24 protein-coding genes, 1 tRNA gene and 1 pseudogene are annotated in these 42880 nt (G+C 75.4%); 19 read left to right on the top strand and 7 right to left on the bottom strand.

All coding sequences use genetic code 11. The features are described from left to right. Positions 1-104: 104 nt before the first annotated feature. The gene (locus ACFY15_RS27940) at positions 105-1622 is read right to left on the bottom strand and encodes an FAD-dependent monooxygenase (protein ID WP_390690367.1); all 1518 of its coding nucleotides are present in this window, start codon (positions 1620-1622) and stop codon (positions 105-107) included. Positions 1623-1949: 327 nt separating this feature from the next. On the opposite strand from ACFY15_RS27940, the gene ACFY15_RS27935 reads away from it, so the two are divergent. The 8 genes and pseudogenes from ACFY15_RS27935 to ACFY15_RS27900 all read left to right on the top strand — a co-directional run bounded on the left by ACFY15_RS27935 (position 1950) and on the right by ACFY15_RS27900 (position 25987). After that, complete coding sequence (locus tag ACFY15_RS27935; RefSeq protein ID WP_390690366.1) at positions 1950-2183, top strand: phosphopantetheine-binding protein; 234 nt, start codon at positions 1950-1952, stop codon at positions 2181-2183. Then, entirely contained in the window at positions 2180-3430 is a 1251-nt protein-coding gene (locus tag ACFY15_RS27930) for a cytochrome P450 (RefSeq protein ID WP_390826281.1), read from the top strand. The genes ACFY15_RS27935 and ACFY15_RS27930 overlap by 4 nt, the downstream gene beginning before the upstream one ends. Next, the gene (locus ACFY15_RS27925) at positions 3427-4164 is read left to right on the top strand and encodes a thioesterase II family protein (protein WP_390690364.1); all 738 of its coding nucleotides are present in this window, start codon (positions 3427-3429) and stop codon (positions 4162-4164) included. The genes ACFY15_RS27930 and ACFY15_RS27925 overlap by 4 nt, the downstream gene beginning before the upstream one ends. Before the next feature lie 57 nt (positions 4165-4221). Then, positions 4222-7311, top strand: a complete 3090-nt coding sequence (locus ACFY15_RS27920; protein WP_390826280.1) for a type I polyketide synthase — start codon at positions 4222-4224, stop codon at positions 7309-7311. Positions 7312-7373: 62 nt separating this feature from the next. Beyond that, a pseudogene (locus ACFY15_RS27915) lies at positions 7374-12872 on the top strand (SDR family NAD(P)-dependent oxidoreductase); the annotation flags it as partial. 96 nt (positions 12873-12968) lie between these two features. Continuing rightward, positions 12969-19460, top strand: coding sequence for a type I polyketide synthase (locus ACFY15_RS27910; protein ID WP_390826297.1), 6492 nt, complete (start codon positions 12969-12971; stop codon positions 19458-19460). A gap of 4 nt (positions 19461-19464) precedes the next feature. Next, positions 19465-22596 carry a type I polyketide synthase gene (locus ACFY15_RS27905; protein WP_390690362.1) on the top strand — a complete coding sequence of 1044 codons (3132 nt, stop codon included), beginning with the start codon at positions 19465-19467 and terminating at the stop codon, positions 22594-22596. A gap of 37 nt (positions 22597-22633) precedes the next feature. Next, positions 22634-25987, top strand: coding sequence for an AMP-binding protein (locus tag ACFY15_RS27900; RefSeq protein ID WP_390826279.1), 3354 nt, complete (start codon positions 22634-22636; stop codon positions 25985-25987). 295 nt (positions 25988-26282) lie between these two features. Here the strand turns inward: ACFY15_RS27900 and ACFY15_RS27895 are convergent, their stop codons facing one another. Both ACFY15_RS27895 and ACFY15_RS27890 read right to left on the bottom strand, forming a co-directional pair. Continuing rightward, the gene (locus tag ACFY15_RS27895) at positions 26283-27044 is read right to left on the bottom strand and encodes a thioesterase II family protein (protein ID WP_390690360.1); all 762 of its coding nucleotides are present in this window, start codon (positions 27042-27044) and stop codon (positions 26283-26285) included. A gap of 47 nt (positions 27045-27091) precedes the next feature. Next, entirely contained in the window at positions 27092-28396 is a 1305-nt protein-coding gene (locus ACFY15_RS27890; RefSeq protein WP_390690359.1) for a PLP-dependent aminotransferase family protein, read from the bottom strand. 256 nt (positions 28397-28652) lie between these two features. Here ACFY15_RS27890 and ACFY15_RS27885 point away from each other — a divergent pair, with 256 nt between their 5' ends. The 4 genes from ACFY15_RS27885 (at position 28653) to ACFY15_RS27870 (ending at position 32569) form a co-directional block, all read left to right on the top strand. Further along, positions 28653-29450, top strand: coding sequence for an alpha/beta fold hydrolase (locus ACFY15_RS27885; protein WP_390690358.1), 798 nt, complete (start codon positions 28653-28655; stop codon positions 29448-29450). Between the two features lie 168 nt (positions 29451-29618). After that, a complete protein-coding gene (locus ACFY15_RS27880) occupies positions 29619-31127 on the top strand; it encodes an MFS transporter (RefSeq protein ID WP_390690357.1) in 1509 nt (502 codons plus the stop codon). Between the two features lie 162 nt (positions 31128-31289). After that, positions 31290-31766, top strand: coding sequence for a carboxymuconolactone decarboxylase family protein (locus tag ACFY15_RS27875; RefSeq protein ID WP_390690356.1), 477 nt, complete (start codon positions 31290-31292; stop codon positions 31764-31766). A gap of 107 nt (positions 31767-31873) precedes the next feature. Continuing rightward, positions 31874-32569 (top strand): hypothetical protein, encoded by a 696-nt coding sequence (locus ACFY15_RS27870; protein ID WP_390690355.1) that lies wholly within the window; start codon positions 31874-31876, stop codon positions 32567-32569. Here the strand turns inward: ACFY15_RS27870 and ACFY15_RS27865 are convergent. After that, positions 32563-33462, bottom strand: coding sequence for a polysaccharide deacetylase family protein (locus tag ACFY15_RS27865; protein WP_390826278.1), 900 nt, complete (start codon positions 33460-33462; stop codon positions 32563-32565). The genes ACFY15_RS27870 and ACFY15_RS27865 overlap by 7 nt on opposite strands. Before the next feature lie 136 nt (positions 33463-33598). Between ACFY15_RS27865 and ACFY15_RS27860 the strand changes: the two genes are divergently transcribed. Together ACFY15_RS27860 and ACFY15_RS27855 are read left to right on the top strand one after the other, a co-directional pair. Beyond that, complete coding sequence (locus ACFY15_RS27860; RefSeq protein ID WP_390690353.1) at positions 33599-34726, top strand: LLM class flavin-dependent oxidoreductase; 1128 nt, start codon at positions 33599-33601, stop codon at positions 34724-34726. Next, positions 34723-35436, top strand: coding sequence for a CE1759 family FMN reductase (locus ACFY15_RS27855; protein WP_390690352.1), 714 nt, complete (start codon positions 34723-34725; stop codon positions 35434-35436). Before ACFY15_RS27860 ends, ACFY15_RS27855 begins: the two co-directional genes overlap by 4 nt. Here ACFY15_RS27855 and ACFY15_RS27850 read toward each other — a convergent pair whose 3' ends face one another. Further along, complete coding sequence (locus ACFY15_RS27850) at positions 35437-36054, bottom strand: TOPRIM nucleotidyl transferase/hydrolase domain-containing protein (protein WP_390690351.1); 618 nt, start codon at positions 36052-36054, stop codon at positions 35437-35439. It abuts the gene before it with no gap. Positions 36055-36214: 160 nt separating this feature from the next. Here ACFY15_RS27850 and ACFY15_RS27845 point away from each other — a divergent pair. Together ACFY15_RS27845 and ACFY15_RS27840 are read left to right on the top strand one after the other, a co-directional pair. Beyond that, positions 36215-36305 (top strand) — tRNA-Ser (locus ACFY15_RS27845). Between the two features lie 260 nt (positions 36306-36565). Then, positions 36566-36742 carry a hypothetical protein gene (locus ACFY15_RS27840; protein ID WP_390690350.1) on the top strand — a complete coding sequence of 59 codons (177 nt, stop codon included), beginning with the start codon at positions 36566-36568 and terminating at the stop codon, positions 36740-36742. A gap of 68 nt (positions 36743-36810) precedes the next feature. Here the strand turns inward: ACFY15_RS27840 and ACFY15_RS27835 are convergent, their stop codons facing one another. Together ACFY15_RS27835 and ACFY15_RS27830 are read right to left on the bottom strand one after the other, a co-directional pair. Beyond that, complete coding sequence (locus tag ACFY15_RS27835; RefSeq protein ID WP_390690349.1) at positions 36811-38346, bottom strand: FG-GAP-like repeat-containing protein; 1536 nt, start codon at positions 38344-38346, stop codon at positions 36811-36813. Between the two features lie 98 nt (positions 38347-38444). Beyond that, entirely contained in the window at positions 38445-38858 is a 414-nt protein-coding gene (locus ACFY15_RS27830; RefSeq protein ID WP_390690348.1) for a hypothetical protein, read from the bottom strand. A 489-nt stretch (positions 38859-39347) separates the two neighbouring features. Between ACFY15_RS27830 and ACFY15_RS27825 the strand changes: the two genes are divergently transcribed. The 3 genes from ACFY15_RS27825 to ACFY15_RS27815 all read left to right on the top strand — a co-directional run bounded on the left by ACFY15_RS27825 (position 39348) and on the right by ACFY15_RS27815 (position 42028). After that, a complete protein-coding gene (locus ACFY15_RS27825; RefSeq protein ID WP_390690347.1) occupies positions 39348-40901 on the top strand; it encodes an FAD-dependent oxidoreductase in 1554 nt (517 codons plus the stop codon). Next, a complete protein-coding gene (locus ACFY15_RS27820) occupies positions 40898-41098 on the top strand; it encodes a hypothetical protein (protein ID WP_390826277.1) in 201 nt (66 codons plus the stop codon). The genes ACFY15_RS27825 and ACFY15_RS27820 overlap by 4 nt, the downstream gene beginning before the upstream one ends. Before the next feature lie 408 nt (positions 41099-41506). Further along, positions 41507-42028, top strand: a complete 522-nt coding sequence (locus tag ACFY15_RS27815) for a zinc-binding dehydrogenase (RefSeq protein ID WP_390690346.1) — start codon at positions 41507-41509, stop codon at positions 42026-42028. Positions 42029-42880 lie beyond the last annotated feature (852 nt).

Below are 42880 nucleotides of genomic sequence, written 5' to 3'. Positions count from 1 at the left end.
CCTCGGCTACGGGTGGGCGGTCTCCACGTCCAAGACGGGGGCGTGACCTGGGCCTGAGAGCGGCCGCCGTCCTCCGTGTGCCACCGCACCGGCGGGCGCGGCCCTCACCCCCGCAGGGCCGGGCCGAACCAGGTGGTGAGGGCCGTGCGCAGCGCGGCGGCCCCGGCCGCGTCGACGGCGTCCGCCGCCCAGGCCACATGGCCGTCGGGCCGGATCAGCAGGGCCGCCGGCGCGGGCACCTCGCCGACGGGCGGGACGGGCCACAGGGCGTCCTCGGCGCGCGCCACGACGAGGTCGACACGATCGGCCCAGCCCTCCGCGGCCGAGGCCACCGAGGCGCTCCCGCCCAGGTCCAGCAGGACGGGACGGGCGGCGTGCAGCAGCCCGTAGACGCCGATGACGCCCCCGTCCGTCCTGAGGTCGGCGTCGAAGACCCGGCGGCCCTCCATCGGGTGGTCCCCGCCGACCGGGTAGCGGACGTCCAGCGCGGTCAGCATGTGCCGCAGGACCCGGTTGACGTCGTCGAAGACCATGAGCGAGCCGAACACCTCGCGCAGCGCGTCCGTCGCCGCGCCGGGGCGGGCCAGCGCCGCCTGCGCCCGGGTGTTGTGCAGCACGCGTTCCCCGACGGGGTGGCGCTCGTCGTGGTAGCTGTCCAGCAGGCTCTCCGGAGCCCGGCCCCGTACCACCGAGGCGAGCTTCCAGCCCAGGTTGACCGCGTCCTGCACGCCCATGTTCAGCCCCTGCCCGCCGGCCGGGAAATGGATGTGCGCCGCGTCGCCCGCGAGCAGCACCCGGCCCCTGCGGTACTGCGCCGCCTGCCGGGCCGCGTCGTTGAACCGGGAGACCCACCGGGGGGAGTGCATGCCGAAATCGGTGCCGGCGACCCTGACCAGGGACGCCCGGAGCTGCTCGAACGTCGCCGGCTCGTCGCGGTCCGCGACCCGGTCGTACTCGGAGGTGATCACCCGGTACCAGCCGGGCTCGAAGGCGATCGCCGAGTAGTCGCCGCCCGGGGTGCGCCGCACCCAGACGTAGTCCTCGGGCAGGCCGGGGAGTTCCACGTCCCCGATCAGCGCGGTCATCGTCGCCGCGGTGCCGGGGAAGTCGATGCCCGCCAGCCTGCGCACCGTGCTGCGCCCGCCGTCGCAGCCCACGAGGTACCGGGCGCGCAGCTCGGCGGGCGCCGCGTCCCCAGTGTCCAGCTCGACGGTCACCCCGTCCTCGTCCTGGCGGATCCCGCTCACCCCCGCCGACCGGCGCACGCGCACGCCGAGTTCCAGGGCCCACTCCTCCAGGAGCCGCTCGACGGCGGACTGCAGGATCATCAGCGGATAGGGGTGCCTGGACTCGGACTCGTCGAAGTCCAGGTAGAGGCCCGAGAAATGGCCCACCGGCTGTGGCTCGCCCTCGGCCAGGAAGCGGTCGAGCACCCCGCGCTGGTCCAGCACCTCCAGGGTGCGCGAGTGGATCCCGCCGGCCCGGGACTCGCCCGTCCGCTTTGCGAGCCGCTCGACCACCACCACGTCGGCGCCGGCCAGCCGCAGCTCGCAGGCGAGCATCAGGCCCGTCGGCCCGGCGCCCGCGACGACCACGTCCGCGTCCGTACCCGTATGCCCCACGTCGTTCCCCCTCGTTCGACCGCGCCTCTAACGTCGTTGAGTCCCCTTCACGTTCACTGAACGCGAATCGGCCGGTCAAGGAACGCCAGGGCCGGGGCGGGGCGGGCCGCGCGCGGACTTCCCCTGTCCCGCCGGCGGGACGGTCCTGGGGAGCAGGCCCGCGCGCACTCTCAACCCCACCGGCCGGCGGACACCGCAGCACCGCCGAAGCGGTGTGAGCGGACGCGCATCCACGCGACACTCGATCCGGCCATTCGGGGAATGTGTCCCGCCGGCGGGACGGCGCGGCCGGGGACTCCCGGCCGGCGGAGGAAGGACGGACGGGCAATGGGATCGTTGGGGCAGGAAATCGCCGAGCTCTGGGGAGAACACCTGGGCGGCCGCGAGGTGGGGGTGGAGGACGACTTCTTCGCGATCGGCGGCAACTCGCTGAGCGGTATCAAGATCATCGAGCAGGTGTCCGAGGCGTACGGCGTCCAGCTGTCCGTGCGCGACTTCTACCTGGCGCAGACCCCGGCCCGGGTCGCCGAGCTGATCGAGCGGGCGAGGACCGGGGCGTGAGGCTGACGCCAGGCCCCGCGCGCGAGGTCGACCTCTCCGGCGTCGACCTGTTCGACCTGGACCTCTACGCCTCCGGCGACCCGCACCCGATCTGGGACGTGATGCGGGAGCGGGCGCCCCTGCACCACCAGGTCCTGCCGGACGGCCGCGCGTTCTGGTCGGTCACCCGCTACGAGGACGTCCGCCGCGTCCTCGGCGACCACCGCGCTTTCACCTCCGAGCGGGGCACGGTCCCCACCCACCTCGGCACGGACGACCCCGCCGCCGGCGTGCTGATGACCTCCACCGACCCGCCGCGGCACACCGAGGTCCGCCGGCCGCTCGGCTCCAGGCTCACGGCCCGCGCGGTGCAGGTCTGGGAGGAGCGGATCCGCGCCACGGTCGTGCGCTTCCTCGAACCCGCCCTGGACGGTGGCGTCTTCGACCTGGCCGAACAGGCGCTGCTGCTGCCCGCGCTGGTCACCGGACCGCTGCTCGGCATCCCGGAGAAGGACTGGGAGGAGCTCGTCCGGCTGACCGCCATGGTGACGGCCCCCTCGGACCCGCACTTCCGCCTGGGCAGCGAGGCCGCGACCCTGGCCATCTCCCACCACGAGCTCCTCACCTACGTCCGCGACTGGGCCAGGACCCACCGGGCCGCCGGCGTGGAGGACGAGAGCCTGCTCCACCACCTCACGAGCGTCCGTCCAGGGGGCGAGCCCCTGTCCGACGAGGAGATCGCCCTCGACGGCTACAGCATCCTGCTGGGCGCCAACGTGACGACCCCGCACACCGTCTCCGGAACGGTCGAGGCGCTCATCGAACGCCCCGAGCAGTACCGGAAGGCTGCGGCCGACCCCGCACTGGTGCCCAACCTCGTCGAGGAGGGCCTGCGCTGGACCTCCGCCGCCTGCAACTTCATGCGGTACGCGGTGGACGACGTCGAGATCGCCGGGGGCACCGTTCCGGCCGGCGGCGCGGTCGTGGCGTGGATCGGCTCGGGCAACCGGGACGCGTCCGTCTTCCCCGACCCGCACGCCTTCGACATCACCCGGGCCGGCGCGAAGCGCCACGGCGCGTTCGGGTTCGGCCCGCACTTCTGCATCGGCGCCCCGCTGGCCCGGATGACGCTGCGCGTCTTCTTCGAGGAACTGCTCGCGCGCTTCGGGTCGCTCGAACTCGCCGGCGAACCGCAGCACCTGCGGTCGTACTTCATCGCCGGCATGACCCACCTGCCCCTCGTCGGCGAGAAACGGCGGACCCCATGACCACCGGCACCCCCACCGCGCCCTCGCCGTGGTTCGTCCGCCCGCCGTCCGGGGACGCCCCCGCCCGGCTCTTCTGCTTCCCCTTCTCCGGGTCCGGGGCCTCGGCCTTCAGCGCCTGGCCGGCCGCGATCGGCGGCGCCGAGGTCTGCCCCGTGCAGTTCCCCGGCCGCGAGAACCGGCTGGCGCACCCGCACTACGGCACCTACGAGGACCTGGCCGACAGCCTCGTCGAACAGCTGGCGCCGCTGCTCGACCGGCCGTACGCGATCTTCGCGCACTGTGCCGGTGCGATGCCCGCGTACGAGACGGTGCTGCGGATCGCCGAGCGCGGCCTGCCCGCGCCGGAACGCTTCTTCGTGTCGGGCCAGCCGGCCCCGCACGACGCCGCGCGCGACCGGATGCTCACCCTGACCGAACCGGAACTGCGCGCCGAACTGGAGTCGTTCGTCCGAGGCCGCGGCATCGAGCCCCGGCCGGACATGATCGACCTGGGCATGTTCGTCCTGCTGCGCGACCACGCCGCCGCGGGCGCGTACCGCCGGACCGAGCCGGCCCGCGTGGACTGTCCCGTCGTCGTCCTGCACTGGAGCGACGACGCCGACGTGAGCCCCGAGGACCTCGAAGGCTGGAGCCGCTACGCGGACCCGGTCGAGTTCCGGGTGGTCGAGGGCGGCCACTACGACTTCATGGACGCGCCCGACGGGCTGCTGGGGCCGCTGTCCTCCTGGCGGTGAGACCGCCGCGTCCGGCCCCCCCCAACGAGAAGCCGAGAGAACCGGAAGGGAACGCGTATGAACGGCGCCGCCGCCGACATCGCCGTCATCGGGATGGCGTGCCGGTTCCCCGGTGTGGACGACCCGCGCGCGTTCTGGCGCCTCCTGCTCGACGGGGAGTCGACCGTCGGGACCTTCCCCGCCTCCCGGGCGGCCGGCCGGGACCGTGCGTCCCATCCGGACGCGGCCACCCTGGAGCAGGGCTCCTTCCTCGACGCCATCGACGGGTTCGACGCGGAGTTCTTCGGCACGGGAGCGGCGGAGGCCGCCGCCATGGACCCCGTCCAGCGGCTGGGCCTGGAGCTCGCCTGGGAGGCCGTCGAGGACGCGGGCGTCCCGGCGGACGCGCTCGCCGGCCGCGAGGTCGACGTCGTGGTCGGCACCGCCCCCTCCGGCTACGACCTGCTGCGCAGGCTGTCGGGAACCGACCGGGACGACCACTACGCCGCGCTCGGCTCCAACGGGGCGATGATCGCGAACCGGATCTCCGCCCTCTTCGACGTCCGCGGCATGAGCTTCTGCGCCGACTCCGGCCAGTCCTCCTCGCTGGTGGCCCTGGCGCTGGCCTGCGAGCGGATCCGCGCCGGCGCGGTCGACACGGCGCTCGCGGGCGGCGTCCACCTGATCGCCGACCCGGAGGCGGGAGCGGGCCTCGCCAACCTGGGCGCCCTCTCGCCCGACGGCCGGTGCTTCACCTTCGACGAGCGGGCCAACGGCTTCGCCCGGGGGGAGGGCGGGGCGTTCGTCCTGCTGAAGCGGCTCGACCTCGCCCTCGCCGACGGCGACCACGTCTACGCGGTGGTGCGCGGCTGGGGCGTCGGCAGCGGCGGGGCGTCCACCCGGATGCCCGACCCCAGCCCGAGCGGGCAGGCGGCAGCCGTCCTGGCCGCCCTCGCCCGCGCGGACGTCCCCTTCGACAGCGTCGACTACGTCGAGGCCCACGGCACCGGCACCCGCATGGGGGACCCGGCCGAGGCGGCCGGACTGCGCGAGGTGTTCCGGCGGACCGGCCGCGAACGCCCCCTGGTGATCGGCTCGGTGAAGACGAACGTCGGGCACCTGGAGCCGGCCGCCGGGATCGTCGGCTTCGTCAAGGCGGCGCTCTGCCTGGACCGTGCCCGGCTGCTCCCGAGCCTGAACTTCCGCTCCCCGAACCCCGCCATCGCCGGCTTCCACGAGCACTTCGAGGTCCTGCGGGACCCGCGCCCCTGGCCGCGGCGGCCCGGCCGTCCGCGCCGGGCGGGCGTGTCGGCGTTCGGCATGGGCGGCACCAACGCGCACGTGATCCTGGAGGAGGCCCCCGGGGCGCCGGCGCACCCCCGGCCGTCCGCCGCCGCGGACCCGGCGCCCGCCGTGCTGCCGTGGGTGCTCTCCGCGCGCTCGGAGCCGGCCCTGCGCGAGCAGGCGGCGCGGCTGCGGGACCTGGTGGCCGCGGACGCCTCGCTGTCGGCGGCCGACGTCGGCCACTCCCTGGCCACGACGCGCTCGCGCTTCGCGCACCGGGCCGTCCTGCTGGGCGGCGGCCGTGAGCAGGCCCTGGCCGACCTCGGCCTGTTCGCGGCGGGCGGCGACCCGGCGCGGGTGGTCCGCGGGGCGGCCACGGTCCCGGCGGGCCCGGTCGTCTTCGTCTTCCCCGGCCAGGGGTCGCAGTGGCCGGCCATGGGAAAGCGGCTGTACGAGGAGTCGGAGGTCTTCGCCCGCTCGGTCGACGCGTGCGCACGGGCGCTCGCGCCGCACGTGGACTGGTCGCTGGTGGACGTGCTGACCGGTGCCGAGCCGGCCGCGTCGCTGGACCGCGTCGAGGTCGTCCAGCCGGCGCTGTTCGCGATGCTGGTGTCCCTGGCGCGGGTGTGGGGTTCGCTGGGCGTGACCCCGGACGCGGTCATCGGCCACTCCCAGGGCGAGATCGCCGCGGCCCACGTCGCGGGCGCCCTGACGCTGGAGGACGCGGCCAGGATCGTGGCCCTGCGCTCCCGGCTGCTCGCCACGGTCGCCGGTCAGGGCGCCATGGCCGGCGTCCTGCTGCCCGAACGCCGGGTGCGGGAGCTGCTGGGGCGGTGGGGCGACCGCATCGGGATCGCCGCCGTCAACGGCCCCAACTCCACCACCGTCTCGGGCGAGACCGGGGCGGTCCGGGAACTGGTCGCCGCCTGCGAGGCCGCGGGCGCCCGCGCCCGCCTGATCAGGTCCACCGTTCCCGGCCACTCGCCGCTGCTGGACCGGCTGGAGGAACGGCTGACGGACGGACTGGGCCGGATCACCCCCCTGCCCGCGACCGCGGCGATCCACTCGACCGTGACCGGCGGCCCGGTCGACCCGGCGGAGCTGGACACCGCCTACTGGTTCCGCAACCTGCGGCAGACGGTCCGCTTCGAGGCCGCCACCCGGCACCTCGTCGAACAGGGACACACCACCTTCGTCGAGGTCAGCCCCCATCCGGTGCTCCAGGTCGCGGTGGAGGAGACGGCCGACGCGCTCGGGGTCTCGCCGGCGGTGGTGGGCACGCTCAGCAAGCACGACGGGAGCACGGGCAAGGTCCTGGCCTCGCTGGCCGAACTGCACGTGCGCGGCGTGCCCGCGGACTGGGAGGCGGTGTTCGCCGCCGGGCGGCCGCGCCGGGTCGCCCTGCCGACCTACCCCTTCCGGCGCCGCCCGTACTGGCTGACCGCGCCCGCGGACGACGCCGCGCCCCCCGCGAGGGCGAGCGGACCGGACGCGGGCACCGGGAACGCGGCGGACCTGGGCTCGGAGGCGGCCGTCCTCGCCCTCGTGTGCGCCGAGACGGCGGCGCTGCTGAGCGCCGCCGACCCGGACGTGACGGCCGCCGGGCTCGCGGCGAGGGCGGGCGAGACCTTCAAGGCCCTGGGCTTCGACTCCGCACTGGCGGTGGGGCTGCGCAACCGCCTCGCGGCCGCCGCCGGAGTACGGCTCCCGGCCACCGTCGCCTTCATCCACCCCACTCCGCAGCGGCTCGCCCGGCACCTCTTCGACCTCCTCGCACCACAGCTCCAGGAGGTCCCGCAGGCACCGGAGCCGCAGGAGGACACCGGACCGGAACGCCACAGCGACGACGACCTGTACGAGCTGATCGACCGCGGATACGTGTAGCCGCACCTGTACTGCTGAGCAACGGTTTGGGGGAGGCCCTGGTGGAGGATGTCGACAAGCTCCGGTCCTACTTGCGACGCGCCGTCGGCGACGCGCAGGAGCTGCGTGAACGGGTGCGCGAGCTGGAGGAGTCCGCGCGCGAGCCCGTCGCGGTCGTGGGAGTGGGATGCCGCTTCCCGGGCGGGGTGGCCTCCCCCGAAGGACTGTGGGACGTCGTGTCCGGGGGCGTGGACGCGATGGGCGGGTTCCCGGCCGACCGCGGCTGGGACCTGGAGGCGCTCCACGCCGGGGACCCCGAGGCTCCGGGGGCGACGTACGCCCGCGCGGGCGGCTTCCTGTCCGGCCTCGCCGAGTTCGACGCGCCGTTCTTCGGCATCAGCCCGCGCGAGGCCCTCGCCATGGACCCGCAGCAGCGGCTGATGCTGGAGACCTCCTGGGAGGCGCTGGAGCGCGCCGGCATCGACCCGGCCGGGCTGCGCGGCTCGGCGACCGGGGTGTTCACCGGCATCTACGCCGTCGACTACGGCCCGCGGATGGGCGGCGCGGCGGCCGGCGAGGTGGAGGGCCACGTGCTCGCCGGGACGTACACCAGCGTGGCCTCCGGGCGCGTGGCGTACGTCCTGGGCCTGGAGGGCCCGGCGGTGTCCACCGACACCGCCTGCTCGTCCTCGCTCGTCGCCGTCCACCAGGCCGTGCGGTCCCTGCGCTCGGGGGAGTGCACGCTGGCGCTGGCCGGCGGGGTGTCGACGATGCCCACCCCCGGCGTGCTCGTGGAACTCGGGCGGCAGCGGGGCCTGTCGGCCGACGGGCGGTGCAAGGCGTTCGCCGACGCCGCCGACGGCACCGGCTTCTCCGAGGGCGCGGGCGTGCTCGTCCTCGAACGGCTCTCGGACGCGCGGCGCCACGGCCGCCGCGTCCTGGCGGTGATCCGCGGCTCGGCGGTCAACCAGGACGGAGCCTCCAACGGGCTGACCGCGCCGAGCGCGCTGGCGCAGGAGAAGGTCATCCGGGCGGCCCTGGCCGACGCCGGACTCGCGGCCGGCGACGTGGACGCCGTGGAGGCGCACGGCACCGGCACGACCCTGGGCGACCCCCTGGAGGCGGAGGCGCTGCTCGCCGCCTACGGTCAGGACCGCGAGCCGGGCAGCCCCCTGTGGCTGGGCTCGCTGAAGTCGAACATCGGCCACACCCAGGCCGCCGCGGGCGTCGGCGGCATCATCAAGATGGTCATGGCGATGCGGCACGGGGTACTGCCCCGCACCCTGCACGTGGACCGTCCCTCGCGGCACGTGGACTGGTCGGCCGGCGGGGTGGAGCTGCTGACCGAGGCCCGCGCGTGGACGCCCGGGCGCCCCCGGCGAGCCGGCGTGTCCGCCTTCGGGATCAGCGGCACCAACGCCCACCTGATCCTCGAACAGGCCCCCGAGGAGGAGACCGCGCCCGAGACCTCCGGACGGGCGCCCGCCGAACTCCCCGCCTCGCTGCCGTGGGTGCTGTCGGCGCGCTCGGCGGACGCCCTGCGGGACCAGGCGCGGAGGCTGCGGGACCACCTGGCCGCCGCCCCGGACCTGCCGCTCGCCGGCGTGGGCCACGCGCTGGTGTCCACACGCGCGCTGTTCGACCACCGCCAGGTGGTCCTCGGCGCCGACCGCGAGGCACTGCTCGCCGCCCTCACGGCCGCCGCCGACGGCAGCGGCGGCGCCGGCGTGGTGTCCGGCGTCGCCGGTCCGGGCGGCAGGACGGTGTTCGTCTTCCCCGGGCAGGGGTCGCAGTGGGCCGGGATGGGCCGGGAACTCTGGGAGTCCTCCCCGGTGTTCGCGCGCCGGATGCGCGAGTGCGCCGACGCGCTGGCACCGTACGTCGACTGGTCCCTGGACGAGGTGCTCGGCGACGCCGACGCGCTGGAGCGGGTGGACGTCGTGCAGCCCGCGCTGTGGGCCGTGATGGTCTCGCTCGCCGAGCTGTGGCGCTCGTACGGGGTACTGCCCGAGGCCGTGGTGGGCCACTCCCAGGGGGAGATCGCCGCCGCGTGCGTCGCGGGCGCCCTCACCGTCGAGGACGCCGCGAAGGTGGTGGCGCTCCGCTCGAAGGCGATCCTGGCGCTGTCCGGGCTCGGCGGGATGGTCTCGGTCGAGCTCCCGGTGGAGGACGTGCGCGCCCGGCTGACGGACGGGCTGTCGGTCGCCGCGGTCAACGGGCCCTCGTCCGCGGTGGTCTCGGGCGACGTGGCGGCACTGGAGGCGCTGCTCGCCGGCTGCGAGGCGGACGGGGTCCGGGCCCGCCGCGTCCCGGTGGACTACGCCTCCCACTCGGCGCACGTGGAGGCGATCCGGGAGGAGCTCGGGCGGCTGCTGGCAGGCCTGCGGCCGCGCCCGGCGCAGGTGCCGTTCTTCTCGACGGTGACCGCCGGATGGCTGGACACGACGGGGCTGGACGCCGAGTACTGGTACACCAACCTGCGCCGGACGGTCCGCTTCGAGGAGGCGACCCGGGCCCTGGCCGCGGAGGGCTTCCGGTTCTTCGTCGAGGCGTCCGCCCACCCGGTCCTGGCGGTCGGCGTGGAACACACCCTCGACGACGCGGGCGCCGACGCCGTCGCCGTGGGCACCCTGCGCCGCGGCGAGGGCGGCCTCGCCCGCTTCCACCGCTCGGCGGCCGAGGCCTTCGTGGCCGGCGCCGACGTGACCTGGCGGACCGCCTTCCCGGACCCGGACGGCCCGTTCACCGAGCTGCCCACCTACGCCTTCCAGCGGCAGCGCTACTGGCTGGACACCCCCGCCGAGACCGGCGCCGCGAGCACCTCCGACCACCCCCTGCTCGACGCCGTCGTCGACCTGCCCGCCGACGCGGGCACCGGCGGCCTGGCAGGCAGCGGGCGCCTCTCCCTCGAACGCCACCCGTGGCTCGCCGGGCACGTCGTCCACGGCGCCGTCCTGGTGCCCGCCGCCGTCCTGCTGGAGCTGGCCCTGTGGGCGGCGCACCGGACGGGCGGCGACCGCGTCCGCGAACTCACCCTGGAGGCACCGCTGGTGCTGCCGCGTACCGGCGAGCGCGAGATCCGCGTGGTCGTCGACGCCGAGGGCGCGATCACCGTGCACTCCCGGGGCGGGGACGAGACGCAGTGGACGCGCAACGCCGCCGGCGCACTCGGCTCCCCTCCCGACGCCGACCCCTACCCCGGCCCCCGCCCGGCCCGGGACACCGGGGCCTGGCCCCCCGCGGGCGCGACCGCCGTCCCCTTCGAGGACGAGTACGCCCGCCTGTCCGCCCTCGGCTTCTCCCACGGCCCGCTCTTCCGCGGCCTGCGCGCGGTGTGGCGCGACGGCGACGCCCTCCTCGCCGAGGTGGAGCTGCCCGCCGCCGACGGCGCGGCCGGCCGCTACCGGGTCCACCCGGCGCTGCTGCACGCCGCGCTGCTCCCGGCCGGCCTCGGCGGGATCGTCGACGGCTCCCGGCCCGAGGGCTGGCTGCCGTTCCGCTGCACCGGCCTGCGCGCGGACCGGGCCGCGCCCGGCGTGCTGCGCGTCCGCCTGGCGCCCGCCGGGGAGAACACGCTGTCCCTGGCCCTCGCCGACGCCGACGGAGCCCCCGTCGGCGGCATCGAGGCGCTCGGCCTGCGGCCCGCGGACGCCGAGGAGCTGACCGCGCTGGGCTTCGACCACCGGGACTCCCTCTTCCGGGTGGACTGGACCCCCCTCGCGCTGCCCGACGCCCCCGCCCCCGACCGCTACGCCGTACTCGGCGCTCCCGGCGCTCCCGGCGCTCCCGGCGCTCCCGACGGGGCCTTCGCCGGCCTGGGAGAACCCGCCGTCCCGGGCGCCGCGACACCCCCCGTCGTCATCGCCGGGCTCGGCCTCCCGGACGCGGCCGGCGCCGACGCGCCCGCCCGCGTCGAGGAGGCCCTGCACCGCGTGCTGCGCTGGACGCGCGACTGGCTCGCCGACGACCGGTTCGCCGGCTCCCGCCTGGCCCTCGTGACGCAGGACGCGGTCCGCGACGAGCGGACGTCCGGCACCGACCCCGCGGCGGCCGCCGTCTGGGGATTCGTCCGCAGCGCGCAGACCGAGAACCCGGGCCGCTTCATCCTCGTGGACACCGACGGCACGCCCGCCTCCCTCGCCGCCGTCCCCGCGGCGGCCGCCGCCGACGCGCCCCAGATCAGGCTCCGGGCCGGCGTGGCCGCCGCCCCGGCCCTGGCCCGCGCCCACGGCGCCGCGGGAGCGGACGGCGTACCGCCGCTCGGCTCCGGCACCGTGCTGATCACCGGCGGCACCGGCGGCCTGGGCGCCCTGCTGGCCCGCCACCTCGTGGCGCGGCACGGCGTGCGCCGGCTGCTGCTGGCCGGCCGGCGCGGCCCCGAGGCCCCGTCGGCGGCCGCGCTGTGCGAGGAGCTGACCGGGGCGGGAGCCCATGTCGACGTCGTGGCCTGCGACGTCGCGGACCGCGACTCCGTCGCCGCGCTCCTCGCCGCCGTGCCCGCCGGGCACCCGCTGACCGCGGTCGTCCACTGCGCGGGCGTCCTGGCCGACGGCGTCGTCGAGGCGCTGACCGAGGACCGCCTGGACACCGTCCTCGCGCCCAAGGTCCGCGGCGCCTGGCACCTGCACGAGCTGACCCGGCACCTGGACCTGTCCGCGTTCGTGCTCTTCTCCTCGGTCGCGAGCGTGCTCGGGACGGCCGGGCAGGCCAACTACGCGGCGGCCAACGGGTTCCTCGACGGCCTCGCGCAGGCCCGCCGGGCCCAGGGGCTGCCGGCCACCTCGCTGTGCTGGGGCTTCTGGGCCGAACGCAGCGAGATGGTCGCCGGCCTCGTGGACGCCGACGTCGAACGCCTGCGCCGCCAGGGCGTGCTGCCGCTGGCCACGCGGGAGGGGCTCGCCCTCTTCGACCTCGCCCTCTCCCTGGACGAGCCGGTCCTGGTCCCTGCCCGGCTGGACCCCGCCGCCCCCGGCGCCGCCTCGCCGCTCCTGTCCGGCCTGACCGGGGCGCCCGGCGGACCCGGCGGGCCGGCCGGCCGCGGGCCCGCCGACCCCGGTATGGCGCAGCGGCTCGGCGCGCTGCCGCCGGACGAGGCGGAGGCGGCGCTGCTCGACGCGGTCCGGACGCAGACCGCACTGGTCCTCGGCCACCGCGACACCTCCCGGATCGGTGCGAACGCGGCGTTCAGGCAGCTGGGGCTCGACTCGCTCACCGCGCTGGAGCTGCGCAACAGGCTGTCGGCGGTGACGGGGCTGAAGCTGCCCGCCACCCTGGTCTTCGACCACCCCAACCCGGCCGCCCTCGCCCGGTTCCTGCTCGCGGCCGTCGCCTTCGACTCCGCGCCCCCGCAGTCCCCGGCCGACGCCCTGGCCCAGGAGATCGAACAGCTGGGCTCCCGGCTGGAGGAGGCCTTCCTCCGGCTGGAGGCGGAGGACAGGACCGCCCTTTCCACTCTGCTCGGCGAGCTGCAGGGCCGAGTCCGCTCGATGGCGGGCACCGGAGCACCGGTCGCCATCGTCGACCAGATCACTTCGGCCTCAGCGGGAGAGCTCCTCGCGCTGCTGGACAAAGAGCTCGGCTAGGGGAGAGCGATGACGAACGACAACAGCGCCGATGTCCTCGAATACCTCAGGCGGACGTCGATCGAGCTGATCGAGACGCGGGGACGCCTCCAGGAGCTGACGGACGCCGCCGCCGAGCCCGTCGCGGTGGTGGGCGTCGCCTGCCGCTTCCCGGGCGGCGCGCACTCCCCGGAGGAGCTGTGGGAGCTGGTGCGGACGGGCACGGACGCCGTCTCGGACTTCCCGCAGGACCGCCACTGGGACCTGGAGGGCCTCTACGACCCGGACCCGGACCGCCCGGGCACCTGCTACACCCGCTCGGGCGGGTTCCTGGACGGCGCCGGCGACTTCGACGCCGAGTTCTTCGAGATCAACCCGCGCGAGGCGCTGGCCGCCGACCCGCAGCAGCGGCTGCTCCTGGAGACCTCCTGGGAGTCCCTGGAGCGGGCCGGCATCGACCCGCACACCCTGCGCGGCAGCGACACCGGCGTCTTCGCCGGCATCGCGTACTTCGGCTACGGCAACCACCACGTCACCCCCGAGGTCATCTCGGGCTACGCGCAGACCGGCTCCCTGCTGAGCGTGGCCTCCGGCCGGGTGTCGTACGCGCTCGGCCTGGAGGGGCCGGCCGTCTCCACCGACACCGCCTGCTCCTCCTCGCTGGTGACCGTGCACCAGGCCGTGCAGTCGCTGCGCCGGCGCGAGTGCGGACTCGCCCTCGCCGGCGGGGTCACCGTCATGGCGACGCCCCAGGTGTTCCGCGAGTTCGCGCGGCAGCGGGGCCTGTCGGCCGACGGCCGGTGCAAGGCGTTCGCCGACGCGGCGGACGGCACCGGCTTCTCCGAGGGCGTCGGGATGCTGGTCCTGGAACGGCTCTCCGACGCACGGCGCAACGGGCGCCGGATCTGGGCGGTCATCCGCGGCTCCGCGGTCAACCAGGACGGCGCCTCCAACGGGCTGACCGCCCCGAGCGGTCCCGCCCAGCAGCGGGTGATCCGGGCCGCCCTGGCCGACGCGCGCCTCCAGACGGGCGACGTCGACGTCGTCGAGGCGCACGGGACGGGCACCACGCTCGGCGACCCCATCGAGGCGCAGGCCCTGCTGGCCACCTACGGTCAGGACCGCGAGCCGGGCAGCCCCCTGTGGCTGGGCTCGCTGAAGTCGAACATCGGCCACACCCAGGCCGCCGCGGGCGTCGGCGGCATCATCAAGATGATCATGGCGATGCGGCACGGGGTACTGCCCCGCACCCTGCACGTGGACCGGCCGTCGACCCACGTGGACTGGTCGGCCGGCGCGGTCGAACTGCTCACGCAGGCCCGCGAGTGGCACGGCGCGCCCGGACGCCCCCGGCGGGCCGGCGTGTCCAGCTTCGGCGCCAGCGGCACCAACGCGCACCTGATCCTGGAACAGGCCCCCGAGGAGGAGACCGGCCCCGAGCCCGCCGACCGGGTGCCGCCCGGCGCCGTCGGCCTGCTGCCGTGGGTGCTGTCGGCCCGGTCGGAACAGGCCCTGCGGGCCCAGGCCGCGCGGCTGCGCGCCTTCGCCGCCGCCGACCCCGGCGCGGACCCCGCCGCCATCGCCTCCGCGCTGGTGTCGGACCGGGCGCGGTTCGAGCACCGCGCCGTCGTCCTGGGCCGCGACCGCGAGGGGCTGCTGGACGCCCTCGCCTCGCTCGCCGAGGGCGCGGAGACCCCCGCGGTGGTGCGCGGCGCCGCCGCGGAGACGGGCGGCACCGTCTTCATGTTCCCCGGCCAGGGGGCGAAGTGGACCGGCGCGGCCCGCGAGCTCTGCGCCGCCTACCCCGTCTTCGCGCAGACCCTCGACGAGGTCTGCGCCCGCTTCGACGCGCACCTTCCCTTCGCCCTGAAGCCGCTCCTCCTCGCCGACGAGCCCGAGGGCGCCGACCGCACGGACGTCATGCAGCCCGCGCTGTTCGCCCTCCAGGTCGCCCTGTACCGGACCCTGACCCGGTACGGCCCGCGGCCCGACCGCCTGATCGGCCACTCGGTCGGCGAGATCGCCGCCGCCCACGTGTCGGGGGTGCTCGACCTGGACACCGCGACCCGGATCGTGGCCGCCCGCGGCCGGACCATGCAGGCCGTCACCGAGCGCGGTGCCATGCTGGCCGTCCGCGCCCCGGAGGCCGAGGTCCGCGAACTGCTCGGCGGCTACGGCCGGGTCGGCGTCGCGGCCGTCAACGGCCCCGAGTCCGTGGTGGTCTCGGGTCTGCGCGAGGAGGTCCACGCCCTGCGCGACCGGCTCGTCGCCGACGGCCGCTCCGCCAAGCTCCTCCCGGTCGACCACGCCTTCCACTCCCCGCTCATGGATCCGGTCCTCGAGGAGTTCGCCGCGGCCCTGCCCGTCCTCCCCGCCCTCCCCGCCGGCGACGGACCGGCGATCCCGGTGGTCTCCACCCTCCTGGGCCGTGAGGCCACCGCCGCGGAACTGACCTCCGCCGCGCACTGGGTGGAGCACGTCCGCGCGCCCGTGCGCTTCCACGACGCCGTCGAACGCGCCCGCGGGGCCGGGGCGCGGGTCTTCGTCGAGGTCGGCCCCGGCTCCACACTGGCGGGCCTCACCCAGGACGCCTTCACCGCCGAGGGCGTCGACGCGCTCGTCGTGGCCTCCTCGCGGCGCGGCCGCGGGGCGGCCGAGGGCCTGGCCGGCGCCCTGGCCGCACTCCACGTCCGCGGCGCGGCCGTGGACTGGCCGGCCCTCACGGGCACGCACCCGCCGGTGGACCTCCCCACGTACGCGTTCCAGCACCAGCGCCACTGGCTGGACTTCCGGGCCGGGACCGCCACGGCGGACGTGGCGTCCGCCGGCCTCGAGGCCCCCGGGCACCCCCTGCTCGGTGCCGCGGTGGACCACCCCGGCACCGGGGAGACGGTCTTCACCGGCCTGTGGTCCCTGCGCACCCACGGCTGGCTCGCCGACCACGCCGTCTTCGGCTCCGTCGTCGTCCCCGCCACCGCGTACCTGGACCTGGCCCTGTCGGTGGGCGAGCGCGTCGGCTGCCCGGCGGTCGGGGAACTCTCCCTGGAGGTCCCCCTGGTCCTGCCCGACGAGGGCGGCGTGCAGGTGCGCGTCGTCGTCGGCGCGCCGGACGGCACGGGACGCCGCTCCCTGGACGTGTACGCCCGCCCCGCCGAGGACGGCGCGGACGCCGGCGGCTGGACCCGCCACGCCATGGGCGGCCTGGCACCGGAGGCCGGGCCGGCGGCCGGGCCGGCCGACGCCGGCTCGCCGCTGTCCGCCTGGCCCCCGGCCGGCGCCGAACGGCTCGCCTTCGACGGCCTCTACGACTCCCTCGCCGACCGCGGCTTCGACTACGGCCCGGCGTTCCGCGGACTGCGCGAGGTCTGGCGCCGCGGCGAGGACCTCTTCGCCCTCGCCACCCTCCCCGAGGACGCCGGGGCGGCGGGCGGCGGCTTCGCCCTCCACCCGGCGCTCACCGACACCGTGCTCCACGCGGTGGTCGTCGGCGGTGTCATCACCGTCACCGACGACCAGGGCTGGATGCCCTTCTCCTGGTCCGGCGCGACCCTCGCCGGGGAGTGCGGCCCGACCGTCCGCGTCCGCCTCACCCCGCGCGGCGAAGGCGTCGTGTCCCTGGTCCTCGCCGACGAGCGGGGCCGCGAGAGCGCCCGCGTCGACGCGCTGACCTTCCGCCCCGCCGTCGCCGAGCAGGTGCGCGCGGCGCGCGGCGCGGGCGAACGCCCGCTGTACGGACTCGACTGGCTCCCGGCCCGGCAGGACGCGCCGGACACCGCCCCCGCGCCGTGGGCGGTGCTCGGCACCGCGGACGGCCCGGGCGCCCGGCTCGCCGCGGCGGACGACGCGGCCGTCGCGTTCCACGCCTCCCTCGCCGAGGTGCCCGGCGGCGACGGAGCCCCCCGCCACCTCGTGCTCTGCCTGGACGACCTCGTCACCCCCGGGGCCGGCCCCGCCACCGCCGTCGGCGACGCCGGCGAGCGCCTCCTGGACCGGGTGCAGCGGTTCCTCGCCGACGAACGGCTCGCCGCCACCACGCTGGTGGTGCTCACCCGCCTGGCCCAGGCCACCGCCGCCGGGGAGGGCGTCGAGAGCCTCCCCGGGGCCTCCGCGTGGGGGCTGGTCCGCTCCGCCCGGACCGAGCACCCCGGCAGGTTCCGGCTCGTCGACATCGACGACGAGGAAGCCTCCCGGGCCGGCCTCCCGGACGCCCTGCGGCTCGACGAGGACGAGCTGGCGCTGCGCGGCGGCGCCCTCCTCGTCCCCCGCATGGTCCCGGTCGCGCCCGCCGACGGGCGGCTCGAACCGCCCTCGGACGGCGCCCACCGGCTGGGCATCCCCCGGAAGGGCACCCTGGAGAACCTCGCCTGGGTCCCCTGCCCCGAGGTGGAGGCGCCCCTGGAGAGCGGCCAGGTCCGCATCGCCGTCCAGGCCGCGGGCCTCAACTTCCGCGACGTCACGATCGCCCTCGGGCTGATCGACCGGACCGCCTTCGACGCCGGGCTCGGCAGCGAGGGTTCCGGCACCGTCCTGGAGACGGCCGACGACGTGACCGCCTTCCGGCCGGGCGACCGGGTGACCGGCATCTTCCCCGGCGCCTTCGGCCCGGTGGCCGTGGCGGACCACCGCCTGCTGGCCGCCGTCCCCGACGGGTGGAGCCACGCCGAGGCGGCGTCCGTACCGAGCACCTTCCTCACCGCGTACTACGCCCTCTTCCACGTGATGCGGCTGCGGAAGGGGCAGCGCATCCTCATCCACTCCGCGGCGGGCGGCGTCGGCACGGCCGCCGTTCAGCTCGCCCGGCACGTCGGCGCCGAGGTCTACGCGACCTCCAGTCCCGCCAAGTGGCCCGCCCTGCGCGCCCAGGGCCTGGACGACGCCCACCTGGCCTCCTCGCGCGACCTCCACTTCGTGCAGAAGTTCCTCGACTCCACGGGCGGCCGCGGCGTGGACGTGGTCCTGAACTCCCTCGCGCACGCCTTCGTCGACGCCTCGCTGGACCTCCTGCCGCACGGCGGGCACTTCATCGAGATGGGCAAGACGGACATCCGCGACCCCCGGCAGGTGGCCGCCGACCACCCCGGGGTCGACTACCAGGCCTTCGACCTCTACGGCTCGGCCGGCCCGGACGCCCTCCGGGCCATGTTCCGCGAGGTCATGGAGCTGTTCGCGGTGGGCGCCGTACGGCTGGGCCCGGTCTCCGTCCGCGACGTCCGCGACGCGCGCGCGGCGTTCCGCGAGATGAGCCAGGGCCGCCACACCGGCAAGCTGGTCCTCGACGTGGGCGGCGGCTTCGGCGGCGGCACCGTCCTGATCACCGGCGGGACCGGCGGCGTGGGCTCGCTCGTGGCCCGGCACCTGGTCGCCGAGCACGGCGTGCGCAGCCTGGTGCTGGCGAGCCGCCGGGGACCGGCGGCCGACGGCGTGCCCGCGCTGGTCGCGGAGCTGGAGGCGGCCGGCGCCGCCGTCCGCGTCGCGGCCTGCGACATCGCCGACCGGGCCGCCGTCGCCGGCCTGCTCGCGGACATGCCCCCCCGCCACCCGCTGACCGCCGTCGTCCACGCGGCGGGCATCCTGGCCGACGGCACCGTCGAGTCGCTGACCGCCGAGAGCCTCCACCGCGTGCTGCGCGCCAAGGTCGCCGGCGCGGTCCACCTGCACGAGCTGACCCGGGAGCGCCCCCTGACCGCGTTCCTCCCGTTCTCCGCCCTCGCCGGCACGATCGGCACCGCCGGACAGGCCAACTACGCCGCGGCCAACGGCTTCCTGGACGGCCTGGCGGCGCAGCGCAGGGCCTCCGGCCTGCCCGGCACCTCGCTGTGCTGGGGCTGGTGGGAGCAGAGCAGCGGAATGACCGGCGACCTGGGCAGGGCCGACCTGTCCCGGCTCCGGCGAATGGGCATCGCCCCCATGCCGACCCCCGAGGCACTGGCCCTGTTCGACGCGGCGTGCGCGGGCGACCGCCCGGTCCTCGTCCCGGCCCGCGTCGACCTCGCCGGCCTGCGGGGCGGGGCCGGCGGGCTGCCGCCGCTCCTGCGCGGCCTCGCCGGCGGCGGCCGTCCGCGCCGCGGCAGGACGGGCACGGCCCCGGACGGGGGCCGCGCCGGGCTGCCCGCCGGGCTGGCGTCCCTGCCGGCCCCGGAGGCGCAGGAGGCCGTCCTGGACTGGGTCCGCGACCAGGCAGCCGTCGTGCTCGGCCACCCGGCCGGGACGGCCGTCGATGCCGACCAGCCCTTCACCCAGCTCGGATTCGACTCGCTGACCGCCGTCGAACTGTGCAACCGTCTCGCCGCCGCGACCGGACTGCGCCTGCCGTCCACGCTCGTCTTCAGCTACCCGACCCCGCGCGAGCTGGGCCCGCACCTCCTCGGCCTGCTGCGCCCCGCGGCGGACCCGGAGGAGGCGCGGGACGCGGAGATCCGCGAAGCGCTGCGGAACGTCCCCGTCGACGCCCTGCGCCGGGCCGGCCTCCTGGAAGCCGTCCTGGCCTGCGCCGCCCCGGACGCGGCGGGCGGCTCCGCGGAGCCGGCGGACGGGGCCGCCGACGCGGACGGACTGGCGGGTATGGACCTGGACGCGCTGCTCGACCTGGCCCTGGATGAGAAGAGGTAGTGACATGACCGACTCCGCGGACAAGCCGGCGGAGGGCGCGGACCGGGTCCAGCGGGCGCTGCGCACGCTGATCGGGGAACGCGACCGCCTCCGCCAGGAGAACGAGGCCCTCAGGGCCGGCCGGGGCGAGCCGATCGCCGTGGTGTCCATGGCCTGCCGCTACCCGGGGGGCGTCTCCTCGCCCGAGGAGCTGTGGGAGGTGGTCCGCGACGGCCGGGACGTCGTGGGCCCCTTCCCCGCGGACCGCGGCTGGCGCGACGTGTACGACCCGGACCCCGACGCCGCGGGCAGCGCCTATGTGCGCCACGGAGGGTTCCTGGCGGACGCGGCGGGCTTCGACGCCGAGTTCTTCGGCATCAGCCCCCGCGAGGCCCTGGCGACCGACCCGCAGCAGCGCCTGCTGCTGGAGACCTCGTGGGAGGCCTTCGAACGGGCCGGCATCGTCCCCGCCGACGTCCGTGGGGACGAGGTCGGCGTCTTCTCCGGGGTGAGCTCGACCGAGTACGGGTGGCGCTTCCTGGAGGCGGGCCGGAGCGAGCTGGAGGGCTACCTGTTGTACGGCAGCTCGCTGAGCGTGGCCTCCGGCCGGGTGGCGTACGAGCTGGGGCTGACCGGGCCGGCGGTGTCCCTGGACACGGCCTGCTCGTCCTCGCTGGTGGCCCTGCACATGGCGGTGCAGTCGCTGCGCGCGGGGGAGTGCTCCCTCGCCCTGGCCGGCGGGGCGCTGGTGATGTCCTCGCCCGCGGCCTTCGTGGAGTTCGCCCGGCAGGGCGCGCTCTCGCCCGACGGCCGCTGCAAGGCCTTCGCGGACGGGGCCGACGGCACCGGCTGGGCCGAGGGCGTGGGCGTCCTGCTGCTGGAGCGGCTCTCCGACGCCCGCCGCAACGGCCACCCGGTGCTCGCCCTCGTCCGGGGCTCCGCCGTCAACCAGGACGGCGCCAGCAACGGCCTGACCGCCCCCAACGGCCGCGCCCAGGAGAAGGTGATCCGCCGGGCCCTGGCGAACGCCGGGGTCGCGCCCGCCGACGTGGACCTGGTCGAGGCCCACGGCACCGGGACCGTGCTGGGCGACCCCATCGAGGCCGACGCCCTGCTCGCCACCTATGGCAGGGAGCGGCACGAGGGCCGGCCGCTGTGGCTGGGCTCCCTCAAGTCCAACATGGGCCACGCCCAGGCCGCGGCCGGGGTCGGCGGGGTCATCAAGGCCGTGATGGCCATGCGCCACGGCCACCTGCCGAAGACCCTCCACGTGGGGGAGCCCTCACGGCACGTCGACTGGTCCTCCGGCGGCGTCGAACTGCTGGTGGAGGGCCGCGAGTGGACCCGGGCGGACGCCCCGCGGCGGGCGGGGGTCTCCTCGTTCGGGGTCAGCGGCACCAACGCCCACGTCATCCTGGAGGAGGCTCCCGCGCAGGAGCCGGCGCAGCGGAGCGCCCCGGGTCCGCAGGTCGCCGGCGGGCTGGTGCCGTGGGTGCTCTCGGGCAGGACCCCGGCCGCCCTGGAGGGGCAGGCGCGCAGGCTGCGGGAGCTGCTCGCCGCCGACCCGCACGCCGATCCCGCCGCCATCGGCGCGTCGCTGGTGTCGCACCGGTCGCGGTTCGAGCACCGCGCGGTGGTGCTGGGCCGCGGACGGGACGGCCTGCTGGACGCGCTCGTCCCGCTCGGCGAGGGCGCGGAGTCGCCCGCGGTGGTGCGGGGCGCGGCCGGGAAGCCCGGCGGCGTCGCCTTCGTCTTCCCCGGCCAGGGCTCGCAGTGGGCCGGCATGGGCCGGCAGCTGTACGCGACCTTCCCGGTCTTCGCCCGGCGGCTCGACGCCTGCGCCGAGGCCCTGTCCGCATGGGTGGACTGGTCGCTCCTCGACGTGGTGCACGGGGCGGAGGGAGCGCCCTCCCTGGACCGGGTGGACGTGGTCCAGCCGGCGCTGTTCGCGGTGATGGTCTCCATGGCCGGCCTGTGGCGCTCCTGGGGCGTGGAGCCGGCGGCGGTCGTCGGACACAGCCAGGGCGAGATCGCCGCCGCCTGCGTCAGCGGCGCCCTGTCCCTGCGGGACGCCGCCCGGATCGTCGCCCTGCGCAGCAGGGCCCTGGTGGACCTGATCGGCCACGGCGGGATGGCGTCGGTCGCGGAGTCCGCGGACCTCGTGGAGCGGCGCCTCGCCCCGTGGAGCGGCCGGGTGGGCGTCGCCGTCGTCAACGGTCCCCGCTCGGTGGTCGTGTCCGGGGAGCCGGACGCGCTCGACGAGTTCGTCGAGAAGGCGAAGGCCGACGGGGTCCAGGCCCGGCGGATAGCCGTCGACTACGCCTCGCACTCCCACCAGGTGGCCCGGGTCCGCGAGCAGGTGACCGGCCCGCTGACCGGGGTGACCCCCGGGCCGTCGGCGGTCCCCCTCTACTCCACCCTGTACGGCGAGGTCATCGACACCGCGCGGATGGACGCCGACTACTGGTACGACAACCTGCGCGAAAAGGTCCTTTTCGAATCCTCTGTGCGGCGGATGGCCGACGACGGCTTCCGCGTGTTCGTCGAGATGAGCCCGCACCCCGTGCTGACCGTCCCGGTACAGGAGATCGTCGAGGACCTGGACGACGCGCTGGTCCTGTCCTCCTCGCGGCGGGACCGCGACGAGGTGGAGGCCGTACTCGGCTCGCTGGCCGGACTGCACGTCCGGGGCGGGTCCGTGGACTGGAACGCCCTCTTCGGGGAGCGCCCGCGGGTGGACCTCCCGACGTACGCCTTCCAGCGGCAGCGGTACTGGCTGGCCTCCTCGCACGCGCCGGCGGCGGTGGCGGCGCCGGAGGAGGTCCCCGCGGCGGACGGGCCCGCGGCCGAGGACCGCTCCGTGCCCCTGCCGGACCGGCTCGCCGCCCTCTCCGAGGAGGACGCGGGGGCGCTCGTGCTCGCACACGTCCTGGAGAAGGTCGCCGTGGTGCTCGGCCACGCCTCCAGCGCCTCGATCGACCCCGACCAGGAGTTCAGGGAGATCGGATTCGACTCGCTGCTCTCGGCGGAGCTGAGCAAGCGCCTGACCGCCTCGACCGGACTGCGGCTGCGGGCGAACCTGGTGCTGCGCCAGCCCTCGCCGCGGCGGATCGCCGGCCACATCACGGCCTCGCTGGCCCAGGCCGGACCGCGCTGACCCCCGCCGGCGCGGACGCCCCTCCCGCCCCCGCGGGGTGTGTCCCGCCGGCGGGACACACCCCGCGGGGGCGGCCCGCCCCGCCCGGCGCCCGGGTGTATTGAACCGCCGTCGGGCTTCCCCGAAGGTGGGGGTGATCTGCGAGTTCCGCCGATTCCCGGGTCCGTCTGCTGAGGGGTTGATCTGTGTGCCTTCGTTCGGTGTGTCGTCCGCGCATGAAGGGATGTGGCGGGCGCAGAAGATGGCGCCCGACACGCCCAACCACGCGCTGACCATGTGGGACGTGGACGGTGAGCTGGACGGGAAGGCCATCGGATCCGCGTTCCTGCACGTGATGGGCGAGGCGGAGGTGCTGCGCGTCAACTTCGTCGACGAGGGCGGCGGACTGCGGCTGGTCCCCCGGGACCTGGGGGACTGGCAGCCGTTCTTCCTCGACCTCGGCGACGAGCCCGATCCCGAGCGCGCGGCACGCGAGGCCCTGGCCGACCTCGTGCGGCAGCCCTTCGACCTGGAACGGGACCTCCTGTTCCGGCTCGGCGTGGTCCGCCTCGGCCCGTCCCGCTCGCTGCTCGTGATCGCCTACCACCACCTCGTCTCGGACGGGTTCGGCGCGGGCGGCCTGCTGTCGCGCCGCCTCGCCGAGGTGTACACGGCCCTGGTGCGCGGGGAGCCGGTACCGGAGCCGGAGCACCCGTGGGACGCCGCCTCCTTCGCGGCCGAGGCGGTGGAGTACCTCACCTCCCCGCGGTTCACCGAGGACACGGAGTTCTGGCGGAACTACCTCAAGGACGCCCCCGCCCCCGCGCAGGTCCCGCGCGTCGCCCTCTCCGACGCCCAGCGCACCGCGCTCTCCGAGCCCCTCGGCAGCGCCGACCGCTGGTCGGAGGTGGCCGAGACCATCGGCATGGTGAGCCGGACGCTGACCGTCCCGCGCGCCGAGGCGGACGCCTGGACCGAGGCCGCCCGCTCCATGGGCGTGTGGAAGTCGCAGCTGCTGACCGCGGCCGCCGCGGTCTTCCTGCGGCACCGCTGCGACCGCCCCGAGTTCCTCTTCTCGCTGGCCGTGAGCAACCGGGTCGGCGTCGCGAGCAGAACGCCCGGCCTGGCGGTCAACGTGGTCCCGGTCCGGGCGGCGGTCCCCCTCGGTGCGACCTTCGCCGAAGTCGCCGACGCCCTCGCCGACGAGACGTACGAGATCTTCGACCACACCGCCTGCCACTACTCGGACATCCAGCGCGCGAGCGGCACCGTGCTGAGTGGCCGCGGCAGCTTCGGCGCCGTCGTGAACGTCGTCGAGTTCGCCGAGCAGCTCCACTTCGGCGACAGCCCGGCGCGCTACTCCGGCGCGACCACGGGCACCTTCGAGGAGCTGTCGATCGGCGTCTACACCGACGGCAGCGCCGACAGCGACCTGTACGTCCGCCTCGACGCCCCCGCGGGCCTGTACCACCGCGCGGAACTGCGCTTCATCGGCGAGGAGCTGATCGCCCACATCCGCGCCGCGGTCGCCGACCCCGAGCGGCCGGTCGGCGCGCTGGACGTACTGGAGGGCGCCGAGCGCGACCGCGTCCTGGCGGGCCCCGCCGACCCGGACGCCCCGGACCCGGACGCCACCGTTGCGGAGCTGTTCGCCCGCCGGGTGGAACAGGACCCCGACGGCGTCGCGCTGGTCTCCGGCGACCTGGCGCTCTCCTCCCGCGAACTGGACGCCCGCGCCACCCGCCTGGCCGAGGCCCTGCGGCGCCGGCGCATCGGCCCCGAGACGGTCGTCGCCGTGGCCCTGCCCCGCTCGGCGGACCTGGCTGTCGCCCTCCTGGGCGTGGTGAAGGCCGGCGCGGCCTACCTGCCCCTCGACCCGGCGGCCCCGGCCGAGCGGCTCGCGGCGCGGGCCGGCGGCGCACCGGTGCGCGCCCTCCTCACCGGTGCGGCCACGCGGCTCCCCGCCGGCCCGGACACCGAGGTACTCGTCCTCGAAGACCTCCTCGCGGAGACCGCAGACGCCGCCGCCCCGCGGCCCGCGCTCCCGCCGCACCCCGACGGCCTGCTGGCCGTACTGCCCGGCTCCGGGGCGGCCGGCGGGGCCGAGGTCGCCGTCACGCACCGCAACATGGCGCGCTTCGTCCGGGGCAGCCGGCCGCGCGGCGGCAGCGGAACCGTCCTGTGGCACGCGCCCCACACCTCCGCCACCCTCGCCCTCGAAATGTGGGCGCCCCTGCTCAACGGCGGCCGGGTGGTCGTGGCGCCCCCGGGCGAACTCGACGCCGACGCGCTCACCGGCGCGCGGGAGACGGACGCGGTCTCCACGGTGTGGCTGCCCGCCGGCCTGCTCTCGGCGATCGCGGCCGACCGCCCCGAACGCCTCGCCGGACTGCGCGAGGTGTGGACCGGCGGGGAGCGCGTACCCGCCGCCGCGCTGCGCAGGGTCCGCGAGGCCTGCCCCGATCTGACCGTCGTCCACGGCCACGGCCCGGTGGAGACGGCCGTGTTCGCCGCCGCCCACGTCCTGGCCGCCGACGAACCGGTGCGCCGGGCGGGCGCGCTCGGCCGCCCGGTGGACGGCGCGGCCCTCTACGTACTGGGGCCCGGCCTGGCACCGGTCCCCGTCGGCGTGGTCGGCGAGCTGTACGTGGCCGGACCCGGCGTGGCGCGCGGCTACCCCGGGCTGCCCGGGCTGACCGCCGAACGCTTCGTACCCTGCCCGTTCGGCCCGCCCGGCGGGCTCATGTACCGCACCGGGGACCGGGTGCGCTGGAGCGGCGACGGCCTCCTCGCCTACGTGGGCGGACCCGGCACCCGGGCCGAGGTGCGGGGCGTGCGGGTCGAGCTGGCCGAGATCGAGGAAGTGCTCTCCGAGCACACCGGGCTGGCGCGGTCCGCGGCGGCCGTCCGGGAGGACGGCTCCGGGCAGCAGCGCCTGGTGGCCTACGTGGTCCCGGCGGCCGGCCGGACCGTGTCGGGCGAGGAACTGCGCCGCTTCGCCGCCGGATGGCTGCCGGAGTCCCTCGTCCCGTCGGTGTTCACCGTGCTGGACCGGCTGCCGGTGGCCGGGGACGGGAGCCTGGACCGGGCCGCGCTGCCCGAGCCCGCGGACGGGGGCGGGACGTACCGGGCCCCGCGCAACGACACCGAACGGGTCCTCGCCGCCGCGTTCGCCGAGGTGCTGGAGCTGGACCGGGTCGGCATCGACGACGACTTCTTCGATCTCGGCGGCAACTCCCTGCGGGCGATCCGGCTGGTCGGCCTGATCCGGGCGGAGCTGAACCAGGAGGTGTCCATCCGCAGGCTGTTCGCGGCGCGCACCGTCACCGGTCTGTCCGACATGTGGAAGGACCTCGCCCGGTCGAGCAGGCCGAGCCTGCGCAGGAGGACGCGGGACGGCGCCGTCCTCTGACGACCGGCCCGCGGCGCCGTCCCGCGACCGCACGGACGCGGACGCCAAGCGGCCGGGGCGCGGGGGGCGCCCCCCCCCCCCCCCCCGCCCGGCGCCCCCCCCGGGCGGGGGGGGCGGGCGGGGGGCGCCCCCCCCCCCGGGCGGCCCCGGCGCCCCCCGCCGGGGGGGGGTGGGGGGGGGCCCCCCCCCCCCCCCCCCCCCGGGGCCCCCCCCCCCCCCCCCCGGGGCGGGGGCCCCCCCGGGGGGGGGCGGGGGGCCCCCCCGCCCCCCGCGCCCCGGCCGGGCGCCGCCGCGGTCAGGGGGCGGCGGCCTGGGCGAGCAGCCCCCCGGTGACGGCCGCGGCGACCCGCTCCGGCTGGTCGTCGAGGTAGAAGTGGCCGCCGGGGAAGACCTCCAGGGCGAAACCGCCCGTGGTGTGCTCCCGCCACGCCCGGGCCTCGCCGACCGTCACCACCGGGTCGCGGTCCCCGGTCAGGGCGGTCACCGGCACGGCCAGCGGCCCGCCCCCGCTCCAGGTGTACGTGCCGACGGCCCGGTAGTCCGCGCGCAGCGCCGGCAGCACCATCTCCAGGACCTCGGGGTTGTCGAGGAGCGTCTGGTCGGTGCCGCTCAGCCCGCGCACCTCGGCCAGCACGTCGGCGTCCCCGTAGTACCGGTAGTGGGTGCCGGACGGGTTGTCCGGCGCGCCCCGGCCGGAGACGAACAGCCGCCGGGGCGCGGGGAGTCCGGCCCGTTCCAGGCGGCGGGCCGTCTCGTACGCGACGAGCGCGCCCATGCTGTGGCCGAACAGGGCGTACGGACGCCCGGGGTCCGCGGCCAGTGCGCGGGCCAGTTCCCCCGACACCGCCTCGACCAGCCGTTCCAGGTCCGTGAACGGCGTTTCCCTGAACCGGTCCTGACGTCCCGGGTACTGCACGGACACCACGTCGAGGTCCGCGGGCAGCGCCTGCGCCAGGGGTTTGTACGCCGTCGCCGAGCCGCCCGCGTGGGGGAAGCACACGAGCCGCGGCCCGTTCCCCGCGGGTGTGGTGTAGCGCCGGAACCAGGTGCTGTTCACCGTCGTCGTGTCCCTTCGTCTCGTTGCCCCGCCGGGTCCCGCGTCCCTCAGACCGCTTCCGGCGCGAGCGTCCGCAGGGCCGCCGCCCGGCGGGGGCCCGCACCGGCGGAGGCATGCGCGAGGGCCGGTTCGGAGTCCAGCACCGAGGCCAGCCGGCGGACGCCCTCGCGGATCCGCTCCGGGGTGGGGTGGCAGTAGGACAGCCGCATCCGGCGGCTGCCGAGCCCGTTCGTGTAGAAGCCGGTGCCCGACGCGTACGCCACCCGCGCGGCCACCGCGCGCGGCAGCATCGCCCTGGTGTCCACGCCCTCCGGCACCTTGACCCACACGTAGAACCCGCCGGCCGGCTCGGTCCAGCCGCACCCCGGCAGGTACTCCTCCAGCGCGCCGAGCATCGCGTCGCGGCGCTCGCGGTAGACCTCCCGGAGCGTCGTGATCTGGCCCTGCCAGTCCTGTGTGTCCAGGTAGCGGGACACGATCATCTGGTTCAGCGTGGGCGGGCAGAGCGTGGCCGACTCGGCGGCCAGGACCAGCTTCTCCCGTACGGCGTGCGGCGCGAGCACCCAGCCGACCCGCAGGCCGGAAGCGAACGTCTTGGAGAACGAGCCCAGGTAGACCACGTTCTCCGGGTCCAGGGAGTGCAGCGCCGGGTAGGTCCGTCCGTCGAAGCCGAGCAGACCGTACGGGTTGTCCTCCAGCACCAGCACGCCGTACGCGCGGCAGATCTCCAGGATCTCCGCCCGCCGTTCGACGGCCAGCGTCACCCCGGACGGGTTGTGGAAGTTCGGGATCGTGTACAGCAGCTTCACCCGCCGCCCGGCGTTCCTCGCCTGCCGCAGCGCCGCCCGCAGCCCCTCCGGCACCAGCCCGCGGTCGTCCACGGGGACGTGCACGACCTCCGCCTGGTAGGCGGCGAACGAGCCCAGCGCGCCGACGTACGACGGGCCCTCGGCCAGCACCACGTCCCCCGGGTCGCAGAACAGCCGGGCCACCAGGTCGAGGCCCATCTGCGAGCCGACCGTCACCACGACCTCGTCGGGGTGGCCGGTGACCCCCTCCAGCGCCATCACCTCGCAGATCTGCTCCCGCAGCCGCGGAAGTCCGTGCGCGGAGGCGTACTGGAGCGCCGTCAGGCCGTCCTCGGCGATGAGCTGCGCGGCCTGTGCCGCGAGGGCCTCCAGCGGCAGCGCGGCCAGGTGGGGCATCCCCCCGGCCAGCGAGACCACCTCGGGCCTGCTGGCGACCGCGAACAGCGCCCGGATCTCCGAGGCCGTCATGCCCGCGGTGCGCGCGGCATAGCGGCCGAGATGCGGGTCGAGGCTGTTGCGGCCGCCCTGCGGACAGTGACCCATTCCGTCTCCCCAACCTCGTCCAGCTCTGCTGGACGAGCATCGGGGGGCCCGGTCGGGATCCCCTCGCGTCCCGCTCGCGAACTGCTCGCGGCGGGGTGGCGGCTCCCCGGAGCCCACGACGCGGGACGGCCGGATCCAGCCCCCCTCTCGGACACCCCCGCCCCGATCTGTACACCCGTATTGAACAACCGTCATAGACATACGTATAGTTGATCTCGGCAAGCCCGCCATCCACCCGGCACGAGGGAGCACCGACATGACCGCCACCGCCCAGCCCACCCGCGCCACCCTGGACGTCGACGGGCGTGCCCTCTCCTACCTGGACTTCGGCGGCACCGGCCGCCCCCTCCTCGCCCTCCACGGCCACCTCTCCGAGGGCGCCTCCTTCACGGCCCTGGCCGCCGCCCTGGGTCCCGGGTGGCGTGTGATCGCCCCCGACCAGCGCGGTCACGGCGACTCCGACCGCGCCCCCGAGTACACCCGCGCCGGCTACCTCGCCGACCTCCTCGCGCTCCTCGACCACCTCGGCATCGACCGCGCGGTCCTCCTGGGCCACTCCCTCGGCGCGGTCAACGCCTGCCACCTGGCCGCCGAACGGCCGGAGCTGGTCGAGGCGCTGATCAACGTCGACACCGCCGCCGACCTGCCCGACCACGGAGTCAGCCCCCTGGCCTTCGTCCTGGACTTCCCTTACACGGCTCCCACCCGCGAGGAGCTCGCCGTCGCCTGCGGCCCCCTCGCCGCCGTCCTCGGCCCCACCCTGCGCCCGCTGTCCGACGGCTCCGGCTGGCGGCTCCCGTTCCACCCCCGGGACACGGTCGACTCCGAGACGCTCGTCCACGGAAACCACTGGGAGCAGTGGCTCGCCGGCGACTGCCCCGCCCTCCTGATCCACGGCCTGCGCAGCCAGGTCCTCCCCGCCGCCCAGGCCGAGGCCATGGTCGCCCGCCGCCCCGGTACGTCCTACCGCCCCCTGGACGCCGACCACTTCGTCCAGCAGGCCGACCCCGAGGGCTTCGCGGAGGCCGTCCGCGCCTTCCTCGCGACCGTCTGACCCGCCCCCGCCGCCCACCGCCCCCGGCTCGTTCGAGCCGGGGGCGGTCTGCGTACGACGGAAGGCCGTTGCGTACGCCGTTCCATCACGCGTACAGTGTTCGCATCGAGCAACGCCGTACGCACCACCGAGCGCCGGCCCGCCGACGAAGCCGAAAGGGAACCACCCATGGAAACCCGCAACCCACGCCGCTGGTGGATCCTGGTCGTGCTGTGCCTCAGCACGCTGGTCCTGGTCGTCGACTCCATGGCCCTGACCGTCGCGGTCCCGTCCATGACCGCGGACCTCGGCGCGAGCGCCCAGGAAACCCAGTGGATCCTGGACTCCTACATCCTGGTGTTCGCCGGCCTCCTGCTCACCTCCGGCAGCCTCGGTGACCGCTTCGGCCGCCGGCGGGTCATGCTGATCGGCCTGGTGCTCTTCGGCGCCGCCTCGCTCGCCGCGACCTTCGCCGCCGACCCCGCCGAAGTGATCGCGGTACGCGTCGCCATGGGCGTCGGCGGGGCGCTGATCATGCCCTCCACCCTCTCCCTCCTCATCACCGTCTTCGACGAGGAGGAGCGCCCCCGGGCCATGGCCGCCTGGGGCTCCGTCTCGATGCTCGGCCTGGTCGGCAGCCCCGTCCTCGGCGGCGTCCTGATCGACCGGTTCTCCTGGCACTCGATCTTCCTGATCAACGTGCCCGTCGTCGTCCTCGCCGTCGTCGCCGCCCTGACCCTGATGCCGGAGTCCAAGGGCCCGTGGCAGAAGCCCGACCCGCTGGGCGCCGTCCTCTCCGCCACCGGAATGACCGCCCTGGTCTGGTGGATCATCGAGATCCCGCAGCACGGCGCCTTCGGCGGCCGCTCCGCCCTCACCCTGGGCGTCGCCGCGGCCGCCCTCGTCGGCTTCGTCGCCTGGGAGAGCACCACCGACTCCCCGATGGTCCCGCTCGCCCTCTTCCGGCACCGCAACTTCAGCGGTGGCTCGCTCTCCCTGACCCTCGTCCAGATCGGCAACGGCGGCCTGCTCCTGGTCCTCACCCAGTACCTGCAGTTCGTCCTCGGCTACTCGCCCCTCAAGGCCGGCCTCGCCTTCGTCCCGCTGGCCGTCGCCGCTCTCATCGGCAACGGCGCCGGCGCCGGCCTCGCCGCCCGGATCGGCAACCGCCCCCTGGTCCTGGCCGGCATGCTGGTGATGGCCTCCTCGTTCGCCCTGCTGACCACCGTCTCCGCCGACACCGGCTTCACCGTCCCGGCGGTTGCCCTCGGCCTCCTCGGCCTGGGCGCCGGCCTGGCCATGCCCGCCGCGGTGGGCGCCCTGATGGGCACCATCCCCGAGGAGCGGGCGGGCGTCGGATCGGCCCTCAACGACACCATCCAGCAGGCCGGCACCGCCCTCGGCATCGCCATCCTCGGCTCCCTGCTCACCAGCGGCTACGCCGGGAGGATGCCGGCCGGAGCCCCCGCCGAGGCCAGGCACTCCCTCGCCGGCGCCCTGGCCTCCGCCCACGGCGACCCCGGCCTGGTCCGCGCCGCCCGCGAGGCCTTCACCTCCGCGATGGCCACCACCTTCACCCTCAGCGCGGCCGGCATCCTCGCCGCAGCCCTCCTGGCCGCCGTGGTCATGCGCGACCAGAAGCCCGCCCCCGCCGCCCCCGCCCCCGCCCCCGCCCCCGAACCCCGGCCCGCCGCCTGACCCGCCCAGCCCGCCCGCGAAGGCCGGCGCCCCCCCGGGGCACCGGCCTTCGCGCACGCCCGGACGAGACGCAGGTCACACCCCGCCCCTGTCACAGAACGCACCGCGGCTCCGTCTAGAGGGCGTATCCGCCAACGGACCACCGCGAAGGAGCGGCACACCATGGACGCACGGCTCGACTACTTCACCAGCGCCACCGCCGGCAAGGCCCTCAAGCACGTCACCGCGGCGGGCAGGGCCGTCAAGGAATCGCCCCTGCCGGCCGCCACGCAGGAGCTCGTGGCGCTGCGCGTGAGCCAGCTCAACGGCTGCGCGGTCTGCATCGACATCCACACCAAGGAGGCCGCCGCCGCGGGCGAGACCTCCGTACGGACCCACCTGGTCGCCGCCTGGCGCGAGGCGACGGTCTTCACCGAGCCCGAGCGCGCCGCGCTCCGGCTGGCGGAGGAGGGCACCCGGATCGCGGACGCCGCCGAGGGCGTCAGCGACGAGGCGTGGGCGGAGGCCGCCCGGCACTACGACGAGGAGCAGCTCACCGCCCTCGCCCTGCTGATCTCCTTCATGAACATGGTCAACCGGCTGAACGTCATCGCCCGGCGTCCGTCCGCCGGCGACTACCGGGCCGGCCAGTTCGGCTGACGGAATCCGGGAGGCGGGGGCGGCGCCGCACGACGCGACCGCCGGCCCCGCCTCCGCCGCGGGCCCCCCTTCCCGCCGCCGGACCGTCATCCGGAAGAATCCCCTCCATGACCGTGCGCCCGTCCGAAGACCTGCCCGCCGCGTTCGCCCGCCTCGGCGGTGAGGAGGACGGCCGGGTCTGGAGCGAGCTCTGGGACGACCTGTGCCACCAGGGGACCGTCTACGACGACAGCTTCCCCGCCCTCCCGCACCTGGCGGCCATCGCCGCCGGCCGCGCCCCGGGCGCACCGCTCGACGCCGTCCTGATGGCGGGCCTCATCGCCTCGGCGGCGGACGAGGAGCGCACCGCCCGCTACGCCGCCGAGCTCGCCGTCCTCCTTCCGGTCGCCCGCCGCCTGCTGGACGCCGCGGTCAACGACGCCCCGGCCTTCGTCTACCTCCTCCAGTGCGTCCTGGCCTTCGAGGGCGAACGGGAGTGGAGCGCGAGCCGCCTCGAGGGCCTGTTCGAGCAGGAGTACGAGATCGACTGTCCCGCCTGCTCCTCGGACCTCACCATCGCCTTCGGCCCCGACGGCGCCTTCTGCGCGGACGGCGACCCCCTCGCCTCCGCCCCCGCGACGGCGCCGCTCCTCCCCGCCGACCCGCCCGCCCTCGACCCGCTCCCCGCCCGCCTGCACGCCGCGGCGAAGCGGGCGGGCCACGAGGACGTCGCCCGGGGGCTGACGTACCTCTTCGGCCGGGCGGCCTGCCCGGCCTGCGCCACCGCGTTCGCCGTCCCGGACCAGGTCCTGCGGACCTACTGACCCCCGGGCGGGTGCACGGAGAGCCAGTGCCGGGCGATCTGCTCCCGCGTGGCGACCCAGCCGCCGCCGAGCTGTGCGACGTGCCGCAGGAACCCGTCGAGCGCGCGGATGCGGCCGGGCCGCCCGATGATCCGTCCGTGCAGGCCGACGCTCATCATCCGCGGCCGCTCGGCCCCCTCCGCGTGCAGCGCGCCGTAGGTGTCGACGAGGTACGCGAGCATGTCGTCGGCGGTCGTGAACCCGTGCACGATCAGGAACTTGAAGTCGTTGGCGTCGAGCGCGTACGGCAGCACGAGCTGCTGCCGCCCGCCCGCCTCCGTGTAGAACGGCAGATCGTCGGAGTCGTAGAGGAACCCGCCCTCCTCCCCGACCAGCCGCCGCGTGCGGGAGCTGGTCCGCCCGGTGTACCACCCGACCGGCCGGCGCCCCACGAGCCGCTCGATCGTCGCGACCGTCCGCGCGATGTCGGCCCGCTCGGCCTCCTCGGGGACGTCCCGGTGGTCGATCCACCGCCATCCGTGGCCCGCCACCTCCCAGCCGGCGGCCCCCATGGCCCGCGCCGCCCCGGGATTGCGCTCCAGGGCCCGGCCGGCCGCGAAGACCGTGAGCGGCACCCCGTGCGCCGCGACCGTCCGGTGCACCCGCCAGAACCCGGCCCGCGCCCCGTAGGCGAACATCGACTCGGCGTTCAGGTCCCGTCCGCCCTCCACGGGCGGCGCGCCCACGATCTCGTGCAGGTACCCCTCGGAGCCGGAGTCCCCCTCCAGGACGCTCCGCTCGGCGCCCTCCTCGTAGTTCAGTACGAGGCTCACGGCGACCCGGGCCCCGCCGGGCCACCGCGCGTGCGGCGGTTCGGCCCCGTAGCCGACGAGATCACGCTGATACCCGGACACGGCCCGCACCCTACCGCCGTCCCCGGCGCCGGTCCCGCGGCCCGCCGGACGCGTACGCCCGGGCGCGGGAATACCCCGCGTCCGCCCTCGGTTCCCGGGATATAGTTGAAACATAAACAATCTTGGAAGGGGAGCCATGCAGTTCGGGATCTTCACCGTCGGCGACGTCACCACCGACCCGACGACCGGACGCGCGCCCGGCGAGCACGACCGCATCAAGGCCATGCTCGCCATCGCACAGAAGGCCGAGGAGGTCGGCCTCGACGTCTTCGCCACCGGCGAGCACCACAACCCGCCGTTCGTCCCCTCCTCGCCGACGACGATGCTCGGCTACATCGCCGCGCGCACCGAGAACCTGATCCTCTCCACCTCCACGACGCTGATCACCACCAACGACCCGGTGAAGATCGCCGAGGACTTCGCGATGCTCCAGCACGTCGCCGACGGCCGCGTCGACCTCATGACGGGCCGCGGCAACACCGGCCCGGTCTACCCCTGGTTCGGCAAGGACATCCGCGACGGCATCGACCTCGCCATCGAGAACTACGCGCTGCTGCGCCGCCTGTGGGACGAGGACGTGGTCACCTGGAAGGGCAAGTTCCGCACCCCGCTCCAGTCCTTCACCTCCACCCCCCGCCCCCTCGACGGCGTCGCCCCCTTCGTCTGGCACGGCTCCATCCGCTCGCCGGAGATCGCCGAACAGGCCGCGTACTACGGAGACGGCTTCTTCCACAACAACATCTTCTGGCCCGCCTCCCACACCCGGCAGATGGTCGAGCTCTACCGCGAGCGCTACGCCCACTACGGGCACGGCACCCCCGAGCAGGCCATCGTCGGACTCGGCGGCCAGGTCTTCATGCGCGGGAACTCCCAGGATGCCGTCCGCGAGTTCCGCCCGTACTTCGACAACGCACCCGTCTACGGCCACGGCCCCTCCCTGGAGGAGTTCACCTCCCAGACGCCCCTCACCGTCGGCTCGCCGCAGCAGGTCATCGAGCGCACGCTCTCCTTCCGGGACTACGCCGGCGACTACCAGCGCCAGCTCTTCCTGATCGACCACGCGGGCCTGCCCCTGAAGACCGTCCTGGAACAGATCGACCTGCTCGGCGAGGAGGTCGTCCCGGTCCTGCGCAAGGAGTTCGCCAACCTCCGCCCCGCCGGCGTACCGGACGCCGCCCCCACCCACGCGGCCCGCGTCGCCGCGGCGACGGCCCGGACCGACGCCGCCACCACCCCGCACCCCCCGCAGGAGGCACGCGCATGAAACTCGTCGTCGTATCGGCGGGCCTGAGCTCTCCCTCCTCGACCCGTCTGCTCGCCGACCGCCTGACGGCCGCGACCCTCACCGACCCGGCCCTCGCCCACCGGCACGCCGAACCCGAGGTGATCGAACTGCGGGACCTCGCCACGGAGATCGCCCGGCACTTCGTCACGGGCTTCCCGTCCGCCCGCCTGGCCGCCGCCCTCGACGCGGTGGCGTCCGCAGACGGCCTGATCGTCGTGACACCGGTCTTCGCCGGCTCCTACAGCGGCCTGTTCAAGTCCTTCTTCGACGTCATCGACAAGGACGCCCTCACCGGCACCCCCGTGCTCCTCGGCGCGACCGGCGGCACCGCCCGGCACTCCCTGGTCACCGAACACGCCCTGCGTCCCCTCTTCACCCACCTGCGCGCCCTCGTCGTCCCCACCGCCGTCTACGCGGCCTCGGAGGACTGGGGCGAAGAGGGCCTGGGCCGGCGCATCGCCCGCGCGGGCGGGGAACTGGCCCGCTCCATGGCCCCCGCCCACCCCGCCGCGGCCACCCCGGACGTGGAAACCACCGCCGCGACAGCCGCTCCCCGTTCCCCCACGGGCGCCATCACGTCCCTGCCCGCGTCGGCCGCCGCCACCCTCGTCCCCTTCGAACAGCGCCTGGCGGCCCTGCGGGTGGATGAGGAGGTGTCCTCACGGACAGGACCCGACCGGACGCCCTGACTACAGGCAGGCGAGCAGGGCGTCCAGGGGAGCGGGCACCCGGCCGGGGTCGAGGGACTCGGCCAGCAGCTGCCCGTAGCGGATCTTCCTCCCCTTCTTCGTCCCGAGGAACCGCCGCATCCGGTCCTGCGGGCTCCGGCCCCGCTGTGCGGGCTGGCGCGTGAAGGTCCGCCACGGCACGAGGTCGCCCTCGGCCTCCACGATCTCCTCCACCTTCGGCACGCCCAGCGCCCGGATCAGCTCCTCCTCCAGGTCCTTCACGCACACGAAGACCCCCTGCCCGGGCGCCCCGACCCGGTCCAGCGCACGGTCGTAGAAGGGCCGCTCCTGCTCGTCGCACAGCCCGGTGATCCGCAGCCCCAGCCCCGGCGGGCCCATCAGCTCGGCGTAGCGCCCGACGTTCATCGCCCCGCCCATGGAGAGCACGCAGACCCCCTCCGCGGCCAGCGCCCGCCCGAGGCGCCCGGCGAGGGTCTCCAGCGCGGCGAGATCACTGGGCCCCTCCACCAGCACCACGGCCCGCACCCCCGCACCGGCGGCCAACTCCCGCGCCACCGCCCCGCCCCCGCCCGCGGCCCATCCGCCGACCGCGTCCCGGAATCCCCCCATGTCCGTCATGGGGCCGATTCTGCTGCACGGCGTGACGGCGGTCAGCCGGATTTCCCCCAGCGCACCGGGCGCGCCCGGGCGATGCCCGCAGGACGTGTCAGCGCACGGTCAGCACCAGTGCCGCATGCTGGTTCTCGTGACCGGGTGAAGAGACCGGCCCGGTCACGAGGGAGAGGTGCCCGGAGCGGTTGATCGGGGACCGGCCACTGGCCGTTCGGGTTCCTTGGGGATCCACGCAGGTTCGAATCCTGCCCTCTCCGCCCCGGCGGACCGCGACCGGCAGGCGCACTCGTGGAGGCGGCCGACGCACCGAGCCGGAGGCCGGCCGGTCCCGCCGGCGACGGCCCGGCTCGCCGTCCACTCGGGCGGTCGCCCGCGTGCGTAGGCCGCCGGACCCCGGAACACGGCGCCCGGGGAAGGACACTGGGACGATCGTCCTCAACCTGGCGGTGCCCGGGCGGCTGGGCCGCAAGAAGGGCGCCTTCGACCTCGGACCGTTCGAGCTCCCGGTCGCGCCCTGGTGTGGACGCTCGTCGCACTGTTCGTACCGGTCGCACCGAAGGAGGCCTTCGTCTCCGCCGTGATCGTGGCCCGACTCCTCCTGGTGGGCGGGGTGTTCGTCCTCGTCCCGCTGACGGTCGACCGCGAGGCCCTGAAGACCGAACCCGGCGACCTGACCGACTCCTTCCGCCCCTGACCTTTTCGGCCGTACCGGGCCCGCGCTCGGCAGGACGGCCCCGGTGCGCGGCCGCACTCGGCGGTGCGTCAGACGACGGTGCCGAGGGAGGTCCAGCCGCCACCCGTGTCGCCGCCGTTGAACAGGTACACCACCGCGCTGTCACCCGTTCCCGACAGGACGTAGTCGGCGTGGCTGTCGCCGTCGAAGTCGACGAACTGCACCTTGCTCTGCGTCGTGGTCAGACCGGTCGCCGCCTGTCCGAGGGATCCCCAGCCGCCGTGCTGGTCGCCGCCCCGGTTCAGGTAGACGTCGACGGCGCCACTGGCGGCGATGCGGGTGTAGTCGGCCCGGCCGTCGCCGTCCCAGTCCGCGAGCCGGACCCGCGACCGGTCGTTCGTCAGACCGCTGGCCACCTGCCCCAGGAACTGCCAGCCGCCGCCCGTGTCGCCGCCGCGGTTGGCGTAGACGGTGACGGCGCCGCTGTCGGAGATCGTGATGTAGTCGGCCTTTCCGTCACCGTCGAAGTCGGCGAAGCGGACCTGGTCCTGGTTGGTCGTGGTGCCCGCGGCGACCTGACCGCCGCCCGCCCAGCCGCCGCCCACGTCACCGCCGCGGTTGAGGTAGACGACGAGGCTGCCGTTGGCGTTGACGAGGATGTAGTCGGCCTTGCCGTCCCCGTCCCAGTCGGCGAACCGGACCCGTGTGCGGTCGGTCGTGAGGCCGCCGGCGACACGGCCGATGCTCTGCCAGCCGCCGCGGGAGTTGCCGCCGCGGTTCAGCTTGACGTCGACCTGGCCGCCGTCGGCGACGAGGAGCTGGTCGGGGCGGCCGTCGCCGTCCCAGTCGGCCCAGCGCACGCGGCCGGCGCCGCCGGCCTCGTTGCCGGCCCGCGGCGCGGGAGCGTGCTGCGTCCAGCCGTCGGTGACGGCCTGTTCGAGGGCATCGGCGTAGACACGGGCCATCTTGACGTAGCCGGCGTCGTTGGGGTGCAGGTTGTCGGTCAGTTCCGTCGCCACGTCCAGCTTGGGCGGTTCCACGTAGCGGAAGTGCTGGCCGGCCGCCCTGCGGGAGGCCTCCTGGCCGCGGATGACCGCGTTGAAGCTGCCCGCCCGCTGCTCCTGGCCCACGGTGTCGGTCAGCAGACCCTGGACGATGACGGTGACGCCCGGCTTGCGCGCCTGGACGGAGTCGATCAGCACGGACAGCTGGTTCGCCGCGGTGACCGGGTCGGTCTCCGGCTTGCGCAGGTCGTTGATGCCCAGGTGGAGCAGGACCACGTCCGGGATGGCGGCGGACTGCCACTGGGCGACGTTCGCACGGACCTGCTCGATGGTCCATCCGCTGTGGCCCTCGTGGTCGGGGTCCGCCACGTTGCCGCCGGAGGTGTTGCCGACGAAGTCGGGCAGGTAACGGGACTGCCCCGATATGAGGTTCCACAGGGGCAGCCGGTACCCGGCGCCCCCGGAGCTGTTGACGCCCTGGGTGATGGAGTCGCCGAGCGGCATGATGCGGACGAGCGGCGGCGAGGGCTGCGGGGCCGCGGCGGCCGGCGTCATGCCGAGAGCCAGCAGGGCGGTGCCTGCGAGCAGGGAAAGACTGAGGTGCGCGGTGCGCTTGATCACGGGTCTGGGACCTTCGGTACGGAGTGGCTGCGTGACGGGGCTGGGCGCACGGCCGGGAAGCGGGAGGACCGGAGGACCCGGACGGCCGTGCGGAAGGGTCAGCCGGTCACGCTGAGCTCGACGACGACCCGGCCCGTGGCGGCCAGAGGGTCCCCCGTCACGTTCGCGTAGCTGTTCTTGCCGACCTGGAGGGCCGTGGTGGTGCCGCCCGAGGTGAGCTTCGCGCTCACGGCGTGCTTGCCGGCGTCGAGGGCGAAGACGCGGTCCAGCTCGAAGGCGACCCGTCCGGTCTGCCCGGCCGTACTGAAGCAGTAGATGGGCTTCCGCTTAACGGCGGCGTCCTCGTACGTGTAGACACGGACCTGGGCGGTGCTGCCTCCGCATTCGGCGAGCGTGATGCCGCCGTTCCCGCGCAGGAGCTTGATGCCGTCCTTCGCCAGGATCGCGGCAGCGTTCGGGTACGGGGGGTCCCCGGCCGGGGCGGAGGCCGAAGGAGACGGCGCGACCGGCACGGACGGAGAGGCGGAAGCCGACGCGGACGCCGACGCCGTCGGGGACGCCGACGGCAGGGGCTTCACAGGCGCGGCCGGAACGGCCGCGGACGAGGTGCGCGTCCCGTCGTCAGCGGCCGCGTAAGCGCCGACGGCGCAGAGCGAGGTGACCGCTATGGCGGCTATGACAGGTTGACGCACGTGGGAGAACACCGGAAAGGGAGCCTTTCAGTGGCGGAAGGAGCGACGATGGAAATCACATGATCATGATCATGTGAAGGTAACTCAAAACCATCTAATCGCCCCACGAATGAGGCGCCCTGCCGGGCGCGCATGTCGCACCAGCGGCCCGAACCCCCGTACGCCTTCCCCGCCTTCGGCGGCACCGCCGCCTGGCCGCTCGTCGGTGGCCTGTCAGCGCTGTCGGTGCGATGTCGGCGGGCGCTGACACCCTTCGAGGAGTCCGGCCGGGTACCCGCCCGGCACGGAATCCGAGGAAGGGGATCTCTCGTGCATGACGTGGTGATCGTGGGGGCCGGCCCGGTGGGTCTGCTCCTCGCCTGCGAGCTCGGCCTCGCGGGCTGTTCCGTGCTGGTGCTCGAACGGGAGCCGCAGCTCGGCTCCCCGTTACGGTCGGCCCCGCTCGGCAGGCGCGGGCTGTCCGCCGCGTCGGCCGAGGTGTTCGACCGGCGCGGCCTGCTGGAACCGCTGCTGGCGGCGTCGGGCGTTCAGGAGGTGTTCGGTGCCGCGGCCCCCGGAGCCGGTGCGCCGGCAGGCCCCCGCTTCGTCGGCCACTTCGCCGGCATGATGCTCGACGGGGACCGGGTCGACGCCGCCGCCCTCCCCTTCCGGCTGCCCGGCCCGGCGCCCGAAGCCATGGTGACGGACCTCGAAGCGGTCGAGACGGTGCTCTCCGAGCGGGCGTCCAAGCTCGGCGTGGACATCAGGCGCGGCGTCACGGTCTCGGCCGTCTCCCAGAACGGGGAGGGCGTGGTCGCACGAGCCGGCGCGGACACGTACGAGGCGCGCTGGCTGGTCGGCTGCGACGGCGGACGCAGCACGGTGCGCAGGCTCGTCGGCTTCGAGTTCGTCGGTACCGAACCGCAGTTCACCGGATACACCATGCAAGCCACGCTCGCCGACCCCGACACGCTGCTCCCCGGGTTCCACCTGACACCGGCGGGCATGTACCTCCGGATGCCCGCCGACGGCCACATCGCCATGATGGACTTCGACGGCGGTGCGTTCGACCGTTCACAGCCGCCGACCCGCGAGCATCTCCAGGCGGTTCTGCGCCGCGTGTCCGGCATCGACGTGACGATCGGCGAGGTCCGCGTCACCTCGAGCTTCACCGATCGGGCGATGCAGACGACGGCCTACCGGCGCGGACGCGTCCTGCTCGCGGGCGACGCCGCCCACATCCACTCGCCCCTCGGCGGCCAGGGGGTGAACACCGGCATCGGCGACGCCGTGAACCTGGGGTGGAAGCTCGCGGCGACGGTACACGGGTACGCGCCCGACGGTCTCCTCGACACCTACACCGACGAGCGCCACCCGATCGGGGCCGCGGTGCTCGACTGGTCGCGCGCCCAGGTGGCGACCATGCGGCCGGAACCGTACGCCCAGGCGATCCAGGCAGTGGTCCGCGACCTCATCGGGACCCGTGACGGAGCGACCTACGTGTTCGGGAAGCTGTCGGGATCGTGGATCCGGTACGACCTCGGCAGCGAGCATCCGCTGGTCGGCCGCAGCGCCCCCGACTTCCGCCTTGAGGACGGCACCCGCCTCGGCGACCTCATGGAGGACGGACGCGGCGTCGTGCTCGATTTCAGCACCGACCACCGCCTGCACGCGTCGGCAGCCGGCTGGGAGGGCCGGATACGGTACGCGGCCGGGACCGCGAGCAACGACCTCGGCTCGGGCGCCGTGCTGGTGCGCCCCGACGGCGTAGTCGCCTGGGCGGGCGACCGTCACCCTGATCGCAAGGCGTTCGAACAGGCCGCCACCCGTTGGCTCGGCACTCCCGACCCCGCACCCCTCCACACGGATTCCAGCCGGCCGTGAACACCTCGACCCGCCACCCACGCTGCACGAACCCCAAGGGGCCATCAAGACGCCACTCCACCACCTCGGCACGGGGGAGCCGCGGCGTCCTGGACGCGGTGCTCGTCCGCCCGGGCCTGGCGGCGGAAGCCGGCGCCGACCGGACGGTCAACCTGGGGCCCGGCCGCGGCCGCCGGCCGCCGTCCGTCCCGCGCTGACGAACGGGTCCTTCGGGGCCGGCCCCGATGGGTGCCGGCCCCGTTTCGCGACCCCCGCAGGAGTGAATCCGGGCCTCGCGTACGCGTAGGCGGCGTGTGCGCGCACGCTGGCGGCGGCCGGGACCGAACGCTAGCGCGGGCGGCCGACCGGGTGCGGCCGGAGTCGCGCGGGCCGCCGGTGACGCCGACTCGGTCGGCCCGGTAGACCGCCGGTGCGGTGACGGGCCGGCTGGCGGGCGGTGCTCGAAGCCCCACGCTGCGCGCCCAGCAGCCTGTCCAGCCCGTGCCGCGCCGGGGGCCGATCTGGAAGCGGCCCCGGAAACCGAAGTCTCATCGGACGAGCGGTCAGGTCGAAGGGGAGGGGGTGCAGTCGACTGTCTCGGTCAGGTCCTGGCCTCGTGCGTCGGGGTGGGCGAGTCCGTCCAGGACCAGAGCGAGCAGGTGGGCGCGGCGGGCGGAGTGGGGCATCTTGCTGTGCAGCTGGCCCGGGTCGCCGGCGCGGGCAGGGTCGTCGGGGCGGCATCCGGGCGGCACGAAGCCTTCCTCAAGAGCCTCGGCGTCGACCAGTTCGTGGACTACACCCGCACCCCCGTGGAGGAGGCCGTGCGGGAGGTGGACGTGCTGGTCGACGGCGTCGGCGGCCCGGACGGGCACCGTCTTCTGCCCGTCCTGCGGCGCGGCGGCCGCATCGGCGCGGTCTTCCCCGGGGACTACGACCCCGAGCGGGCGGCCCGGGAGGGCGTCACCGCCGGCGTCTGGCAGGTGCGCCCCAGCGGCGAGCAGCTGGCCGAGCTGGCCCGCCTGGCGGACGCCGGCCGGCTACGCCCGGCCGTCGAAGCGGTCTTCCCGCTTCACGAGGCCGCGCGGGCGCACGTACGCGCGGAACTGGGCCACCTCCAGGGCAAGCTCGTCCTGCACGTTGGTCACTGAGGACTTCGGCAGGCAGGTGCGATCTCTCGGGCCCGACCGGTGCCGGGGTGGCGGCGGACCGCTGACGGAGGCCCTTGGGGCGCCTCGCCTCCGTGGACGTCGACCACAAGCACCACGACGGGGGCCACCATCCCCCTCTACGACGCCCGGGACGTCGCGCTACTCACCGTCCCGCCGGGCCGCCGCTCCCCCTCGCCGTGCCCCACCAGGTCCGTCCCGGGCACGGACCGGGTCGGGTGCGCGTCCGTGCCGGCCACCGGGGCGGGGAAGTCGGTTTTGCGGCGGCGCCATTGACGACCGCGGCCCGGCCCCCGCGGGCGACCCGGGCCACCTCCGCCGCTCCTTCCGCATTCCCAGCACCGACGCCACCGCGACCTCTCGGTCATGAAGCGGACACAAGACGCCGCATGGTCTCCCTCACTCCGAGGGAGACCATGCCTGACCAGCAGAAATCAACGGATCACGTTCGGTTCAACGAGCCGAAGCGGCACCCGAGGACGACGCCCGCCCGCTCGTCGCACGTGGGCCCCGCACTCTCATCTGACAACCCTCAGACGACGCGAGATCGGCGTCCTCGCGGGGCACGTGACCGCGTTACCTGACACGAAAGCGGCCACCAACGGGGAAAACATCCAACGGCAGCTGCGACGTCGTACCTGTGCACCGGCAACACCGGCTACGACGGCCCGCCCGGCCTCGGCGTCTCAACATCCCTGCGGACCGAGCCGGCCCGGTCGTGGGGGGCCGGGGGGGGCCCCTTTCCCTCCCCGCCTCCCTTGTGCGGTGTTGGGGAGAGGGTAACCCGGGGGGGGGGGGGTGGGGGGGAGGGTGTTGGGGGGGTTAGGGGGTGGG

Origin of the sequence: Streptomyces sp. NPDC001373 (genome assembly GCF_042895815.1) — a bacterium.
Lineage (GTDB): Bacteria > Actinomycetota > Actinomycetes > Streptomycetales > Streptomycetaceae > Streptomyces.
This window is presented reverse-complemented; position numbering and strand designations above follow the sequence as displayed.

What these genes read in the sequence shown, in the direction of transcription:
- ACFY15_RS27935 (WP_390690366.1), top strand. Translation starts at nt 1,950, where the DNA reads ATGGGATCGTTGGGGCAGGAAATCGCCGAGCTCTGGGGAGAACACCTG.
- ACFY15_RS27925 (WP_390690364.1), top strand. Translation starts at nt 3,427, where the DNA reads ATGACCACCGGCACCCCCACCGCGCCCTCGCCGTGGTTCGTCCGCCCG.
- ACFY15_RS27920 (WP_390826280.1), top strand. Translation starts at nt 4,222, where the DNA reads ATGAACGGCGCCGCCGCCGACATCGCCGTCATCGGGATGGCGTGCCGG.
- ACFY15_RS27905 (WP_390690362.1), top strand. Translation starts at nt 19,465, where the DNA reads ATGACCGACTCCGCGGACAAGCCGGCGGAGGGCGCGGACCGGGTCCAG.
- ACFY15_RS27890 (WP_390690359.1), bottom strand. Translation starts at nt 28,396, where the DNA reads ATGGGTCACTGTCCGCAGGGCGGCCGCAACAGCCTCGACCCGCATCTC.
- ACFY15_RS27885 (WP_390690358.1), top strand. Translation starts at nt 28,653, where the DNA reads ATGACCGCCACCGCCCAGCCCACCCGCGCCACCCTGGACGTCGACGGG.
- ACFY15_RS27880 (WP_390690357.1), top strand. Translation starts at nt 29,619, where the DNA reads ATGGAAACCCGCAACCCACGCCGCTGGTGGATCCTGGTCGTGCTGTGC.
- ACFY15_RS27875 (WP_390690356.1), top strand. Translation starts at nt 31,290, where the DNA reads ATGGACGCACGGCTCGACTACTTCACCAGCGCCACCGCCGGCAAGGCC.
- ACFY15_RS27870 (WP_390690355.1), top strand. Translation starts at nt 31,874, where the DNA reads ATGACCGTGCGCCCGTCCGAAGACCTGCCCGCCGCGTTCGCCCGCCTC.
- ACFY15_RS27860 (WP_390690353.1), top strand. Translation starts at nt 33,599, where the DNA reads ATGCAGTTCGGGATCTTCACCGTCGGCGACGTCACCACCGACCCGACG.
- ACFY15_RS27855 (WP_390690352.1), top strand. Translation starts at nt 34,723, where the DNA reads ATGAAACTCGTCGTCGTATCGGCGGGCCTGAGCTCTCCCTCCTCGACC.
- ACFY15_RS27850 (WP_390690351.1), bottom strand. Translation starts at nt 36,054, where the DNA reads ATGACGGACATGGGGGGATTCCGGGACGCGGTCGGCGGATGGGCCGCG.